The sequence below is a fragment of the Streptomyces sp. TM32 genome, assembly GCF_004122755.1.
Taxonomy (GTDB): Bacteria; Actinomycetota; Actinomycetes; order Streptomycetales; family Streptomycetaceae; genus Streptomyces; species Streptomyces sioyaensis.
On the sequence record NZ_SDIG01000011.1, the window covers coordinates 1 to 57,671 of the forward strand.

Genomic DNA, 57,671 nt, shown 5'->3' on the forward strand with positions numbered 1-57,671 from the left:
CCCCCGGCCCCACCGACCCGACGGTCGCCTCCACCGCCCCCGCGGCCGCCTGCCGGGACGGGGCCGCGGGGGCGGTGGAGGCGACCGTCGGGTCGGTGGGGCCGGGGGTCTTCCGCGCCGCGGTGCCGGAGTTCTTCCGCGCCGTGGTGGGGCTCGCGCTCCGCGTCGGGTGTCCGGTGTCGGACGAGGAGTCGGGTGCGGTCGCCGTGGGCGTGACCGAGTGCGGGGATTCCGCGTGCGGGACGAACGGAGAGCTGATGCTGGGGCCGCCCAGCATCGAGCTGATCAGCACGGCGACATAGCCGCCGGCGGGGATCAGCAGCAGCCGGGCGGCGCGGAGCACGCGGCGCTGGCGTCGCCCCGAGGAATCGACGAAGACGGGGCTCGCCGACCCGCCCTGGGGCGTGTCGGGTTCCGGCACGGGGTGGCCGGGTGGGTCGATCACCGGCAGCTGTGCCGTGTCGGACACCGGGAGCTGCTCCGTGGGGAACACCGGCGGGAACGGCCCGGTGAGGGCGTCGCCGTACAGGGGGTCCCATGCTGCCGTGTCCTGCCCTGTCGGGTACGTCCACTGCCCCGTCGAGTGCGTCTGCTGGGCGGTCGGGTGCGTCCACTGTCCCGTCGGGTGCGTCCACTGGGCGGGCTGTACCCCGTCCCAGGGCGGCGCGGCCGTGTCGGTGGCGACGCCCGTGACGCCCCCTCCGTACTCGTGGCCATGGGCATGTCCCTGGCCGTGGGCGTACTGGCGGCCGTAGGCGTACTCGGGGCGGTAGGTGTGCTCCGGACGGTAGGCGTACCCGTGGCGGCCGTAGGCATGGGTGTAGCCGGCGCCGGCGTACGGATCCTCGCCGTACGCCGCTCCGCTTCCGTCTGTCCACCGCACGAGTCGTGTCCCCTGTCCTGGCCGACCGACACAGTCGCCCGCATGGAGAGAGCGAACTCGGCCGGAACTGTTACACCTGGGCCGCACGGGACGGATGAAGCCCCCGGAAAGGGGCGATCCGGGCGAGGAATGCGCAGAGGCGCCGGCCCGCACTCACCGACGACGTGAAGAACCACTGGCCGTTGTGACACTTCTGTGAGGGCGGACGCTGTTCACCATGGGCCGTCGATGCGACCGGAGCGCGGCGGGCGACACGGACTCACCATGAAACCGGAGCGAACGAGGGCAGCTTTGGGTCAGGTAGGGCAAACCCGGCGGGCAGCGACGTACGACGAGGAGTTGGGTGCAGCGGTCTCGCGGGCCCAGGGCGGCGACGAGGCCGCTTTCGCGATGGCCTACCGGATCGTGCAGCCGGCCCTGCTCGGCTATCTGCACGGACTGGTCGGCAGGGACGCGGAGGACGTGGCCTCCGACGCCTGGCTGGAGATCGCCCGCGACCTCGGACGTTTCAAGGGGGACGGGGCCGGGTTCCGCGGCTGGACCACGACCATCGCCCGGCACCGGGCGCTGGACCATCTGCGCCGCCAGCGCGTGCGGCCCCGGGCCGGCGGGACCGAACAGGACGTACTGAACCTGCCCGGACCGCACAACACTCATGACCAGGCCCTGGAGTCCCTCTCCACCGAGCAGGCCCTGGAACTGGTCCGCGGGCTGCCGCGGGACCAGGCCGAGGCGGTGCTCCTGCGGGTCGTCGTGGGACTGGACGCGCCCGCCGCCGCACGCGTCCTCGGCAAGCGTCCGGGAGCGGTGCGCACGGCCGCCCACCGGGGCCTGAAAGGTCTCGCCCGCCGGCTGGGCGTCGGCGACGAGGCGGGCGAAGGTGTGACGGATGGGGCTTCCCGAACGCTGGGGAAGTCGAAATGAACGACGAGGGCGGTCGAGGGCGACAGTGAACGGTCGAAAGATGCCGAGGACCGGCACCTCGACGAATCGAAACGGTCTGACAGGAACGGCCAGGAACGGAAGCGGACATGGGTGAACGGCTGAGCGGCGACGGAGCTCCGGCACGTCACCGGCACGGGCACCCGGACGGCTCCGTGTCCGGCCCTCCGGACGTGCAGGACTCCGCCACGCTGGAAACGATGCTGGGCGCCGCCCTGCGCGCGGACCGTCCCGATCCCGAGGCCGAGCGGCGGGCCCTGGCCGCCTTCCGGGCCGCCGACCACGGCGCGGGCGCACACCGGGCCCGTACCCGGCGCCGGGACGACTGGCGGCCGCGCGAGGAGCGGAGTGCCCGGCGCCCGGCGCGGATGACGTTCGGCGCGGTGTTCGCCAGCCTCGCCCTGGGCGGTGTCGCGTACGCGGCCATCGGTTCGGCCGGCCCGTCCACCGACGGTGCCGGTACCGGCCGGGGGCCCACGCACCCCTCCGTGGTCGCCCCGGATCAGCCGGGCAATACGGCCTCGTCGGCGCCCTCCGGCCGCTCCGGCCGCGGCAACCACCCCTCCTCCGCCAAGGACACCGCGGCCCACTGCCGCGCCTACAAGAAGGTCGAGGGACACGGCAAGGCACTCGACGCGACGGCCTGGCAGCGGCTCGTCGCGGCCGCCGGCGGACGGGACAAGGTCGCCGCGTACTGCTCCGAGCAGCTGGCGCGGGCGACGGCGGCGCCGGGCGGACCGGCCGGCACGGGCAAACCCGGCAAGGGCACTCCGCACGCCGGCAACGGCCCGGGGGGGAACACCGGCGCCTCCGGCAACAGCACGGCCGACGCCAACCCCGGCGGCACGCACGACCCGACCGGAAACGACCGGACAAACGGCGGGAACGGCGGCGGGAAGCACCAGTAGTCCCGCGGCACCCTCGGCAGGCCGGCCCGCCCGGGGGCACCGGCCTCGTACACGTCGGCGTCGGGTGTTCGCTCCCCCGCATCCACGGACGACGCCGGCCAAAAGCGGACGGTTAGACTCGGCCCATGACTGAGTTGGACACGATCACCAGTAATTCCGATCCTGCGGTACAACGCATCATCGATGTCACCAAGCATTCCCGGTCCAACATCAGGACGACATTGATCGAGGACACCGAACCGCTGATGGAATGCATTCGGGCGGGGGTGCAATTCATTGAGGTGTACGGGAGCGACAACACGCCGCTCTCCGCTGAGTTGCTCGACCTGTGCAGGCAGCACGAGGTACCGGTCCGGCTTGTCGATTCAGCGATCGTCAATCAATTGTTCAAGGGGGAGCGGAAGGCCAAGACCTTCGGCATCGCCCGCGTTCCCCGCCCGGCCAAATTCAGCGATATCGCGCAGCGGGACGGGGATGTCGTCCTTCTCGACGGAGCGAAGATCGTCGGGAATATCGGGGCGATCGTGCGGACTTCGCTCGCCCTCGGGGCCTCGGGAATCGTGCTCGTCGACAGCGATCTCACGAGCATCGCCGACCGACGTCTGCTCCGGGCCAGCCGGGGTTATGTCTTCTCGCTCCCCATTGTGCTCGCCAGCCGCGAGGAGGCCGTCTCCTTCGTCCGTGACAGCGGCCTCCGGTTGATGGTGTTCGAGGCCGACGGCGACCTTGCGGTGAAGGAACTCGGCGACGCCCGCGAGCGGCTGGCCCTGACGTTCGGCAGCGAAAAGGGCGGCCCGTCGAACCTGTTCAAGCAGGCGTCCGCGGCATCGGTCTCCATTCCGATGGCCAGCTCCACCGAGTCCCTCAACGTCTCCGTGTCGGTCGGCATCGCGCTGCACGAGAGGGCTCAGCGGAATTTCGCCGTCAGCCGGTGAGTTGCTCCCGGCCGAGCAACTCATCGAAGTCGTCGGTCCCCACGTGCAGAAAGCGTCCGGCGAGCGGATCCAGCTCGCCACGCGCCACGCGGAGCACCGCCGCCACGAAACGGGCGGGGTCCGTCCAGTCCTCACGGCCCGCGCAGACGGCCATGGAGAGCGTCATGTCGGTGCGCACCATGCCGGGGCTGATGTCGAAGAGGTGGACCCCGTGGTCCCGGAGCGGCTCGGCCACGACAGCGGCCAGGGCCAGCAGCGACGCCTTGGAACCGCTGTAGGCGGAGTAGCGGAGGTCCCCCTTCACCGCGAAGATGGAGCTGACGTTGACGATCCGGCCCGACCGACGCCGGATCATCTCCCGTCCCACCGCCTGGCAGGCGTTGACGGTGCCGCGGACGTTCGTTTCGAAGACCTCCCACCAGTGCTCGGGGTCGGCTGCCCAGAAGGGGGCCTCGCCCTGGTCCACCAGCCCGGCGTTGTTCACCAGCAGGTCGACGGGCCCCAGTTCGGCATGGACCGCCCGGGCGGCTTCCCGGATCTCCCGTGGGGAACGGACGTCCGCCACGCAGACGGCGGTGGCGGCCCCGTGCCGTGCGCAGGCACGTGCGGTGTCGTCCAGCCGCCGCCGGTTGCGCCCGATCAGCCCGACCGCCATGCCCGCTTCGGCGAGTCCGGCGGCGAGGATGCTGCCGAGGCCGCGGCCCGCGCCGGTGATCAGCGCCACCTGCCCTCGTAGGGAGGGGAGTTCAGTGCTCACCGGGCCGCCTCCACCGCGAGCTCCCCGAGGGCGCCGGTACCGCTCATGATGGCCTCGCGGTCGCGCCAGTGCGCCCAGAAAGCGCCGGTGTACCCCTGCCTGTTCAGGCTGGTGAGGAACGGGTTGTCGGCGTAATTGTTGTCGTTCTCACTGCTGCCGGAGATGGTCGGCAGCATCACTCGATAGTATTCGGACTTCGGAATGTGGTCCCAGAGGAAATCGACCGAGGCCTGCCATATCCCGTGGGGGCTGCCCACCGTTCCCGGAGCTTCCGGGAGGTCCGGCGAGAAGTAGCAGACCAGCCGGAACTCACCGGATTCGTCGAACATGAATTGCCGTTCGTACTCGATGGGGCTGCTGCATTTCCGCAGCGGCTTCAGGACGATCGGCCGGGTCGCGTTGTTGGACTGCAGTCCGGGGAGCGTGCGGACCCCGTCACACTTCTCGGCCAGAGAGATCGCCAGATCCATGTAGGGAAACAGGCGGAGCCCGAGGCTGAAGCCGGTGACCGTCGCGTCCAGCGCCATCATCCGGTCGACGCACTCGCGCATGGTCGACAGGTTTTCTCCCGGCATGCCGAACAGCGCCTCGACCATCGTCAGCATTCCGTAGCGGTGGCTCAGCTCCACCAGCCGCACCGTGTCGCTGAAGTCGTAGTAGCGCGTGCCCTTCCCGGTCACCTTCCACGCATCGAGCATCTCGGGGCGTACGTGGTCCGCGCCGACGTTCACCCCCGCACAGCCGGCGGCCGCCAGCAGCTCCGCGAATTCCTCGTCGAAGGGCGCGGGCTGGCAGTAGACCCAGAGCCGGAGGTGGCGCAGCGGACCGGCCGGGTCGCTCTCCCGGCGCCGGACGATCTCCCGCAGCAGGCTCTTGCTGTGGGAGATCGAGAGGTTGAATTCGCTGTCCGTGGTGTGCAGGTCGTAGATGCCCTGGGCGGTCAGTGACTCCATCTCGTCCACCACCGCGGCCACCCCGCGGCGCGCGAACTGCGTGCCCTTGGCGTCCGGTTCCACGCAGTGGCTGCATTTGTAGACGCAGCCGCTCTTGGTCAGGATGCTGCCCAGGCCCCCCTCCCGGTAGTAGCGCAGGTTGTCGATCTTGTACGGCTCGCCGGACCGCCGCGTGTAGGAGCGTTCGGTCTCCGCCTGCCACGCCCGGCTCTCGTAACGGCCGACGGCGTCGAACGACAGGGGCGCGGGGGCCGGCAAGGGTGCGGGGGCCGCCACGGGCGCGGGAGCAGCCGCCGCGCGTCCGGTCAGCACCGGCGGGGGCACCCTGGTGACCTGCCCGGGGCCGCGGTTGATGAGCAGTCCCGGGATGTGGTCGGCGGTCCGCCCCTCGACGAGGGCCTGGGCCAGGTCGCAGATGATCTTCTCGCCGGGACCCTTCACACCGAAATCGACGTTGAAGTAGTCGACCAGGGCGAACGGCATGGTGGAGAACCCCACGCCACCGGCGATGACGGGAGCCGCGGTCAGCCCGCGGACCTCGTCGATGACCGCCTTGTACCCATCGATGAACGGGCGTTGTTCAAAGGCGTACACGGTGTCGGTATTGCGGCACGTGACGCCGACCAGCAAGGGGCGGCTGCCGTGGAAGTAATCCCGGAGCGCTTGTTTCCAGTCGCCCACATGGAACGTGAGATCCAGTACGTGCGTGTCGAATCCCTCGGCCTCCAGCGCCGTGGTCAGGACGTCCAGTGCATAGGGCGCGATAGGTGGATAAATTTGGTTGGGGTTGATCAGCGTAATGATGCCTTTGTGTGCCATTGGCTTCCTTCTTACGGCCGGGCGCCGGCGCCGCCCGCGGTCGATACGCGCGGGGGCTGGGAGGTCTCCAGGACGTACTCGGTGACGCGACCGTCGGGGCCGGCGTCGATGGGGTCGGGCAGCGGTTCGGTGAAGGTCAGGGTGTCCCCCGGGGCACCCGCCGCGGCCGGCCAGCACAGGGGCTGGGACAGGTCGACGTACAGGGGCTTGCGGATCCCCGCGCCGGAGGCGGAACGGGCAGCCGTCACCGGGCTCTTGTCGGCCCGGCCGCGCACCACGTCCCAGGGGTCCGGGAGCGTGGTGCTGCGCAGAAACGACCGGCGGGGCACGCCCGTTCGCGCGCACCAGCGGTGCCAGGCCAGCGCCCCCTGGGCCGTCCCCGCCCACGTCCCGCCGGGGAGCGCGGCGCCGGGGACCTTCCAGGTGCGCCGGCTCAGGACGAGGTGACCCAGGGTCAGCCGCGGGTAGTGGCGGACGGTGGCCGGGGACTCCGGCGCCGCCAGGGCGTCCACGTGGTCCCACAGCGTGAGCGTCGCGCCGGACGCCGGCCCGAAGCGGCTCAGCCACCGGTACAGTCCGGGCGCCACGGTGGCCAGGGTCGAGTTGTGCGGGACCGGGAACAGCGGTCGTCCCGGGAAGCGGTCGCTGAACAGCAGCATCCGGCCCCCCACCGCCTGCGCGACACAGGCGGACAGGTCGATGCGGGCCGCGGGGTCGCACTCCAGCGCCCGTCCCGGATAGCTCAGCGCGGCGGGCAGCAACAGCGGGTGCTCATTGACCGTGGCCCCGAGCAACGCGGAGACGTCGACCGGGATTCCGCCCGCCTGGGGCGTTTCCGCGCGTGCCGCCCACGCGCGCAACTCGGCGATCCGGGACGCGTCGAGGTCGGCGGCGACCCGGGCGGCGAAGCGTCCGTAGCCGGTGCCGACGCCGTTGACCACCACCTGGTCGCCGGCGAGTTGTACCGGCCACGCCGCGCACGGGAGGTCCATGACGGCGTCCGGCAGCCCCGCCGCCACCGCGTCCAGCAGGTCGGGATCGCAGCTGACCTCCGTGCCGGGCCCCTCCGCCGCCGCGCGCAGCCCGTCGAAGAGCCGTTGACGGAGGGCGAGCACCGCCGCCAGCTCCTCCGCCGCACAGTCGGCGAGCAGGGCATCGGCTTCCTTCCGGCCCGCGTCGAGGAACCACTCGTACGCCGTCGGCACCGGCACCGGATCCGGCCCGAAGCGGCGCCGGAACGCGATGCCGGTGGCCAGTTGGAACGGCAACTCGAAGCCGAGCAACGGCACGATGCGCTGGACCCGGCCCAGGTCGGCGAGGACCTCGGGGGAGGTCCGCAGGATGCCGTCGTCGGCCCGGACGCCCACGACGTCCGCACTGACCGTCGCGCGGTCGGCCGTCCGGACGCCGGTGCCCAGGGTGTGGGAGAGGGCAGCGATGCCCTCCTTCGCGCCGCGCAGTGCGGCGGTGCGCGCCGCCCCGGCGGTGGCGAGCGCGTCCTCCGCGTCGCGCAGCGCGCAGAGCGCGTCGTGCACGTCCTGGGCCCGCCGGGCCTCCTCCCCCTCGGCGCCCGGCGCCGGGACCGTGGCGTCGGCCACCGCACACAGCGTCCGCCGGCCGTGGGTCGGCAGGCGTGGTCCGGCCTCCAGCAGCCCGCGCTCGATGAGCCGCGTCAGCGTGTCGGGCAGCGCGCCACCGGGCGCGACGGTGTCCAGGCGGACCGGGTCCCGCAACTGGTGCAGCGTGCCGGCCAGCGCCGCTCCGCACCGCGCGGACCGCACCCGCTCGGTGCCGTTCGCCGCGTTCACCAGCCAGGTCACGCGCAGGCCGTCGGGGTGTTCCCGGACCGCCGCGCTCGGGTTGACGGTGAGCCACAGCAGCTCCGGCTCAAGGCTCCGGTAGCCGCCGGTGGCGATCCACTGCCGCACCCACTCGACCACGACGCGATCCACCCGCACATGGGTGCGCGGCGGGGTCGTCGCAGCGCCCCGGAAGAGCACGTCGGTGGTGGCGAAACCGGCGAACGGCGTGGGCTTGGTCGCGGCGCGGTGCACCAGGCGGAGCAGCGTGAGGGCCCTGCGCCGGGCCTTCTTGCCCGTGGTCGCGTCCAGCACACCGACCGGTCCGGCGGCCAGCAGGCCGGGCACCGACAGCTCGACGGACCAGGCGATGTCCTCCTCGCGCAGCGCCGCGTCCACGGTCGCGCCGGCGGTCTCGGCCAGTTTCCCCAAGGCCAGGCCGAGTTCGCGTTCGGACGTGTCGCGGGACGCCAGGGTGCGCGTGTACGCCGCGATCCGGTCGGCGGTGGCCGCGTCCACCGGCAGCCCCGTCGGGAGCGGCCGGGCGTTGAACGCGGCGCGCCGCGCCCGCAGCACGTCCCGGCGCTGCTCCTGACGCACCGTCGGCACCAGCGTGCCGAGGTGGTCGGCGAGCACGGCGCCGCGGCGGTGGGCGGCGTCCTCGGCGGCGGCCCATGCTCCGGCCGCCTGCCACACCCCGTCGCTGCCCAGATCCACCACGACGGAACCGGGCAGCCGGCAGCGCCGGCGCACCGCGACCGGGCCCAGGGTGACGCGGTCGGTGGGCGGTGGTGCGTCGTTCCCGCTCACTGCCGCCATGCGATCTCCAGCGGCAGGCTGTCCAGTCCCCGGTGGAGGAAGTGCGGCGTCCAGGCGGGCTCGGCCGCGAGCCGGAGCCCGGACCACCGCCGGCCGACCGCTTCCAGCAGCACCCGGCCCTCGGTACGCGCCAGGTGCGCGCCGAGGCACACGTGGCGTCCCTCGCCGAAGCTGACCCCCGCGTGGTCGGCCTGCGCGCCGCTGGTGAGCAGCTCGTGGTTGGCCGCGCCGAGCATCACCCTGATCATGTCGCCGGGGCGGATGCGCTCCCCTTCGAGGGTGCACTCCTCCTGTGCCACCCGGACGGTGAACGTGAGCGGGGATTCGCCCAGCAGGAGCCGGTCGACCTCCGCCGCGGTGTCGACCTCGCCGGCCGACAGGCCCGCCAGCAGCTCGGGGTGGGTGGCCAGGCGCAGCAGCAAGCCGCTGAGCATGTTGCGGGAGGTGTCGTGGCCGGCGATGTAGAGGCTGAAGACGTTGGCGAGGACCTCGGTGTCGGACAGCGCCTCCGAGGTGTCCCGCGCGTCGACGGCGAGTGCCAGCACGGAGTCGGGCATCAGGCGGTCCGGGGTGGCCCGCCACCGCTGGACGAGCCGGCCGAGGTCGTCCACCCGGGCCAGCGCGTTGCCGACGTCGTCCCCGGAGGGCCGCCCCGACGCCACGCCGCCGCCCCTGCTGATCACTCGGCAGAGCTCACTGACCTCGTGGCGGTCGTTCTCGGGGATCCCGACGAGGTCGCCGATCACGCTCACCGGCAGGCGCGCGCTGATCCGGGCGACGCCGTCCATGGTCGGACACCGCCCGGCGTCGTCCAGGAGCGCCGCCATGGCGGCCTCGATCCGAACGGTCCGCGCGCGCACCGCCCGAGGGGTGAAGAGCCGTCCGAGGAAGCGGCGCAGGCGCGCGTGGCGTTCTCCCTCCGAGGCCAGCAGCATGCTCTGGAAGAAGCCCGCGTGGCTGCCGTTCTCCGACCACTCCGACTCCGGTGGCGGGCCGGGCAGGCGGAAGCGGGGATCGCGTAACACCAGCCGCGCGAGGTCGTAGCCGGTCACCACCCAGGTCCGGTCGGGTCGGCTCCACACCAGGGGCCCCTGGCGGTGCATGCGTGCGTAGAGCGGGGCCGGGCACCTCAGCAATGCCTCGGTGACTGCCGCACGAGTGGGTCCGGTCGTCATGCCATCACGCTCTTTCTCAGCGAAGCACCTTGCCGCGTGCGTCATAGGCGGCCTCGTCGGCCGGCCGGCAGACGACGTGGTGCGGTGTCACGGGGGCGGGGAGTCGTCGGCAGGCGTCGCGGACCCGGGCTTCGGTGATGTCGCCCACCGCGATGACGGTCAGGCGATCGCCGGTCCGGGAGCGGTCGAGGGCCACCGAGGCGTCCGTGACGCCGGGCAGCGCCCGCACGGCGGCGGTGATCTCCCGCGGGTAGACACTGACGCCGTCGACCTTGACCAAGTCGTCCTTGCGGCCGTCCAGGACGAAGCCGCCGTCGGCCGGGTGGGCGAGATCACCGGTGGTCACCGCGCCGTCCGGCCGGGTCGTCAGCCGTCCGCCGGTCACCGCGAACCGGGTGTCGGGGCCGCGGGTCCACAGCGTGCCGACCCCGTCCGGCCCGATGTCCTCCAGCCACACCGGCTTGCCGGGCAGCGGCGCTCCCACGTAGCCGTCGTCGCGCACCGCACGGTCGACGGTGACGAGTCCCGTCTCGGTGGAACCGAGCATGGTGAGGAATTGGCTGCCGGGGAATCCCGTGCTGATGCGCTCCGCCCGCTCCGGGGTGAGGCCACCGCCGGCGGGGACGAAACACGTGTGGGAGAAGGCGCGTTGGCCGGCCGCGGTCCGGGCGCCCAGCACGGCGAGCGCCGGCGGCGCCAGGCACACCCCCGCCCGCCCGGCCAGCTCGCCGATCGCCGTCTCCCACCCGCTCGGCCGGAACAGCACCAGGTCGCGGCCGAGCATCATGGCCGGCGCGACCACCATGTAGAAGGCCGCCGCGAAATCGATCGCGGAGCACGTGGCGAACACCTCGGCCGAGGCGTACTCCGGCAGGCCGCGGGCGTACAACTCGACCGCGGACGCCACCGCGTGGGGCCGGCCGAAGAGCAGTTTCGGCCGCCCGGTGGTGCCCGACGACGCCGTGGCGTAGGTGGGCCCGTCCACGCCCGGCGGTGGCGCCGCCTGCGGCCCGGCCGCCAGCAGTGTGCCGTCGCCCACGGCAGCGTGTCCGGCGGCGCCCCACCGGGCCGGGTCGCCCAGCACCCAGCGGGGCGCGGGGTCCAGCAGGCCGAGCGCGAGCAGCCCCACGAGCGACCGTTCGCCGCCGTCCGAGGGGACGACCCAGCCGTGCGGCGCGTCGGGCAGCTCCGCCGCCAACTCCTCGGCCCGCGCCAGCAGCGAGGGCCAGGAGAACCGTCCGCGCTCGGTCACCACGCCCGCGCCAGAGCCGCGCAGCACGGGTGCGGCCTGCGTCAGCCATGCTCCGAGAGCGCCCATGTCACCCACTCCCTGATGGTCGTCGGGCCCCGCAGGTCCTCGGGGACGATCACGCCGTTCTCCTTCAGCACCACGTACGTCACTTCGCGCTCCAGCGACGTCAACGGCCGGTCGAGGTCCTCCTCTTCGAGGGCGTCGGTCAGCGCGCGGGTGAGCGAGGCACCGTCGGCCGCCGGCGGGGAGCACACCACGGGCAGCCGCCGCGGCATGTCGAAGCGGATGTGCCGGACCCGCTCGATCTCCGCGTCGGCCGGCGCGGCGTCCGGCGCGAGGTGGTGCAGCGCCTGGAAGAGCTCTTGCGCCTGGTGCCGGGCGAGTCGGGCGCCGAGGCAGCGGTAGGCACCCCACCCGAAGGAGAACAGCGCCCGGCCGGCCACCGGGTCGTCGTCCAGCCGGTTGGCGTCCGCGACCCGGACCGAGATGACCTGCCCGGACCGGAACTCGTGACCGTCGAGCTGGAACGGCTCCCGGACCACGCGCTCCAGCGTCTTGAGCGGGGGCTCCGCACGGAGGGCCTCATCGAGCAGGCTCTCCCGGGATGCGGCGTCGGCGAGCGCCCCCGGTGTGCCGAGGATCCGTACGGCGGCGTTCCCGAGCATGCCGGACACCGTTTCCAGGGAGGCCTGCACCAGCATCACGGCGTTGGCCTCGATGTCCTCGTCCGACAGGTCCAACGTCCCGGCGTGCCAGGCGCCGAGCACCGACGCCGCCGGCGCGGCCGGCCGGGCCGCCGCCACGATCTCCCGGACCCGGACCAGCGCGGCATGGCCCGCACGGACCGCCTCCGCGGGGTCGTCGAGCCGGGCGGCGTAGGCGACCAGCGCGACCTGCTGGCTCAGCTTGTGCAGCCGCCGGTAGTCGTCGTCCGTGAAGCCGATGAGCCGCGCCCCGACGCGCACCGCGTACGGAAACGCCACGGCGGTCATGAACTCGCCGCCCCCGGACGCCGCGAACCGGCGCACGATGTCCTCGGCGCCCCGCCGCAACTCCGGCGTGCGGGCCTCGATCGCGTCGGCGTCGAAGAATCCGCCGAACGCCCTGCGGAGCACCTGATGGCGTGCGGGGCCGGTCTGCAGCATGACGCGTTCGGCGAACGCGGCGATCTCGTCGACCTGGGGGCGCAGTGCGTCGGGCAGCTTCGTGACGAGGTGGGCCATGACCGGCTGCGGTTCCAGGACGCCCAGCCGGTGGTCGCCGAGCAGCCGAACCGTCAGGGACCGGCTGCTGACCACCCATCCCAAACCGTTGGGCAGGGGACTCAGCCCCTCGGGCGTCGCCGCGGGGGCGGCCGAGGCCGCGGTCTCAGGGGAATGGGTGCGGCTCATGCCGTACCTCCTCGATGGGGAACTCAACGGGGCCGATGCCGTTCCTGGCCCGGAACGCCTGGAGGGTCTCGGGCGGCGGCAGCCGTCGGTGCCGGTGGCCGAAGGTCATCGGCACGGTGCCCGGCACGATCGCCTTCACGCAGCTCAGGCCCAGGCGATCCAGTTCGCCGGTGGTGTGGTCCACGACGAAGACCTCCTGTCCGTCGCGCCGCGCCGCCGCGAGCATCGCGGCGAGATCCGCCGCGACGTCGCCGGCCGGTGGCGCGGGGGCCACGGCCGGCGACGGGTTCGGCGGCACCCCGTCGAGGAGGAAGGAGAACCGCGACCGGGCCCCGGGCAGGGCTCCCACCAGGGCGTGGTCCTCCATGCGGCGCACGAGGTCGGGGGCGTGCAGGGCGCGCTCCAACTCGGGGCGGCGGCGCCGGTATTCCACCGTGATCACGGGCGCCGCGGCGGCCATCTCGTGGACCGCCCCGAGCAGCGCCCTCTCCACCGTGAGCCCCGAGCCCGCGGTCACCAGGGTCGCCGGCAGCTCCGGATCGGGTGAGGTCGTCACGAGCAGGGCCACGGGAACGTCGAACGCGCCGAGGGCCCGGAAGGCCCGCAGGTCGCGTCCGGTCCGGTGCCGCACCGTCCGCACGGCGCGGGCGGCTTCGCCCGTCAACCCGCCGAGGTCGATCTCCGGCAACGGCGTCCCGGAGTACCACGCGCACAGAAAGGCGTCGCGCTCGGCCACCTCCAACAAGGCGGCCAGCAGGGCCTCTTCGACGCCGGATCCCAGTGCGCACCCGTTGGAGTTCTCGTAGACGAACCGCGGGCCGGTGTCCGGGCGCCTGGTCGCGCCGTAATACGCGACGTGGAACGGCACCAGCGCCGGCCGCCCGGTGTGCGCCGAGTACGCCTGGGCCCACCCCGTCCGGGTGTCCGGCGTGAACGGCGTGTACTCGAATCCGGGCTGCCGGTACGCCTCGTCGGGGTGCAGGAGCAGGGAGCGGGGGTCGACCGCGTCGTCGAGTTCGGCGAACGCGGCGAAGCGGACGGGGTCGCGGCCGCCGCAGTGCCACCCGGCGTACCGCTCCAGGCCTTCCAGGATCGCGGCGGGCCGGGCCCCCGCGTAGTCCTCGGCCCGCCCGATCGCGATCTCGTCGAATCCCCAGACGGTGGGCACCCGCACCTGCGTCGAGGGCAGGGCGGCCCGGTCGCCGACCGCGGCGGACCGGGTGAGGCCCGACCACGCGTCGAGGTACTCCTGCTCCAGTCGCTCGGCGTACCGGGCGGCCGGGACGCGTCGTGCCGAGCCCACGCCGGTCGTGGGCAGGGGCCTGGACAGGTCGGGAAGGGGCGGCGGCAGCGGGCGGCGGCTGCCGAGGCAGTGCGGTGCGGTGCACAAGGTGTGCGGGAGCGCCGGGTGCCAGTCGCCGGTCAACCGCGCGGGCCCGACCGCGAAGGCGGCGTCGACGCCGCGCGGGGGCACTCCGGCGGCCAGCCGCTCCGCCTCGTCGCGCACCACGGCCGCCACCAGGCGCAGGGCTCCGGGCGGCAGCCAGCCGCCGCGCCGTGCGGACAGCCGGCGCGGGACGGACTCCGCCCCCGTGGGCACGCCCTCGGGACCGTCCGCCGCCCGTACGCGCAGCGCCAGGCAGTGCGGGCAGCCGGGTTGACCGGGCCGCATCACCGGGCCGACGACGACCCGGCCGCGGAGCCCGTACACGGGCACGACGACCGTGTCCGCCGCCGGGAGGTCCGAGAGGTCGGCATCCCAGTCCAGGTGCACCACGACGACCGGGCGGCCGTCCCCGGCCGCGGGCGCGCCGTCCGCGGTGCGGACCTCGACCGCGTCGCCGACCCCTCGGCGCAACTCCGCCGCGGGACCGTCGGGGAGACGGGGCGCCCGGCGGCGCGACGTCAGCGTTTCGCTCATCCCGCGCGTCCCGGAGTCAGGACGATGCCGGTCAGGTCGGCGGCGACCAGCGGCGGGAGGGCGGGCTCGCGCCAGGCCAGGCCGAGTGCGGACGCGACCTCGTCGACCCGGCGCTCCTCCGGGACCGTGCCCGTCCACGCCGTCACGGCCGTCACGTGGTCGCCGTGCCCGAGCTGTCCCCGCGCCAGGGCGGCCAGCAGCGCGCGCTCCGCCGCCTGGTCGGGGTCGAAGCCGGTCCGGGTGACGGTGCCGTCCACCCGGGCCCGCCACAGTCCGCTCGGATGGCGCGCCGTGCTGAGCTCGACGTCCCCGCCGGCCAGTTCGGCGAGCGCGCGGGCCCGCTCGGAGCGGGCCGTGCCCTCCCGGCGTTCCGCACCCGCGTCGTCCGGTGCCGCGTCGTCCGGTGCCGCGTCGGCCAGTGCCGAGTCGGCCCAGCGGAGCAGGGCGCGGGCACGTGCCTCGGCGCTGTCCTTGCCCACGCCCACGACGGCGTCGCCGCTGGTGGGGAGCGTCGCCTCGACCGCGGTCAGGGCGGCCTCGGCGCGGGCGTCGGCCACGGATTCCGCCACGATGACCGGGCCGTCGGCCGAGCCCGTCGGCTCGCCGCGCCCCGGCGGGTTGATCCGCAGGCGCAGCGCCGTGAGCGGGAACTGCGGGAGCTGTTCGGGGGTGCAGGAGAACAGCGGGCCGAAGCACCGCGCGCCGAAGACCGAGTCGGGGAACCGGGTCCGCCGACCGACCGCCGGAGCGACCGACGGGTCCGCCGGGCCGGCGGGCACCGCATGCCCGGGGCACTCGGGGTCCGGATCGACGTCCGTGCGCCAGATGCTGAGCCGGGTCAGGTCCACCACCACGCCCTCGCCCAGCACGGCGTCGTCGCCGCCGGCGACGTACTGGAACACCTCCTGTGCCAGCACGGTCGCCGCCACCGACACCGGTACGTACCCGAGCCCGTCGGACGGCGGCAGCTCGACGGCCTGGTGGGCCAGGCGCCGCCAGGCGCAGCGGACGCAGGCCCGGCCCGACCGGGGCACCTGCCCCTTCAGGAGCATCGCCTGACCGCGGACCAGCGCCGCCCAGGCGCCACTGCCGAGCGCTTCGGCCCGGTCCAGCAGCCGCCAGGCGTCCGCTTCTTCTCCGGGGGCGAAGACCCCGATCACGGTCCGTCCGTCGAGGTCCCCGTCCGGGCCGGACAGGGATACCGGCGCACCCTGCCGGCCGAAGTCCTCCGCGAGTTCCTGGAGTTCCTTCCCGGGCGCCGTGTCCAGCAGCACGAGGTCGCCGAAGCCGGTCTCCATCAGCGTCGTCGCCAGCGGCCCCACCCGCTCGGCGGGGCCCGCCACGGCCAGCGGGTGCCGCCGGACACGGGCGAAGCCCTCCGCCGGACGGGCGGTGAAGTGGCGGAGGTACTCCGCCTGTTGGGGGAAGAGACGGGCCGACTCCGGGTCGTCGGCCCCCTCGTCGGCGGGTTCGGGCCGCAGCACCTTCCGCTGCTCCAACGCCTTCAGCAGCTTGTCCACGAAGGCGGCCTGCTCGGGCTTGAGCGCGCCGAGGAGCTCGTCGGGCACCACACCGCGGTCCAGGAGGGGGGCGAGTTTCTCCACCCAGGTCGCGACCGTCTTGCCGTTCAGGGTGAACGAGCCGTCCGTCGTACGGATCCACACCCCGTTGGGCACCGGTACGTAGTAGGCATCGGCGCGCAGGCGCAGCACAGTGCCGGTCATATCCCACCCCCGTCGCCCGCCGGCGCGGCGAGCGGACTCAGACTGTTCTCCAGATACAGGCCCCGGCGGTAGCCGCCCACGGGGACCATCAGCAAGGACGTCAGGCGTCGGGCCCCCAGTCCGAGGGCCTCGTCGAGCACGCCGCTGACGAAGCCCAGCACCGGGTGTGCGGACCTGCCGTCCCGCGCCGCGCACACGGCCAGGCGCTGGGCGAGAACACCGGCCAGCAGATGCTGGGTGCGGTAGCCGACCGGACCGCTCGCACCGCGGTGCGGCTCGGTGGCACCGACCATGACGGCGATCAGCGGTGCCTGTCCGACGTTCATGTAGTGCGCGAACATGCTCCGCTGGACCACCGGCCCGAAGTCCCCGTCGGCAAGCCGGGCGAGCCGGCGCCCGTCCTGCTGCGGCAGGTAGGCCCCCGGGGGCACCCCCGGCACGGAGCGGACGACCAGCACGCACCGCGGGTGCGTCAGGGCGGGGCCGTCCCCGCTCCCGGTCACGTCGCAGTCCAGCGGGGCGAGCACCTGGGGCAGCCAGTCCGCCAGGACGTCCGCGGGGAGCGGTGCGCCCCTCAGCTGCTCACCGAGGGCCGACCGGGCCCAGGAGTCGGCGACCGACAGCGGCCGCCCGGACACCGCGGGCAGCTCCGCGTCCGCCCGGTCGGCCAGGTCCGCCGGCACGACGGCCGGAAGGTCGATCGGCCGGCCGGGACGTCCGGCCGCCAGGCAGGCGGCGTGCATGCGGCGGGTACCGGTGGTGGGGCCGGGCGGCGCGGAGGCCCCCAGCCAGCGGGGCCGTCCGACCGGAGCCGCGGGGCCGGCGGCCGGCCCCCGCTCCGCCTCGGCGGGTTCCCCCAGCGCGATGTCGACCACGGCCGGGGTGGCCTCTTCCTCGGGGTCGAGCCCGAGGAGGTCGGCGATCCGCCGCTCGTCCACGCCGAACGCCACGCGCGCGGGCAGGTTCCACGAGCGGGCGGCGAGCGCGAACTGGCCGACCACCGCCCCGGTGTCCATCGCGCCGAGCCGGTAGGAGAAGTCGCCGTACTTGAAGTAGTTCTTCCACAGCGGCTGGGTGAGGACGATCCGCACGCTGCCCGCCGGGGGCGCCAGCTCCGCCGGCGGCCGGCCGCGGGACAGCACCGCCAGGGCATGGCGCACCGCGTCGTAGTGGTGGATCCCCGCGTCCAGGCCCTCCGTGCCCGCGGTGACCACGTAGCACTCGGCCGGGTACGTCACGCCGCCCGAGGGCATGGCGCGGCGGAGCTGGTAGTGCGGGTTGCGGTGGACCGGCGTGGGCTCCTCGGGGCTGCTCTTGGCGATGCCGGCGGGGTACCACCGCACACCGGTCAGGCCGTAGCCGGCCTGGAGCAGCGCGCCGAGCCGGGTGGCCGGGTCGGACGCGGCGAACGCGGCCGCCGCGGCGGGGCCACCGGCCGCGACCGTCCGCGACATCGTCGGCAGGTCCCTGCGGGGCAGGTCGGCGTACCAGCGGAAGGGGCTGGGGATGTTCCGCCAGTCGATCTGCCAGTGCTGCGGGTGGACCTCCTCGTAACTGCCGCGGAGCCTGCGGACGAAGGCGTCCACGCCCGCGTCGTCGAACGGTCCGCGCTCCGAGGGGTCACCGGAGAGCGGCGGTGCGCCGGTGTCGGCCGCGGTCATCCGGAGACCTCGGCTTCCGGCTGCACGGACCGGATGAGCTCCGCCGCGTCGAGGTCGTACTCCTCCTCGAAGGCGCGGGCGATCAGGTAGAAGAGCGTGTACCGGTCGGCCAGCAGGAAGCCCAGCCGGTAGAGGTGCCAGTTGGTGTACGCCTGGGCCAGCCGGGAGGCCAGGAACCGGCGGTCCTCACGGATCATGCCCTGGTAGTACGTGTTGTCGGCGATGGCCCGGTGGATGCCGGCCACCGGGGGCTCCGGCAGGTCGGCGAGCCACTCCACCTTCGGCCTGCGGTAGAGGCCGTCGGGCGACGGGGTGAGCTTGGCCGTTTCGGCCTTCCGCGGGGTGGCGTAGAGGTAGAAGCGGCCTTCGTCGAAGCCCTTCCGGATGGCCGGGAGATAGCCGCGCAGCCGCACCGCCCACTCACGGGCCAGTTCGGGGACGTCGGCCAGGTCACCCTCCGGGTCCTGCATCTGCTCGACCAGTGCGCGCAGGCGCGGCCGCAACAGGTCGCGGTTCTGCTCGTACCGCTGGGCGTGCTTGGCCCGGGTGCCCTCCGGGTCCCGGATCAGCAGCATGTAGCCCTCGAACGTCGCCAGGTAGGAGAGGTAGCCGGCCTTGAAGCCGAACTTGGCGACGGGCGGCGGCAGATGGGGGGCGAGCAGCACGCCGCTGCACACGAGGAAGTCGAAGGCCGCGGCGAGGCGGAGCGCGCGGTCGCCGCGCGTGGCACGGAGGGTCCGCAGCGCCAGCGGCGTGGTCTCGGTCCAGAACGCCTCCGCCAGTCCCAGTCCGGCCTCGCCGCCCAGCCAGTCGTGCTCGTGGTTGTACGGCTGGTGCGCGAAGGGGTCGTCGGACGCCGCGGGCCCGATGTGCTCCATGATCCGGGACTTCAGGCGGCGTTCGACCGACGGGCTCCGGGTCGCGAAACGCAACCGCAGGAACGGCCGGCCGCCGTAGTTCTCCCGCAGGTAGAACCATGACTCCGTCTCGCCGAGTGCCACCGACTCCTCCAGCGTGGGCGCGGCCACGTCGAGAAGGAGGTCTTCCTGCACCGACCACGGGACGCTGACGGTGAGATCCTTTTGTTCACTGCTGGACATGGCACTCATCCCTGTCGTTGTGCGGCCGGCACCGGGCGGGACCGGCTCGCGCCCTGCTCCTCCGCCGCCCGGCAGGCCAGGTAGGCGACGAAGCATTCGCCCTGCGGGCGGACGTTCATCCGGTTGTTGGTGGTGTGGAGGTACTGGCTGACGAGGGTCGCGAGCGCGACCACGGGGGGTGCCGAGCGGTCGGTCTCCGCCGGCCACACCCGCCCTGCCGCCACGAGCGGGCGCAGCCGCTCCAGGGCCTGGACGAGCGTGCGCTCCCACCGCTCGCCCAGTCCCTTGCCGATGGGTTCGCCGGTGTCCAGGCCGGCGATCAGCTTCGCGTAGTCCGCGCGCTGCAGCCGGTACTGCTCGCTCCAGGCGGCCAGCAGGCGGTCGTCCGAGACGTACGCGGCCCAGCGCTCGTGGTAGGTGCGGAGGAAGAGGGCGCGGTCGTCCGGCCCGAAGCCCAGCGCCCGCGAGGCCAGGAGCAGCAGTTGGAGGGAGATCCCCAGGCGCGCCCGGTCGTTGCGGACCAGCCGGAGCACCTGCCCGGTCAGCAGCGAGCTCGCGTGGAAGACGTCCTCCGCGATCTCGACGCCTTCCGGTCCGCCGTACTTGGCCGTCTCGGGCCGGTAGTCGATCCAGCGGACCGTGTTCGGCGGTTCCGGGGTCTGCATGAGGGCGTCGGAGGCGTCACCGTGCTCCAGCGCGCTGAGGTGGCGGAGCGCATCCCGCAGCCGCACCGGATCCGTATCGGCGGGGCCGGGATGCCGCTCCAGGTGGTCGACGATCCGGCGCTCTACTTCGGCCCGGACGTCGACGTGCTGCTCCGCCGGCACCTGCATCCGGAGCCGGACGTGCGGACCGCGCTCCCAGTGGCGCAGGTAGAAGTGGCGCTCCAGGCGTCCCGCGCCGCGCAGCTCGTCGACCATGGGCAGGAGGAGATCCGTGAGCAACGGATCGGTGTCGCCGTGGTGGAAGACGTGGCAGGACAGCCAGGAGTGCGCAGTGTCGGTACTCACCGTGCCCCCTCAGTGGTCTCGATGATGAACTCCTCGGTGAGCCGCTCGCGGTGGCCCTGTGCGCCGTCGTCGCCCACCGTCGGCAGGCACTCCTGGAACGTCAGGTCTCCCTGGCACCGGCGCAGTGCCCGCCGCCAGGCGCGCACACTGGTGACACTGGTGAAGTCCAGGAAGGTGGGCTTGCGTTCGGCCGAGGTCGGGAAGCGTGCGAGCGTCCGCGCCCAGGTGTGCTGCTCCTCCTCCGACGTCGGGACGAGCGGGTCGGGGAGGGTGAAGCCGCGGTAGAAGACGCGGTCCGGGAGCCCCAGCGACTCCTGCCAGCGCCGCACCTCCGCGAACGCGTCGGCGCCGTTCCCGGTGGCGACGTCCGGGAGCCGGTCGGCGGGGACCTTCCAGGTCCGGCGCGCCAGGACCAGGCTCCCGGAGCGGACCCGCGGGTAGTGGCGGACGGTGTGCGGGTCGCCGCGGCGCTGATCGACCCGGTCCCACCAGGCGAGGTTGGCCAGGCTGCCCGCGCCGAAGAAGTTGAGGAACTGGTAGAAGCGCGGCGCGAGTTCGTTGAGCAGGAAGTTCAGCATCACCAGCCGCAGGGGCGGGCCGTCCTTGCCCCGGCGGAGCAGCAGCCGGCCGGTGCCCTCGTCGAACTCGACCCAGCACTCCTCCAGGGAGACGCCGGGGTCCCCGCCCCACTCCTCCGGGGTCGCGCAGGGGTAGCGCAGGTAGCTGCCCAAGAGCGGGGAGTGCACATTGGCGTTGATGCCGAGCACGGCCGAGAGATCGGTCAGCGGCGCGGAGGCGCGGTCGTCCTGGGCGATCTCCGCCCGGACCAGCTCGCCGAATCCGCCGTCACCGACCGCGGCGTAGGAGGGCAGGAACCGTGAGATGGCGCGTCCGAAGCCGATCGAGCCGCCGTTGACGACGAGCAGCCCGCCGTCGGGGGACGCATCGTGCTGCACGCTCCAGCTCGCGCGGGACCACCGGGGTATCCACGGCGGAAGGCCCTCGGCGAGCTCCGCGGCCCGCCGCGGATCGATCACCGCCTCGGCGCCGTCGTCCGGGCGGGCCAGCTCGTACACCGCGTCCTGCAGGGTGCGCAGCTGCGTCGGCAGCGGGGCGGAGACATCGGTCAGCCGCTGGGTGAGCAGCAGCTGCACCTTGGCCGAGGACAGCGCCGCGAACAGCGTGAGGAGCCGGTGCGGGCCGGGGCCGAACCGCGTCCTGACCACGTCGGCGACGATCGCCCGGACGTGGGCGGCGTCGTCGAAGAGCGGAAGCAGCCGGTGCCAGTGGGACAGGGCGGGCAGGTGCCGCTGCCAGCGGTCGGCGGGCTCGGTGCGTGGCGTGGCCACGACCGTGTCCTCGTACAGGAGTGTGCGTGCCGCGTCGATCGGTGGGGTGGCGACCCCGCACCGCTCGGCGACCTCGGCGACCTGCCGCTTGATCTGAGCGATGAACTCCTCCCGCCGTTCGAGCCCGGCGGTTTCGAACGCGGACTCGGCGGCGGCCATCCGGTCCACGCACTCCCGGAGGCCGGCGTCGCAGTCCTGGGGAAGTAAGGCGACCAGCCGCGCGACGGGGTGCGGATGCTGGTCCCCCACCCCCAGGTCGCGGGCGAGCACGCCCTGCTCGATCAACGTGTCGAGCGCGGTGTGCGCGGCGGCCGGATCCACGTCGGGAAGCGCGGCGCACCGTGCCCGCACGTCCCGCTCGGGTACCGCCAAGTCGGCCGACAACGCGAGGAGTTCGGTGACCACCGCGCTGGACGGGACCCGCACGAGCCGCTCCTTGGCGGCCGGCTCGTGGGTGCCGTCCCGGCCCCGGAGGAGGAAGACGACTCCCTCGCTCGACGATCCCACCACCGGTGCCCGGCGCAGAACCGCCGCGGACCGGAACGTGGGGTGGTCGGCGAGCGAGCGTTCCACCCAGCTCACGAGCTGGCGGGGCAGCCGGCAGACGGACACCTGCGCGTCCGCGTCGAGCTCGGTCGAGGGCACGTCGGCCACCGCGTCCTGGAGGAGCACCGGCCGGGTGCGGACCAACTGGCCGAAGGGGGACGGCTTGAGGGCGCTCCGCGTCAGCAGGTTGAGCACGGTGGACTCGGTCATCCGGTCCCGCTTGCCGTGCGCGGTGCCGTCGGCGACCGCGGCGGCGTAACGGTCCATGTTGTGCAGCAGGCCGTCCGCGCTGAGCTGGGCACCCGCACGCAGGGAGCGGTCCAGGGCCGCGGAGGCCAGCACCTTCTGCTCCGTGCGGAGTGCCGCCTCGTACGCGTCCTCCCACCGGGCGGTGAGGTCGTCGCGCGCGGCGGCCAGGGCACGCAGCTCCGCGGCACCGCCCACGCCGGCCCCACCGGGCAGGTCGAGGGCGTCGAGCGCTGCCGCCGGCACGTCCGCCGCGCGGTGCAGGCGTCGGCGCAGCGCGAGCACGGCGCGGCGCTGCTCGCGATCGGCCAGCTCCGGTACCAGCGAGGTGAGTTCCTCCGCCACCCGCGGCGCCCGGTCCTGCCAGTCGCGCCGCAGCTCCCTGAGCTCGTCGCAGAGGCGGGCGACCTCGCGCGAGGAGAGCTGCGCCACGACATCGACCGGCTGCGAGCAGACGCGCACCACGCCGTATCCGGCGTACCTGATCCCCGGCCTAGACATGGGCTGCTTCCCCGGCTTCCGCGGCTGCCGCGGCTTGCCCGGCTTGCCCGGCGGCGACGTCACCCTGCGCGGCCCGCTCGGCGGCGCGCCGCCGCTCGTGGAAGGCGGTGCGCCCGGCGTCGACGCGCGCGGCGAACTCCTCGACGGTGGCGGCGAAGACGCGCGGCGCGTCCACCGGTACCACGTGTCCGGCGCCGGCAACGACCGCGACATCGGCGCCCGCGGCGGCCGCCGGACCGATCGCGTTCCGCTCGTTCTGCAACAGCGCCCCGTTGACGAGTTGGACCGGGGTCTCGACGCGGGTGAGGTCGTCCACGTCGGGCAGCCGCAGGCACCCGTCGGACAGTTCGTCGAAGGTCGCGGTGAGCAGCTTCTCCCACTTCTCGCCGTGCAGTTCGGCGAAGTGGTTGCGGGAGCCCTGCTGGTGCGTCGCCATTCTGGTGAAACCCGCCAGCCAGCGATTCAGGGTGTCCGGCGACACCAGGAACGAATACCCCGACATGACGACCCCGGCCACCGTGTCCGGAGCGCTCTCCGCGGCCCGGAATGCCACGGCGGCACCCAGGTAGGAAAGCCCCACGACGACGGGCGGCTGCGACTGTTCGCCGATCGCCTCTCGGAGGCGGTCTATCGCCGCCGCGGCGGGATGTGACGGGACCTCGCCACCGGCTCCGTGGCCCGGAAGACGTATTTCGGTAACGGAGTGTCTCCACCAACGCCGGCACCCAGCATAATGAGCATCCTCCGTGCCCAATAGACCGTGCACCAGGATTACGGGTCGCACGTGATACCAGCTTTCTGTTACCGGAAGCAGAGCATGGCCGGTCAAAGCAGAATTCATATCCCGGCGGCACGGCGGTACCCCCGTCCGCGCACGCCGGAATCACGCTCCATGCCCGGCCTCGCCTCGACCGAATTAATGAACCTGATCTCGACCACATGAAGGGCCGGATAAACAGCCGCCGCAGGGCGTAAAAGGGAATGCCGAACACAGACTGGACCGCGGTGGTCCACGGACACCGTGATCAGGCATAGTAAAGACGGTGACAGGAGCCGACGGCCTGGCCGCCGTTCGGCTCCCGTATCGCCCTGGCACGGGAATATCGTCCGAGCCGGAGCCCCGGACCTGCCCGATTGGAGCGGGCAGGTCCGAGGGCGGCGGGGGGCGGACCCCGCGCCGGTGCTCAGCTCAGGAGCTGCACCGACCGGAGCGGATGCGGGTGGTGCACGAGACGGGGCCGATCAACGTCACCGGTCAGGCCCTCGCAGTCGGGCAGCGCCTCGTCCACGTACTCGCAGGTCTCCAGAGCGTCGACATCCAGGCCGTCAGGCCTGCCACGCCAACGTCCTGGCCGACGATGGCAACAGTGGGCATGCCGTCCCCCCTCCTCGTCCTCCGCTGCTGGGCCCTCGGGCCTGCCAGATTGGAGCAGGCAGGACCGAAGGCTGCGGGGTCGGACCCCGCACAGCAGCGTGATTCAGGAGCTGCAGCTGCAGGTGCAGATGCAGGTGGTGCACGAAGCGGAGGAGACCATGGTCACGGACAGGTCCTCGCCGTCGAGGAGCGTCTCGTCCATGTAGTCGCTGATCTCCAGGGCGTCGACATCCAGGCCCGTCAGGCCGTCGACACCAATCTCCTGGCCGACGATGGCGGCAGTGCTCATGCCGTTCACCTTACCTTTCGGCAAATTTGCGGTCGCGTCGATCGCGCCGCATGCGGCCGGCCACGTAAAACATAATTTGCAGCCGGCCCCCCGGGACTCTTGTCACCCGGCTGAGGCCGACCATAGGCATCCGAACTTCTGCCGCACAAGGGGGCTATCCCGAACAAGACGATGTGACGCACGCCACACTGGTAAAATTCGCGGATAGCCCCCTAGAAGATCACTTTTAGGTGTTAGATTCGCCCCGGTGATGCGTTAGTTCACGTCGTTGATTTCGGACGCATTGGCGCCTTGAGGCCTGGAGGGCATCGGCGCCACACTTGGGGGATCCACAATGGAAGTAGCTAGTTGTTCAATACCGGACGACACGGCTCTCGCAGGTTTCCGTGACAGTGGGGAATACACCCACGCCGAAGCGGCGGAATCATTAATTCCGGACCAGGAAAAGGTTGATGCGAGAGAGCTCGCCCGGCTGGCCATGGACCGCCCCAGCCTGACACCGGAGCGGGCGTTCTGGTTGATCGACCTCTGGATCCGCGTCCAGGCCCTGGTCCTCCGCCCGTTCGGGGTCAAGCCCAACACCATGCGCAGCACGCGGGACCAGCCGCTGCCCACGGTGGGCGAACGCCTGGGCCCCTACGAGGTGTTCGAGGCCAGCGAGCGCGAAGTGCTCCTCGGCGACACGGACAAGCTGCTCGAACACCGGATGTCCTTCATCGTCGCCGACGGCAAGGCGTACATCGGTGTCGTGCTGCGCACCAGGAACAAGGCGGGCGACGACTACTGGAACCAGTTCCGCCACAACCAGACGGAGATCCTGCACTGGTCGCTCCGTCGCGGACTGTCCCGCGTGCTCGGGGACGACGACATCGCGGCCCAGGCCCGTTGAGACGGCCGCGGACCGGTGGTGCCCCTTGCCGGGCGCGCCACCGCCCGGCTCCGGCGAGAAGAGCACCATGTCGAGTTTGATCGAGACCGCCCATTGGATCGCCTGCGCCAGGGCAGCTGAATCGCTGCGTGACGACCGGTTGTTCCACGACCCGCTCGCGGTGGAATTCGTCCGTCGCACCGAACCGGACCTCTACGCCCGTCTGCGGTCCGAACCGAGCTCCCGCTACGACGTCCTCGCCGTACGCACCAGGTTCTTCGACGACTGCCTGCTGCGCGCCGTGACCACCGGCCCGGCCCGGCAGGTCGTCGTGCTGGCCGCCGGCATGGACGGCCGGGCCTTCAGACTTCCCTGGCCACCGGGCGTCACCCTCTATGAGGTGGACCTGCCCGCGGCCGTCGAGGAGAAGGCCGCCTTCCTGTCCCGCACCTCCCTGACCACCGACCGGTGTCGGCGGATCGCGGTCGGTGCCGACCTCACCGACGACTGGCCGTCCGCGCTGGTCGACGCGGGGTTCCGCAGTGACCTCCGCACGGCGTGGCTGGTCGAGGGAGTGCTCTACTACCTGACCGAGCCGCAGGTGAATACGGTGGTCGACCGGGTGACCGCGCTCTCCGCCGCCGGCAGCGCCTGCTTTCTGGAGCACGTCAACACCGACCTGTACCGCGCACCGTGGATGCAGGAGTGGTTGCGGACCATGCGTGACGAGGGGCGCCCCTGGCTGTCCGGCGTGGCCGACCCCGAGACGTGGCTCGGCGGCCGGGGCTGGCATGCCGTCGTGCGCGAACCCGGCGAACTGGCCGAGGCGGCAGGGCGACTGGTTCCCCGGACACCCCCGCGCGCCACCCCCGGAGCCGCCCGTACCTGGCTGATCTCGGCCGACCTCGCGGACCCGGCACCCTCCGGGTGAGCACCCCTACAGCTGGAGTCTTTATGCGCCCTCTGATCACCCAGCCGGCACGGCAACGGTATGTCGCGATGGCAGAGGAACTGGCGGTGGCCTTCCGCGAGCGGGCCGCCGAGTACGACCGGAAGGCCGAGTTCCCGCACCAGAACATCGACGAGCTCCGCGATGCCGGCTATTTGGCCCTGACCGTCCCGCAGGAACTCGGCGGTCTGGGCGGCACCCTCGGCGACATGGCCCTGACCCAGGAACGCCTGGCCGCCGGCTGCGCCTCCACGGCGCTCGCCGTGAACATGCACCTCTCGATGGCCGGCCAGATGGCCAGGAACTGGCGGACCACGGGCGACGAGCGCGCCCGGCGGACGCTCAGGGACATCGTGGACGGACGGGTGATCCTCATGGGGGCCACCGCGGAGCCCGGGCACGCGCTCGTCCGGAGCACCGGGGCCAAGGCCCGGAGGGTGGACGGCGGTTACCTCGTCACCGGGGACAAGACCTTCGGCACCGGCTCGGCCGTCATGACCCACATGACGTCGATGGCGGAGTACCGCGAGCACCCGGACGGTCCGCAGGTCCTGGTGTTCCGCATTCCCGCCGACAGCCCCGGCGTCCGGGTCCTGGACGGCACCTGGAACACCTCGGCCCTCAGGGCCACCCGCAGCGAGAACATCGAACTCCGCGACGTCATGGTGCCGGAGGAGAACGTCCTGACGAGCTTCCCCGTCGGCACCCTGGACGGTTCGCTGCTCCAGACCGTGTGGGGCTGGGCCATGCCCACCTTCGCTGCGGTCTATCTCGGCGTGGCCGTCGGAGCCTTCGAGCAGTGCGTGCGGGACGTCCTGAGCCGCGGCTGGGACGACCGGCCCTACGTACGGGCCGAGATCAGCGAGTGCGAGGCGCTGATCGAGACCTCCCGCGCCCTCATCGAACGGACCACCCGTGAGGTCATGGGCAATGGCCTGTGGACCGAGCTGAGCATCCAACACGGCACCGCACGCGTCGTGTTGGCCAAGACCGTCGGCACCAACCACGCCGTGGAGGTCGTCGACCGCGTGATCAGGATCATCGGCACACCGGCACTGCGGCCCGGCTCGGTGTACGAGCGTGCCCACCGGGACGTGCGCGCCGGGACCATGCACCCGTACAGCAACGCCGACGCCTGTGACCTGATCGCCGCGACCACGCTCGGTGCCGAGGTGGCCCCGACGCACCCGCCGCGGCTGGACCGGCTCGCCGAGCCGGCTCCCGACGGCACCCCCTGATCAGCACTCCGGACCGAGTTCAGTACATCGGAAGGCGACCACCCGTGGACCGAGAAGCCGCGCTGCACCTCATGGAACATTTCCTGGCGGCGTACAACGAAGGAAACCCGAAGCACCTGGACCGCTGTCTGCATCCGGACTACCGGCACCCCAACCCGGCGGTCGAGCGCGGTATCGAAGGAATGCGGGGAGCGGTCCGTCGCTGGGCGGCGTCGGTGGAGGACCTGCGCCTCACCCTGGACGACCTCGTCGTCGAGGGCGACAAGGTCGTCGCCCGCATGACCTTCAGCGGCCGACAGGTCGGCACGATCCTGGACATCCCGCCGTCCGGCAAGCGCTTCTCGGTCGGTCTCATCGACATCTTCCTCGTCGAGGACGGCCTGTTCGCCCAGCACTGGGACGAGATGGACCTGCTCGGACTGCATCGACAGCTCGGTGCGCTGCCGGCCTGACCGGCGAGGGGAGGAAGAGACGATGTGTGGAATCGCGGGCTGGGTGGCCTTCGAACGGGACCCCGGCGCGGAGCGCTCCGCCGTGCAGGCGATGACGGACACCATGGCCTGCCGCGGCCCGGACGCCGAGGGCGTCTGGTACGGCAGCCACGTCGCCCTGGGGCACCGGCGGCTCGCCGTCATCGACCTCGCGGGCGGCACGCAGCCCATGACCGCCGAGGAAGACGGCGAGGTCGCCGCCGTCCTCTCCTACAGCGGAGAGGTCTACAACTTCGCCGCACTGCGGAACCGGCTGCGCGGCGCCGGCCACTCGTTCCGGACCGACAGCGACACCGAGGTCGTGCTCCGTGCCTATCTGGAGTGGGGGACCGACTTCACCCGGCACCTCACCGGGATGTTCGCCTTCGCGCTCTGGGACACCCGCCGCCGGGAGTTGCTGCTGGTCCGTGACCGGCTGGGCATCAAACCGCTCTACTACTACCCCACGTCGGACGGGGTGCTCTTCGGATCCGAGCCGAAGGCGATCCTGGCCCATCCCGAGGCGCGGGCCCGGCTGAGCCCGGCCGGCCTGCGGGAGCTCATGACGTGGGTGAACACACCGGGGCACGCGATCTTCGACGGCATGTTCCAGGTCCGCCCGGGACACCTCGTCCGGGTCTCCCGCGGAAACCTCACCGAGACCGCCTACTGGGAGCTCCCGGCACGCCCGCACGACGACGACGTCGACACCACCGTCGGCCGGGTGCGTGCCTTGCTGCAGGCGGCCGTCGCGGGTCAGACCGTCGCGGACGTGCCATTGTGTTCGTTGCTGTCGGGCGGCCTGGACTCCAGCTCCGTGGCGGCGTTCGCCGCGCAGGCGCTGCGGCCGAGCGGACAACCCCCTCTCCAGTGCTTCTCGGTCGGCTTCGCCCCGTCCGGCCACCAGGCGCTGCCGGTCACCGGTGGGTCCGCGCTCACCGACGACGCCGACCATGCGGCGAAACTGGCCGGCCACATCGGCGCCCACCACGAGTCCATCGTGCTCGACGCGAAACTGCTGTCCGATCCCGCGGCCCGCGCCGCCGTGCTCCGTGCCCGCGACCTGCCCCAGGGCCTCGCCGATATGGACACGTCCTTGTACCTGCTGTTCAAGGCGATTCGGCAGCGTTCCACGGTGGCGCTGTCCGGCGAAGGCGCCGATGAACTCTTCGGTGGCTACCCCTGGTTCCACGATGAGCAGGCGACCCGTGCGCGGACGTTCCCCTGGATGTACGCGGCCGGCGCCGGCGCCGCCCAGGGCCCGGCGTTCCTCGACCCCGCACTGCCCGAACGTCTCTCCCTGGACGAGTACCGCGCCGACAGCTACGCGGACGCGATCGCCGCCGTCCCCGTCCTGCCCGGGGAGCCGGAACCCGACCGGCGCATGCGCACCGTCAACCACCTCTTCCTCACCCGCTTCCTTCCGATGCTCCTGGAGCGCAAGGACCGGATGAGCATGGCGGTGGGCCTGGAAGTGCGGGTGCCCTTCTGCGACCACTCCCTGGTGGAGTACGTCTTCAACGTGCCGTGGTCGATGAAGTCCTTCGACGGGCGCGAGAAGAGCCTGCTGCGCGCGGCCGTGGCCCCCGACCTCCCCGAGTCCGTTCTCACCAGGAAGAAAGAGCCCTACCCGACGATTGCCGACCCGGCGTACGACCAGCTGCTCAAGGGCAGGCTCGGCGCTCTCATGGACGATGCCGGAGCGCCGGTGCGCGCGCTGATGGACGAGCAGAGCGCGGCGAAGGCCTTCGACACCGTGCGGAAGGCCTCTCCCGAGGAACTCCGCTTCCTGCGGGTCGGGTTCGAGTCCCTCATCAAGATCAATGACTGGATGCGCGACTACCAGGTGGAACTCGCGGAATGACGCCGTACCGCCGGGCCGACGTGAGCCGGGCGGGAACCGCACCGCACGAAAGAACGCCCACGAAAGGGGAGTGAGAGCGATGACCGAGGTCACGGCGCGCCGGTTCACCGGTGTCCGGCACCCGATCCACACACACATCTGGCCGCATCCGACGCCCAGGTACCTTGCGGTATTCGTGCACGGCTACGCCGACCATGCCGGCCGGTACGGGCATCTGGCGCGCGCCCTGAACCGGCACGGCGCCGCGGTCTACGCCCCGGACCACATGGGAAGCGGGCGGTCGGACGGCCAACGCGCACTCGTCACGGACTACGACGAACTCGTCGAGGACGTCGGCACGGTCCTGGAACAGGCGCGCGCCGACCACCCGGGCCTCCCCGTCGTCATGATCGGGCACTCGATCGGCGGGATGGTGGCCGCCCGCTACGCGCAACGCCGTCCCGACGACCTCTCCGCACTCGTCCTCGTCGCGCCCGTGCTCGGCTCCTGGCACACGGCGACCTCTCTCCTGGCCTTCGACGAGATTCCCGACATGCCGATGGACGTCGGCTCGGTGATGTCCCGGGACCCCGCCGAGGCCGCCCGCTACAACGAGGACCCGCTGATCTGGCACGGGGCCTTCGTGCGCAGGACCCTGGAGTCCGTCGTCACGTGCCTGGACCGGATCAACGACGGGGGCAGCCTGTCCTTCCTGCCGACCCTCTGGCTGCACGGCGACGCCGATCCACTGGCCCAGCTCGAAGAGACCAGGAGCGGAATCGAAAGGCTCCGCGGTTTCCACCTCACGGAACGGGTCTACGACGGAGCGCTGCACGGCATCTTCCACGACTCGGACCAGGACCGCGCCCTCGCCGATACGACGGCGTTCCTCGACGACGCCCTCAAGGTCCCCACGCACCCCTGATGACGTCCGCCGGAGCGCGGGTCGATCACCGAGGAAGGTTTTTCATGACGAGAGCCGCCGGCCCGGCACATCCCGGCGCTGCCACACCTCACGGAGCAGGGCATCAGCTGTCCCTGAACGAGATGCCGGCAGTCCCCCTCGCCCACCTGGAAGACGTGCTCCGGGAGTCACTGCACGGGGCGAACCGCTACCCCGACCCCTTCTCCCGCCAGCTGACCGAAGCGATAGCGGGCCTCTACTCCGTACCGGACCACGAGGTGGTCGTCGGCCCCGGCTCCGCCGCGATCCTCCAGCACGTCATCCAGTGGGCGGCGCCCCGGCCCCGCGACGAGGTGATCTACGCGCGGCCGTCCTTCGACGCCTATCGCCTGGTCGTGAACGCAGCGGGCGCCAGGCCCGTGGAAGTCCCGCTCAAGGAGCACACACACGACCTGCCGAGGATGCTGGACGGCATCACCCCCCACACCCGCGCACTCGTGCTGTGCAATCCGCACAACCCCACCGGCACCGCCCTCGACACTGCCGGCATGCTCGCCTTCCTCCGCGAGGTCCCGGAGCACGTGGTCCTCGTCCTGGACGAGGCGTACCGCGAATTCGCCGGCGGCCAGGACACCCTCAACGGGCCGGAGGTGTATCACGACATCCCGAACATGGTGGTGCTGCGGTCCTTCTCGAAGGCATATGGACTGGCCGGATTGCGCGTCGGTTACGCACTGGCCCCGCGGGACCTCGCACACACCCTGCGCAACAGGCTGCTGCCGTTCTCGGTGAGCACGATCGCAGAGGCCGCGGCACGCGCCGCCCTCGCCCGTCGGCCCGAGGTCCTGCGGCAGGTGGATCGTGTCATCGCCGAACGAGGTCGCCTCACCGAAGGGCTTCGCCACCAAGGCTGGGACGTCACACCGTCCGCGGCGAACTTCTGCTGGCTGCCGCTGGGCCCACGATCCCCTGCCTTTGCCGCGGCGGCAGCTCGCCAGGGGATTCTCGTACGCGCCGTCGGCGAGGAGGGCGTACGCATCACGGTGGGCGAGCCGCAGGCAACCGACGCATTGCTGCGTTTCAGCGCCCAATTCGCCGCTGCGTCGGCCGGGTTGGCGTCGGCGTGACCCCGGACCCCCTTCACTGACCCGGTTCACTCGGAGCCCTCCGCACGCGAACGCCGCAGCCGGCGCGCATGGCGGTATTCGCGCGTGAGGATCGTCAACAGGGCGGGAACGGCGGGGCGGGCAGCGGAGGTCAGGAGGCCGGGCCCCTTGGCCCCGGCCGCGTCGACGGTGGCCTTTTCCAGGGCTATCAGGGCCCGGACGAAGGGACGGTGGGCGGCAGGCAGGAACTCGATCACACGGTGACTGGCGGCCAGGTCGGCGCGTGCCTGGTGGAGGAGGTGCCGCAACAGAGCGCGGACTGCGGGGGTGTCCCGGGCGTCGACGAGGTCGGTACGGGTCACGCCATGGCTCGCCAGCGTGTCCTGAGGAATGGTCAGCCTGTCCTCGGCCAGATCTTCGGCGAGGTCGTTGACGAAGTCGAGTCGCTGGCTGCCGTCGATGTAGGTGCGGCAGGCGGCGCGGTAGCCGGCGGGTTCGTCACCGGACACCAGCAGGCCGGCCACCAGCATGAAGGCCGGCAGGGAGTACGCGTCGAGGTAGCGCTGGTAGTCCGACTCCGTGGCGAAGCCGGTGAATTCGAGGTCGGTGGCCGCGGTGCGCAGGTAGTCCTTGACGTGCCCGAGGAGCCGGGGGTGACGGGCGGCGGTGTGCAGGAGCGGGCGGATCACGGGGTGGTCGCCGGCGCCGGTGGCGATGGCCTGGTTCACCTCCTCCTCCCACGCCGCGTAGGCGGCGGCGCGCCGGTGCAGCGGGCCGTGGTCGAGAAGGTTGTCGGTGTGGTGCATGAACGCGGTGGCCGCGATCATGTGGGGGGCCAGCGGACGCGGCAGGAGCAGAAGGACGGCGATATAGGCCGCGCGTTTGTAACCGGCTACCAGCGCACGCTGCCGGGTGAAGTCCTCGCGCAGCTGCGGGTCGTGAATGCCCGCGGCATCCAGCCTGGTGGTCCACATGCTCATCCGGCGTTCCTTCTGTGGTGCGGCTGGTCCCGTGGGCGGACGCCGCGCATGGTCCTTCTCCGGTCGCTGTCCATCCGACCATGCCCACCCGGAACACCGAATTGCTGCCCCGCCGCTGCCCCGTTGCCGCCCCTCCATGGGGACGGCAACGGGGCACGAAGCCGCCGCTCCCCCTAGTGCGCCTGGATCGACTGCAGCATGTTCAGCCGTGCGGCCGTGCGGGCCGGCCAGATGGCCGCGAGGACGCCGATCAGCAGTGCCAGCGCGAGGAAGAGGCCGAGCTCGGCCCACGGCAGAGCCGTCTCGTACGTCGCCACCGACCTGGTCATCAGGTGGCCGCCGGCCCAGGCCAGGAAGGTGCCCGTGCCGATGCCGAGGAGCGCGCCGAACAGGGAGATCACCACGGACTCCAGGCGGACCATCTGCTTGATGCCGGCGCGGTCGAGTCCGATGGCACGCAGCATCCCGATCTCCCGGGTGCGTTCGATGACCGACAGGGCCAGGGTGTTGATGACGCCCAGGACCGCGATGACGACGGCCATGCCGAGCAGCCCGTAGATCATGTTGAGGGCGGTGGTGAGGTTCTTGCGTGCTTCCTTGGTGATCTGCTCCGTGTTCTGGACCTTGAGCAGCGGGCTGTTGCCGAGCGCCTCGCGGATGTCGTGCTCCGGTGAACCGGCCGTGCCGGGCCCGGTCTTGACCATGATGCTGTCGAGCGTGTGGGTGGCGCTGTACGGCAGGACGTCGTGCAGGGTGCCCAGCGCCTGGGGCACCGCGGGGTTCGCCTCGTACACGGCGACGATCTTCAGCTTCTTCGTGGTCGGGTGCTGCCCGGGCTCCGTGGGGTCGGTGGCGGCATCGAGCGTGTCGCCCACGCCGGCACCGGTCTTCTGGGCGAACTCGTCGGACACCGCGACGGTGCCGGCGCGGATGCCCGCCAGTGAACCCTCGCGGAACGTCAGGTCCGCGACCTTGGCGAAGGCTGCCGGGTCGGTCCCGGCGATCCCGGCGTACTGGCCACGTGCCCGGAAGTTTCCGCCGGTGAGGGGCGCGGCGGTGGCGACTCCCGGCACCTTGGCCACCTTGGCCGCGTCGGTGGGCACGAAGCCGGTGTGGTTGCTGTTGCTGATCTGGAAGTCGGCGGTGGTGCCATGGGCCGCCTCCGCGTCCATGGCCTGCTGGGTGGAGTATCCGCCGACGGTGAGACCGGTGATCAGGGTGAGCCCGATCATCAGGGCCGAGGCGGTGGCGGCGGTACGACGCGGATTGCGCAGCGCGTTCTCCCTGGCCAGCTTGCCGCTGACGCCGAAGAAGCGGGTGGTGACCTTGCCGGCCAGGGTGATCAGCGGGCGGGAGAGCAGCGGGGCGAGGACGATCACGCCGTTCAGGGTCAGGACGGAGCCGAGCATGGCGATCAGCAGGTTCGACTTGTCGGTGGTGTCGAGCGTGGTGACGTAGCCCATGACCAGGATGCCGAGCCCGGTCAGGAGCGCGCCGAGCACGTTGCGGACCCGCAGGGTGCGGGCGGGCGGCGCCACGCCGGCATTGCTGAGCACCTCGACCGGTGCGACCTTCGCGGCCTTGCGGGACGGCAGCCAGGCGGCCAGGACGGTCACGACGACGCCGACCGCCAACGACGACAGCACGGCCTGGGGCGAGACGACCAGCGGGCCGGCGGGCAGCCCGGCGTCCCCGGCGCCGAGCAGCGGGCGCAGCGCGGCAGCGATCCCCAGGCCGAGCGCGAATCCGGCGGCGGAGGCCCCGAGCCCGACGAGGGCGGCCTCGATGAGGACGGAGCGTACGACCTGGCGGCGTGAGGCGCCCACCGCCCGCATCAGCGCGATCTCGCGGCTGCGCTGGGCGACCAGCATGGTGAAGGTGTTGGCGATGATGAACACGCCGACGAACAGCGAGATGCCCGCGAAGGCCAGCAGCGTCTTGGTCAGGAACTGGGTGTCCGCGGTGATCTGCGCGGACTGTTGGGCGGCCAGGTCGGCGCCGCTGGTGGCCGTGGCCCCGTCGGCGGGGAGCAGGGCCTGCACCCGGGCGGTCAGCGCACGCTCGTCGGTGCCGGGCCGCGCCGCGACCGCGATCTCGTGGAACCGGCCCGGGGTGAGGAACAGCTTCTGCGCGGTCGTGGTGTCGAACAGCGCCAGCGTGCTGCCGGCCGCCACCCGCGGATCGTCGGTGGTGACGATGCCGACCAGCTTCTTGGCCAGCGCGGGCCCGTCGGTGGCGAAGCGGACGGTGTCGCCGATCCGATAGCCGGCCTTCTCGGCGGTCTTGGCGTCCAGGGCCAGCTCGCCGGCGGCGGCGGGCGCCCGGCCCTCCTTCAGCGGGAAGCGGCTGTCCTTACCGGCCGCGCCGGGCTGGTAGTTCGTGGCGAGGTGCTTTTCGGGGTTGTCGGCGTTGACCGGACGGCCGTCCTTGTCGGCCAGGATGGCCTCCCCGTTGACGGTGGGACGTACGGCGGTGACGCCGGGCAGCGCGCGGATCTTCTGCGCAAGGGCGGCGTCCAGCACGGTGGTCGACCGGCCCTCCCCGCCCTTGGCCGGGCCGCCGGCGGGGAGCGGCTCCGGTGCGGACATCTGCGCCTGCACGGCGACGGCGACGTCCTTGAGGCTGGCGGCGGAGGCGGTGCGGAAGGCGTTGGCCGTGGTGTCGCCGAAGACGAGGGTGCCGGAGACGAAGGCGACGCCGAGCAGCACCGCGAGCGCGGTCATCATCAATCGGGCTTTGTGCGCAAGGACGTTGCGCAGGGCGGTACGCAGCATGTGGTGGTCCTGGAGGTACGCGACAGGGACATCGCGAGACGGGTGAGGGGCGCAGGGGCCGGCGTGGGAGCCGGCGTCAGCTCGTGCGGTCCTTGGTGTCGAAGCGCCGCATCCGGTGGAGGACGTCTTCGGGCGTGGGGGCGGCGAGCTCGTCGATGAGGCGTCCGTCGGCGAGGAAGACGACACGGTCGGCGTAGGAGGCGGCCACCGGGTCATGGGTGACCATGACGACGGTCTGCCCGAGCTCGCGTACGGATTCCCTGAGGAAGCCCAGGAGTTCGGCGCCGGAGCGGGAGTCGAGGTTGCCGGTCGGCTCGTCCGCGAAGATGATCTCCGGTCGGCTCGCCAGCGCGCGGGCCACGGCGACCCGCTGTTGCTGGCCTCCGGAGAGCTGCGAGGGACGGTGCCGGAGCCGCCCCGACAGCCCGACGGTCGCTACGACCAGGTCCAGCCACTCCTGGTCGGGCTTGCGGCCGGCGATGTCCATCGGCAGCGTGATGTTTTCCAGGGCGTTCAGCGTGGGCAGCAGGTTGAACGCCTGGAAGACGAAGCCGATCTTGTCCCGGCGGAGCCGGGTGAGCTGCCGGTCATGGAGGCGGGAGAGCTCGGTGTCGCCGATCCGGACCGAGCCCGCCGAGATGGTGTCGAGGCCTGCCATGCAGTGCATCAGGGTCGACTTGCCGGAGCCGGACGGACCCATGATCGCGGTGAACCGGCCGCGTCCGAACTCCACCGACACCGCATCCAGCGCCACGACGCGGGTTTCGCCCTCCCCGTAGACCTTGCTCAGGCCGACGGCGCACGCGGCGGCACCGGCGGGGTCCGGGGCCTGGGGAGCTGTGGGGGTGGGGGCTGCCTGCGACATGTCTACTCCTGGAAGGGTGCTCGACTCGCTTCCATCGTGGTCGCGCGGGTGGCCGATTCCATCGCTCTCAGGTGCGGGATCAGCAGCCCGCCGAAGGGTGGACCCGGCGGGCGGGCGTCAGCCCCGAGGAAGACCCCACCTCTGCCCAAAGGAAGACCTCGCCGTTGCCCGAAGGACGACCTCTGCGGTCCGCGGTGTACGGCAGCCGGCACGGTTCGTCGTCAGCCGGCTCGCTTCGTCAGCCGGCCCGCCCGGCCCGGACGCGGTCCGCACCGCCGTGTGAGGTGGTCCGGGAGGCGCGGGTCAGGTGGTGCTGGAGCCGGACGTGGCGGAACTGGTAGACCGCGCCGGCCTGCCGCAGCACGCCTCGCCGGTGGGCGTCCGCCAGGAAGGCGGTCACGTTCCAGGGCAGCCTCCCGGTCAGCGGCAGCCAGATACGGGAGAGGGCCACCCACTGCCCCCAGGCGGTCATGCTGAGCGCGTACGCCAGCCCGCCTCCCAGACCGCCCACGAGCCCGAAGGCGACCCAACTGACGATGCTGAACCACCCGGTCCAGTACAGCACCCCGCCCATGATCCCCAGGACGAGCGCGAGCACGAGCAGTTGGACGAGCGCGGTCGTGCGGTTGGTGTGCAGCAGGTCAGGGGGGCTGGCGACGGTTTCGATGCGGATCGGGGCTTCCAACCCGGCCATGAGCGCGTACGCGAGGCCGGCCGACAGGCCGTACAGGAGCGCGGCGTTGAAGCCCTGGTCGTACCTGGTGGCAAGGAGGGCCGCGAGCGCGCTCCCGGGCGAGTCCCGCACCGCGACCACGAGCGCGAACCCCAGCGCGATCATGAGCCAGACCAGGACCCCCAACCCGAATCCGCCCACGAGCCCGATCGCCAGCCGCGGGACGAACTCCTTGCGCATGTCCGTGCGCATGTCCTTCGTGCCGCCGAGCAGCCGTACGCGGACGCGCGAGGGCTCACATGCCGTCTCCCCGTACCTGTGCCCGTACACGATCCCGAAGACCAGAGCGGACACGGAGGCGTACGAGAGCCCGTTCACGAGCCCGTTCATGAGCCCCAGCACCGGCCCGAACCCGAACGCGTACCAGGTCAGGGCCCACATCACCAGCGCGTCCACGAGCCCCAGGGCCAGACCGGCCACCAGCCCGATCACGCCCATGCGCGACGGACCGCGCAGGCTGTGGCCCAGCTGCCACCACGCGAGGTCACGGGTGCCGAGCCGGTCCAGGTGCTGGGCGAGGTAGCCGAGCCAGTGCAGGACGCGGGCGCGCCGAGCGGGGGGCTGGTCCTGGTAGAGGCTGGGGATGAAGTTGTCCAAGAGGTGGTCCTCCAGCGCCTCGGGCGCGGCGAACCGGGTCCCCAGCAGCTCGGACGGGGTGCGGTCCGGGGTGTCGCTGTAGAGGGTGCGGGCGAGCGCGACCATCAAGGGAGTCGTCAGCACCGCGGCGAGCGGGGCGCCGCCCGGGTCCTGCGGATGCGCGCGCAGGGACCTGAGGACGGGATCCCACCCGGTCGAGGTGGCGGTCGTCTTGCGCGCCGTGCGCGGCAGGTAGTGCTCCAGGTCGGCCGGGGAGAGGTCGGTCAGTTCGACGACCGCGGCCGCGGTGAGTGCCTTGGTCTTCCGCACGGCGGCGGCGTACTCGTCGCGGCGGCTGGTCAGCAGCAGGTGCATGGCCGCGTGGCCGTTGAGTCTCTCCAGCGCGCGGCGGTGGAGTCCGTCGGCGATCTCGTCGAACCCGTCCAGGACGGGCAGGATACGGTCCCGCTCGACCAGCTCGGCAGCGAGTGTCGAGGCACCGGGGCCGGGTCCGGTCACCGCCAACCCGGGGTAGTCACGCTCCAGTTGGCCGGTCAGCCAGCGGCGCAGGGGGACGGCGGGATCCCATGACGCGAGGCTGAAGATCACCGGCACGGGTTCGGTCGACGCGGTCCGGGCCTTCAGCAGATCCAGGACGAACCGTATGGTCAAAACGGACTTCCCCGATCCCGCCCGGCCGAGTACCACCAGCCGCGCGGACGGGATCCGCCGGTACACGTCCACGATCTCGTGCAGTTGACCGGCCAGGGGCAGGGGGCCGGGGACGGGGAGTGTCCCGGGCAGCGCGAGGCAGATGTTGGACCAGTGGTCCGTCAGCTCGTCGGACGCCCGCTGCCAGCGCACCGGCAGCGGGATCGGATCCTGGACCTTGCGCTGTTCCTCCTCGTCCCGCCACTGCTTGCGGACCGACTCCGCGAGGCGGTCCGCGGCATCGTCCAGGGTGCCCTTGAACGTCGGGGGCATGCGGACGTCGTTGAACGTCACCTGGCTGATCACGTCGGCCATGAGCGCGTGACCGTACGTGATCCCGTTCAGCTCGTTGCGGGTCCCGCCGGTGCGCGGTGCCGGTCGGCCCGCCGGTGCGCCGCCGGTTCGCCGGCGACGCACCTCACGGACGACGAGCACCACGGCCAGAGCGATGACCGCGGCCCGGCCCCACGGCACGTACCGGGCGGGGACCAGACCGCTCCCCGCCACCACCACGGCACCGGCCAACATCAGCACCCGCACGACAGGCACCATCGCGCCGAGTGCCACGGTGGCCGGCGACGGCCGTTTCACGCCGCTGCCCCTCCGCCACGGAGCGCCGGCCGGCCCTGCGCACTGCTCACGGGTGCCGCAGACGCTTCATGATCAGCTTCACGTAGTCGTTCATGTCGGCCTGCAGGCACGGCAGCTGGGCGTGCTTGCCGGTGCACCCCTTGGCCCACCTGCTGCCGTCTCCGTAGTCCACGAAACGGTACGGAATGCCGGCCGACTTCAGATGCTCCGCCATCGTCGTGGTCGTCACCTGCGCGCCCTTCTCGACCGCGGCCTGAACCGGGTTGTCCAGCAGGTTGCCACCGTCGCCGGAGTACATCGCGACGCCCATCCCGCGCAGCGCCGTGACGTGGTGGGCGGGGCTCGCCGCGTTCCAGGCACCGTCCAGAGGCCACAACGGCGACCCGAAGATCGCGTCGGGCGCGGCGTACGGCTTGCCGTACGCCGGAACCACTCCGCTGCCGACAACGGCGCCGCGCCCCCAGGGAGACTGGAGGTCGAGGTCCGCGGAGAAGCTGCCCGCGTAGCGGAACAGATCCGGCCGGTCCTCTGCGTAGTGCATCGCGCCGAAGCCGCCCATCGAGTGGCCGACGATCGCCCGGCCCGCCCTGGCGGCGATGGTCTTCAGGTTGGCGTCGATGAACGGGATCACCTGCTTGAGGTGGAAGGTCTCCCAGTTCTGGGGGCCGCGCGGGCCCGGGTTCCGCCAGTTCGTGTACCAGCCGTGGCCGCTGCCGTTCGGCGACACGGTGATCAGCGGAACGCCCCTGGTCGCATGCTCCGCCATGGTCTTGGTCCACAGGGAGTTCGGGAGGTCACCGGCGCCGTGCAGGTGATAGAGCACGGGATAGCGGGTGGCGGCGGCGCCGTTGTACCCGGTCGGCAGCGTGACCATGAGGACGTGCTCGCCCGGGACCTGGCCCTGCATCGCATCGTAGGTCGGGACCTGCCGGGACTTCACCGTGACGACGAACGTGCGCTTCTCGGGGCCCGCCCACTTCGGCTGGCTGACCACGGTGAGGCCGAAACCGTCTGCGAAGTGCGGTGGTGCGGTCGCGGCCTGCGCGGCGGGCGCGACCGGCCCGAACATGCCGAGCAGGGCGACGAGGCCGACGAACGCGGCGCCCCAGCCACGTAACCCGGCCCTGGACAGGATCTTCATGTGCTTTCCCCCGTTTTCGACTTCGGACCCGCCGCGAGCTGCGCGAGCGGGTACGGATGAGGGCGCCCACCCGCGTGGTACGCCCGGAGACACCGGAATGCAGTGCGGTGCCGGGAAGTGCTGGGAAGTGCAGTGGAGTGCAGTGGAGTGCTGTCAGTGCGGTGGAGTCTGTGCAAAGCGTTGTGCCGTGTTGCGCAGTACTGGGGTGACTGGACAGATCTGATCTCAGATGGTGAAGCGGTTCGGTGGTGGTGTCAACCAGCCCTTACGCCAAGGGAATTGGCGTTCGAACGGGGCCGTGGCGCCGACATCCCTTCGACCGAAGCCGAATCCCGCCCCCGGGCGCGCCCACCAGCACATATCCACGAATCGGGTGCGAGTTCACCGCGCGAGGCGCAGAAATAACTCCACAGCGAGGAAATTCCCCAGTACCGCGACACCACCTGACGAAAGAGCGCGATAGCCGACAGAGCCACAGCTCCGTGCATGTACAGGTCATTTGATGCCCAACAGGCCGCATAACGCCGAGAATTCACGCCGGAGAGAACTCACAGCCCGCTCATTACCCTTAAAGCAATGACATATCGGTCATACACCCTATACGCCGCTGTTACACAACGGCAGCTCGCCCGATGGGTTCGCCTCCTAACTTGTGCCTGGTGGCCGCATAAACCGGCACAGAACGGCTCATGCGGCAACAACCAGCAAATTCCTAGGTCTACGCAGGAGGAACACCTACATGCGCACCAGGCTCCGCAGCAGTCTCGTACGTACCGCCGCCATTACTGCCGTCGCGGGTGGTGCGGTCATTGCGCCGGCTGCCTCCGCGATGGCCGCCGACACACCTTCGGCGCCGCCGTCCTCGGCCAGCCCCTCGGACGCCCACGCAAAGGCCGAAGCCGACGCCAAGGCAAAGAGCAACGGCAACACCCACACCAACTCCGAAGCCAACGCAAAGGCCGAAGCCGACGCCAAGGCAAAGAGCAACGGCAACACCCACACCAACTCCGAAGCCAACGCAAAGGCCGAAGCCGACGCCAGGACTTTGGTCACCACCAAGACCGTCTCGGAGGCCGGCGCGAACGCCAGTGCAAGCGCCAACGCGAGCGCCAGCGCCAGCGCCAACGTCTCCGTCAAGGTTTACGTCGACGCGCACGGCCAATACGCCGCCGAGCTGTGGAGCAAGGACGCCAAGACCGGAAAGACGGTCAAGTGCGGCACGATCGACAAGGCCGGCCAGACCGTGACGTGGAAGAACGCGAAGTACACCCTCCACACCGACGGCAGCATCGTGAGCACCAGCGCCGGTGGCAAATCGGTCACGCACCAGCTGACCCGGTCCGAGGCGAACGCTGCCTCCAAGGCGCAGGTGGCGGCCAAGGCCAAGACCCGCGGTTCGGCGGTGGTGCCCACCTCCACCGGCAAGCAGGTCAGCCAGGTTCCGACCGGTTCCGTCGCCGCCGGCTACGAGCAGCCGGCCGACAACGGGAGCACCGGCCTGATCGGTGTCGGCTCCGCTGCCGCCGCCGCGTCCGCGGCCGGTCTGGGCTTCGTGCTCAAGCGCCGCATGGGTGCCGGCCAGGCCGGTTGATCCCCAGCGGCATCGAAACCAGAGCGTGAGGAGCTGACCGACCGTGCAAACCCCAGGTAACCTCCCGCAGGCTGTCAGGACAGGCTTCCTTGCGCTCGCCGCAGCCGGAGTCCTGGCGGGAGTCTCCGGCTGTGGCACAGCCGATGCCAAAGCCGCCCCGGACATCAGCGTGAAGTCCACCACCGGCCAGGCTCCCCGGGAGCAGGCCAAGCCGCTGAGCAAGTCCACACCCGTCAGCCTGGACATCCCCGACGCCAAGGTGAAGGCGAACCAGGTCCTGCCGCTGGGCCTGGACAGTTCCGGTCAACTGCAGGTCCCGCCTGCCTCGCAGGGAAACCTTCCCGGCTATTACACGAAGTCGGTCACGCCCGGCGAAGCGGGACCAGCCATCATGGTCGCCCACTACGACACCGATAAGGGCCCGGCGCTGATGAAGAACGCGGCGGACATCAAAATCGGCTCGGAGATCAAGGTCGGGCGCAAGGACGGGACCACGGCAACATTCAAGGTCCGGCAGATCCAGCAGGTCGGCAAGGACGGCTTTCCCACCCAGAAGGTGTACGGAAAAACGGACCGCCCCGAACTACGCCTGATCACCTGCGGCGGACCCATCGTGAACGGACATCGCTCCGACAACATCATCTTCTACGCCGACCTGGTCACGTAACTCCGCAGGCGACCCCGTCGGCGCGGCATCAGGGACAAACGGGCCGCTCGAACTGGCAGAGAATCTACTTCAGTTCGCGGATCGGCGGGGTCGGCGGGGAATGGCGGGACGGAGAAAAACACTCCCTGACGGGCCGCCAGGGCCGCCTCCCCGCGACCTCCCGCACACGACACATCGCGTGAACCCGACATCCGGCGACACAGTCCCATACATCCGAGGCCCGGCAACCCTGCGCATTGTCTCCGCAGAATGGGCACGCACCTGCCGCTGAATCGCGTTTCGCCGAACGACCGCCCGCCGAGCGCCACTTCACGCGGTTGATTTGTCCTTTGAGTGCCCCTGCCGATACCCCGCCACAATCCTTGGCCACCCAAGAGTAGGTGAAGGAGTTGTCACCGTCCGGTCGAAAACACGGCTTGCCGACATCACGTGAAACCGGAACGTCTGCAGAAATAACCGATGGGTCGCGATGGCCGGGTCGCCCGTGGGCGTGGTTTGATCTCGCGGCAATCGGAAGTTGCACATCCGCTTCCGCTTCCGCGTATCAGGAGTCGTCGGAACGGCAGGGTCCACCTGTCGCCGGGCGGCCGATACCGCTCACGATCACCACGAACCACGAAGGGAAGGGCCAGTCATGCGTAAGGACTCCATGCCCCAGAACGAGGTCCACGAGATCGCCGACAGCGACCTGGACAACGTCTCCGGCGGAATGCTCGGTGCCGGAAACCTGACGGGTGCCGGAGACTCCCTGCCCGCGCTGCCGACCCTGCCCGCTCTGGGCGGCTCGGTTTCCGGCGGCGTGAGCGGCCAGATAGGCCCCGTCTCCGGCCAGGCAAGTTTTTCCGGCGGCGCCGGCCTCTGAGCCTCGCCACCAGGTGACCCCTGGGTTGTTATTACTCACCCTTCGGGTCCAGCCGAATTCCAGTGGGGTGGTCTTGGGCCCCGGAGCTGCCGCTCCGGGGCCCTCGGCATGCCCCGGCCGGCCTCGGCCGATGCCGCGCCGCGGGACGTCTGCCCTGCTCAGGAGGGAGTCCCGGACGTCTCGGAAGGCGTCGGGAACGGTGCGCGGAGTAGGGTGAAAGCACCGGTGCGAAGCGCCCGGAGGCCGCTCGGGGTGCCGTCGGTACGAAGGACGTGAGCCCATGGAGACAGTTGTCACCGTGGCGGCCATCCTGGCCCTGATCACCCTGGTCGCGTATCTGATCAACCTGCGCAACGGGCAGCAGGACGGCCCTCGCACGGCGCGGCACGGCGGGCAGGGCACGGCGGCCCCCCGCAGCGGGGCCCGGCCCTCGCGCGGGGCCCGGAACGCGGCGCGCCGACGGGCAGCCGGACTCGGCGAACCGCCCACGTTCCCGCCGGGAGGCCCACGATGAAGCCCTCCCAGCCGCTGCCTCCTGCCGGGCAGGCCGAGGTCCGTATCGTCGCGGCGACCCCGGAGGTCGCCCGCATGATCACGGAGGCGCTCCGCAGCCGCTTCGCCGCCACCGAGCAGCGCAGCTACCCCGCCGGTGGCGAAGGCGCGACCCGCCTGCACCTCACGGTGGACACCACCCACACCGCGGAGCCGCCCAGGTCCTGGCTGGTGACCAGCAGTTCTTTCGGGTCCGACCGCCCCCAGGCGGACGAGATCTGAGGAACCGGTGCCGGTCGCGGCCGGGCCGCCCGCGAGGCGCATGCCGTACCGAAACAAGGAGCGAGCGGCAGCCATGGCAACACTGCACGAGCGGAAGAACTACCGCAGAGCGGTTTTGAATGCGCTGTACCAGGCCACCGAGGAGAACCGTCCGGGCACCACGGGGTCCAAGCTGCGCGAAGACCTCGGCCTGCCCGAGCAGGATCTGGCCGCCGCCTGCACGTATCTGGTGGGCGAAGGGCTGGTCGAGGTCGACTGGACGACGCACCACACGCCGGCGATGGTCACGCTGACGCATGAGGGCATCCGACAGATGGAGGCCGAGGAGGAGGAACGGGAGGAGCGCGAGACGCGCGGCTGACCGGGCGGGCGGTGCGCCCGCCGCGGGCCCGCTCTCGCCGGCCCGCCACCCGCGACGGTCAGAGCTGGAACCCGGGCAGTTCGGTGGACTCCGGCGGCGTAGGGGCGGGGGCGGTGACACAGGTGAAGCCCAGGCGGGTCAGCGCCCTGGTCATCTCGCCCGCCGTGAAGTCCCGGCGGTCCTGCCGGGTGATCACCGCACCGACCTGCTTGACGGGGTAGGTGCGGCGGCCGATGACCGCACAGGGACCGAGGGCGGGCTCCGGCGTGATCCCCGCCATGAGCTGCTCCACCTCACTCTTGACGAAGTCGAAGGGGAAATGGGCGATAACGCATCGCATGGTGCCTCAACAGGGTTGAAGGAAGGGCCCGGCGCTTCCTGCCGGGTCCGGATCGATGCGGCCGCCCATGGCGTGAGCGGCCCGGAGGGACGGGTTCATGCGGTCGCGCCGCCGCGGGAACGGTCCCGCGGCCCGGCGCCCCGCCCGTACGCCGACGCGGAGGAGCGACGCCCCCGGCCGGAACCTCCTCGCCGGCGGCGCGCGGCCGTGGTGCGCGGCGCGTTCTGCTGCGCGGCCGGGGCGGCGACGGTGACGGGGATGCCCGAGGGGACCCGGGCGCCGGTGATCCGGCTCAGTTCGGCCTCACCGGAGCGCACCGTGGCCGTCTGCGGGGTGATCCCGGCGTCGGCCATCAGACGGGCCATCTCGCGGCGCTGGTGGGGCAGGACGAGGGTGACGACGCTGCCGGACTCGCCGGCGCGGGCGGTGCGCCCGCCGCGGTGCAGATAGTCCTTGTGGTCGGTGGGCGGGTCCACGTTGACCACGAGATCGAGGTCGTCGACGTGGATGCCGCGGGCCGCCACGTTGGTGGCGACCAGGGCCGTGACGTGGCCCTCCTTGAACTGGGCCAGGGTGCGGGTGCGCTGCGGCTGGGACTTCCCGCCGTGCAGCGCGGCGGCCCGCACGCCGCTCTTCAGCAGATGCCGGGTGAGCCGGTCCACGGCGTGCTTGGTGTCGAGGAACATGATGACGCGGCCGTCACGGGCGGCGATCTCGGTCGTCGTGGCGTGCTTGTCGGCGTCCTGTACGTGCAGGAGGTGATGCTCCATCGTGGTCACCGCCCCCGCGGAGGGGTCGACCGAGTGCACGACCGGGTCGTGCAGGTAGCGGCGGACCAGGGCATCGACATTGCGGTCCAGGGTGGCCGAGAAGAGCAGCCGCTGACCGTCGGCGGGCATCAGGTCGAGCAGCGCGGTGATCTGCGGCAGGAACCCCATGTCGGTCATCTGGTCGGCCTCGTCCAGCACGGTGAGGGCGACGCGGTCCAGCCGGCAGTCGCCGCGCGCGATGAGGTCCCGCAGCCGGCCGGGGGTGGCCACCACGACCTCGGCGCCGTCCCGCAGGGCGCCGGCCTGACGGCCGATCGACATGCCGCCGACCACCGTGGCCAGCCGCAGCGCCAGGGCGCGGGCGTAGGGGGTGAGCGCGTCCGTCACCTGCTGGGCGAGTTCCCGGGTGGGGACGAGGACGACGGCCAGCGGCCGGCGGGACTCCGCGCGCTGTCCGGCGGTCCGGGCGAGCAGCGCGAGGCCGAAGGCCAGGGTCTTGCCGGAGCCGGTGCGGCCCCGGCCCAGCACGTCCCGGCCGGCCAGCGAATTCGGCAGCGTCGCCGCCTGGATCGGGAACGGCACGGTCACGCCCTCGGCGTCGAGCGCCGCGAGGAGCGGCTGGGGCATGTCGAGCTCCGCGAAGGCGGCGACGGCCGGCAGCGACGGGGTCAGGGACTCCGGGACGCTGTACTCACCCTGCGGCGCACCGGAGCGGCCTTTCCGGCCGGCCGGGGTGCGGGAATTCTTCGCGCGGGTCGATGTCTTTGCGCGGTGGGGCTTCTTCGAACGCTCCCCGGCGGTGGGGCTGCCCTGACCCGTGCGGGCGGTGCGGCCGTTCGTACGTGCTGCGCGGTTCATGGTGAACCTTCCTCGGTCGTGAGCGACACGTACGAGGAATTCTCGGCCCTGCGGACCACACGGAGAATCGCCACAACGAGTCGAACAAGATATGAAACAGGTCCGGCCGCGAACGAGGTTTTCGAGGGTTGCGCGCCGGGAATTCGCGGAATTCTGCGCAGCGGCCCGTCCGATGACCTCGGAAGGCGGGCTTCGAAAACGGGACTCGAAGGGCAGGACTCGAAAGCCGCGACGACGGCAGGCAAATGCCGGATACACCGTCCCCGCGACGGCGGCCCGCAGTACCCGTCCGCCGGACGGCGGAAGCCGACCGGAGCGGCACGGCTGCGCGGCCGCGAAACGACAAGCGCTGGGGCCCGCACCCAAGGCGCGGGCCCCAGCGTTGCACGCTTCAGCTTCAGGCGGGAACGATGTTCTCCGCCTGCGGGCCCTTCTGGCCCTGGGTGACGTCGAAGCTCACCTTCTGGCCCTCCTGCAGCTCACGGAAGCCCTGGGCGGCGATGTTCGAGTAGTGGGCGAACACGTCGGCGCCGCCACCGTCCTGCTCGATGAAGCCGAAGCCCTTTTCCGAGTTGAACCACTTCACGGTGCCAGTAGCCATATCTTATTTCTCCTTCGGGGAATTCCTTGGACCCGCACTGCGCGAGCCTCGCGTCGCCGCGATGATTGCCCCACCCGGAAAAATTCCGGCTACACAAAACGCTCCCACCGGCTGGGAGCCGGCCGAAGCGTTGAAGATTTTTGGGAACCACAACTGCAACTGATATCGACAGTAGCACGGCTCATACACCACCGCACAGAGGTTTCCCGGCCGACCGGCCACGAGCCCGGAGCCGGGGCCCCCGCATCCGCAATTTCTCCGGTCGCGACATGAGATATTCATCGCCATTCGACGCCGAATCCATGTACGCCACCCCCGCAGTACAGGCCCCGACCGGCCCAAATCTGTAGCGGCCGAAATAGACATTCTTCACCACCAGCGGATAGGATTGCCCCTTCGATGCCCAGGACGAAGGGTGCGCATGGCTCCGGAACCCCGGCCGCACGCCACCGACCATCTCGACGACGACGAGTACCCCGCCTACACCATGGGCCGCGCCGCGGAGTTGATCGGCACCACACCCGCCTTCCTGCGGTCGCTCGGCGCGGCCCGGCTCATCACCCCGCTGCGGTCCGGAGGCGGCCACCGCCGCTACTCGCGCCACCAGCTGCGCATCGCCGCCCGCGCGCGCGAACTCGTCGACCAGGGCACCCCGATCGACGCCGCCTGCCGCATCATCGCCCTCGAAGACCAACTCGAAGAGGCCCTGCGCCGCAACGAGGAACTGCGCCGGCATGAGGGTCACCCGGGCCGGGCGGGCAGCTCCTGACGGCAGTCGGTCCGGTGGGCCGTTGACGGGCACTGACGATCGGGCGCCGGGAGGCCGGGGCCCGAGGGCGCGAAGAGGCCGTGCATATGGCCGAATTGACCCGGTCCCCGGTGACGCGATTCCCGAGGGACGCGTGTCGAGGGATGCGAATCCGGGTCCGGGGGGATCGGTTTTCCGAGGTGCACGGGTCCGGCGGATGCGATTTCCTACGGACATCTTCGCGGCGGGTGCCCTTTGTTCCGATGGGCGCGGCTTCCGCCCCCGGCCCGGTGGTTTCTCCACCTCGATGCCCCGTCGCTGCTCCCTTCCGGCGGCGAACGCCTTTCCGCCACCCCTCCGGATTCCGCCGCATGTGACGTTTCCTCAAAACCCGCACCCCGTAAGCGGTTCCCGCCGCTGGGCCGGGTTTTATTGTGGCGAGACCGGTAAGATCATGGAACACGCCGTGCGGCCGCGGCGGGCCCACTCCCCGGCAGAGGCGGGCGGTGGCACGGCCCCGGATGCAGGCGCCTCTCGCGCACGCTCCGGGAGCGGACCCTCCGCAATCACCGGGGCGAATTCTCCGCTATGGGGCGAGTATCCGGGAAGTGAATTGCCGTCCCGTATACGGGAGATAGGCCGACGTCGGCAATTTCCTTGATGCATCCCGGTGTTCGTGCGGACATGTCCGGAGTGGAAATACCAACGGGTAAGGAAATCTGCACGGAAGCGTTACAAGCTCTACGCTGCGCCTTCCGTATGTGCGGTTAGCGTTGCTGGCCGCTCGATCCCGCGTGCGAACGTGAAATAACCTCGCCGGCGTCCCTGGCGGCGCAGTCAGCACAGAAAGATCGCAGATGGATTACTGCTCGTCGTGCCGTCGAAATCTCAATGGGGCACTGGTGTGCCCGGGATGCGGTGATTACGCCCCCGACATCGCCCCGCCGTTGACCCGCCGCGAAGCCTCCCCGGTGGATGCGGCCGCGGCCGCTCCCGAATGGGAGGCCTGGCCGGCGAAGGACGGCCCCGCCTCGTTGTCCGGCCTCGGTGCTCCGTACGCCGGCTACGCGCCCGAGGGCGACGCCGGGTCCGGTACGTCGGAGGCGGAGGCCGAGGGAGCCGGTACGGCCGACGACCACGACGGCGCCGCCACCGACGGGCTCGGCCGGGCCGCCCGGCGCCGGCAGCAGGCGCGCTGGAAGAAGTACCGCCGGCGGGCCGCGGCCGCCACGGCCCTCGCCCTCGTGGGCGGCGGCCTGACCATGAGCCTGCTGCGGGACAAGCCGGCCACCGAGCACGCCCAGGCGGCCGCGGCACCGGACCCGACGGACGCGGCCACGCCCCGGACGGTGAACACCAGCGCGTCCTCGAAGGAGCCGGACGGCCATCCTTCGCGGCACCACGACAACCGCCCGTCCAGGGGTTCCGCCAGCCGGCAGCCCACCGTGCACAGCACGCCGACCGCCGTTCCGACGACACCGCGGCCGGCCACCACCACGGCCGCCCCGCCCCGGCACCACGCGACCCCGCACGCGACCCCGCACACCACCTCCGCCCCGACGGGGACGTCCCACGACAGCCACGGCCCCGCGGCGGCACCGAGGACCACCCCGCCCCCGTCCGACACCGGGTCCGGGTCCGACTCCGGCACGAGCACCTCGCCGACGAGCCCGGAGCAGACCCCGCCGACGGCCGACCCGACCTCGCCGGTGTGCCTGCTGGGAGTGGTGTGCGTCAACTGACCGCTCCGGCGGCGCCACGGCGCTGCCCGTCCCCTTGAAGACCGCCCGCGAGCGGGCCCGACCCGTAGGCGAGCACGGCGGGCGGCACCGGTGCTCAGCGGGCCCGGCGCCGCCCGGCCGGTGCGGCTTCGGCCTGCTGGACCGCGGCGTGCGGGCCGGGGGACGGGCCGGCGGCCGGGCCGGAGGACGGCGGGCGGGTGCGGGACTTGAGGACCTGGGCGCCGATGGCGAGCGGGACGCTCAGCAGCAGGACGTAGAAGACCCCGATCTTGCGCAGGTCGTCGAGGAAGAACCAGAGGGCGGTCAGGGCGGTGAACCAGAAGGCCACCAGCGCGAATCCGCCCGCCCGCTCGTCCCGGTAGCCGGCGGCCAGGCACAGCGCGGCCACCACACCCAGCATCAGCGCGAGGATGACGTAGTGGGTGTCCCAGCCGATGGAGCCGCGGGCGAGTTCGGAGAACACCGCCACGGCCTCCGCCACCGGCCCCCAGGCCACCGCGCACGCCAGCCGCGCCGACCACAGGAGCAGCACGCTCCCCGACACCGCGGCGAGCAGGGCGACCCGGGAGAACGCGCTGCCCTCGATCACGTCGGACCGGGAGATCACCAGCGACAGCAGACAGCCGAGCAGCGCGACCGCCCCCTCGGCCGTCGGCCGGAACACCACCCGGCCCGGCCGCCGGCGTACGGGCCGCGGCGCCGGCCCCTCGCCCGGGGGCGCGGGGGAGGCGACCGCCGCGGGAACCACCGCGCCGGCCCGGGGATCGCGTGCGGTGGGTGTCGGGACGGCGGGCGGCGGGGTGGTCCGGGCCGCCGCGCTCAGTGCCGTACGCATCGCGGCGGCATCGGCGAAACGGTCCTCCCGGTCCTTGTGCAGCGCCCGGATGATCACCGCGTCCACGGCGGGCGGCAGTTCGGGGCGGAGCCGTGAGGGCGGCACCGGGTCACCGGTCAGATGCTGGTGCATGACGGAGAACGGGGAATCGCCGGTGTACGGGGGACGCCCGGTCAGCAGCTCGTACAGCAGAGCGCCCACGGCGTAGAGGTCCGTACGGTGGTCCGTGTCGCCGCCCTGGATCTGCTCCGGGGCCAGATAGGCGGGCGTGCCGACCGCCACGCCCGTGCCGGTCAGCCGGGTGGCCACCTCGCTGAGCGCCTTGGCGATGCCGAAGTCGACGACCTTGATCTTGCCCGTACCGGCGAGCATGACGTTCGCGGGTTTGATGTCCCGGTGCACGATGGCGTGCCGGTGGCTGTGCTCCAGCGCCTCCAGCACCTGCCCCACGACGTCGACCGCCTGCGCGGGCGGCAGCGCCCCGCCCTTGAGGACGTGGCTGAGGGTCGTGCCCTCCACGTACTCCATGACCAGATAGGGCTCGGCGGCGCCGCCGGAAGCGTCCTCGCCGACATCGTGCACGGTGGCGACGCCGGGGTGGTTCAGCGCGGCGGCGGCATGCGCCTCGCGCTGGAAGCGGGAGAGGAACTCGGGCTGCAGCGCCAGCTCGGCGGAGAGTGTCTTGACGGCGACGGTACGGCGCAACCGGTGGTCGTGGGCGCGGTACACCGTTCCCATCCCGCCGTGCCCGAGCTGCTCCACCAGCTCGTAGCGCTGCCCCAATATTCTGTTCTCCACCCGGTTTCCTCCACGGACCGCCGACGCCGACACGCCGGAAGACGCCCCTGGGCGCGGGCGGGTTCCGCCGTGGGCCCGCGCGCCCGGCCCGCTCCCCCGCCCGGTCCTCCGCGCGCTTCGATGCCCGCCGGACACGCCTCGTCCCCGGGGACGAGGAGCCGGTGCACGCCAGGTGTCGCCCTCGCCGCCCGCCCCGGGAGCCCCACCCCGCGACTCGTTCGTGTGTACGAGCTATCGTGTGCCGCAATCTGTTCCGGTGCGGTGAAGGAGACCCGCGGTGCCCGATTTGGGACGACTCGTGGCCGACCGGTACCGGCTCGTGGAGCGCGTGGGCCGCGGCGGCATGGGGACGGTGTGGCGGGCCGAGGACGAGCTGCTCGGCCGGACCGTCGCCGTGAAGAAACTGCATGTCCCGCCCCACCTGGGCGACGACGAGGTACGGACGCTTCACGAGCGCACCCGCCGTGAGGCCCGCAGCGCTGCCCGGATCACCCACCCCAATGTGATCGTGGTGCACGACGTCGTCGACGACGAGGGCCTGCCGTGCATCGTCATGGAGTACATCCCCTCGGTCACGCTGGGCGATCTGGTCAAGCGCGACGGTGCACTGCCGCCCGGCGAAGCGGCCCGGATCGGCTGCGGGATGGCCGCCGCACTGCGGGCCGCGCACGACGCCGGGGTGCTGCACCGGGACGTCAAGCCCGCCAATGTGCTGCTCGGGAGCGCGGGGCGGATCGTCCTCACCGACTTCGGGATCGCCGTGCAGTCCGGCACGCCCTCCCTGACCAGGACCGGTGAGCTGGTCGGGTCGATCCCGTACCTCGCGCCGGAGCGCCTGCGGAGCGGGACCACCGAGCCCGGTCCGGCCTGCGACCTGTGGTCCCTCGGCGCCACGCTGTACGAAGCCGTCGAGGGCCGCCCCCCGTTCCGGCGGGACACCGCGATCGAGATGGCCTACGCCACGGTCGCCGAGGCCCACGACCCGCCGCACAACGCCGGCGGCCTGGCCCCGGTGATCGAGGGCCTGCTGGTGAAGGACCCCGGGGAGCGCATGGCCGCACACGAGGCCGAGCGCCTCCTCGGGCAGGCGGCCGGCACCGAGGCCGCCACCGCGCCCGCCGCCGTCGCACCGTCCTCCCGGACCGACCACACCCAGCCGTCCGCCGAGCCGGACACCCGGCCGCACCGCACCCAGGATCCCGGCCCGGCCCGGAAGCGCGGCCGCGGCCGGCGCGCGGTGCTGTGGGGTGCCGCGGCGGTGGCGGCCGCCGCCTGTGCGACGGGCGGGGTGCTGCTGTGGCCCCAGCTCGTCGGTGCCGGCCACGCGGACGGCCGGCCGTCCGCGGCCGGGAGCCGCCCGGCGAGCCCGAGCGCCTCCCCGCCGCCGTTGCCCGCGGGCTACCACCTCGAAAAGCCGGGCGCGGGCTTCTCCCTCCCCGTACGGAACGGCTGGGCCCGCCAGGACCCGCCCGGCGGTGAGGTCGCCTACGTGGACCCGACCAAGCTGGTGGGCCTGCGGATCAACATCGCGGAATTCGCCGGGTCCGATCCGGTCCGGCACTGGCGGGAGACCGAGGAGGCCCAGACCCGCCGGGACAACCCGGGCTATGAGCGGGTACGGATGGACACCACGACCTTCCGCGGACGGCCCGCGGGGTACTGGGAATTCACCTTCCAGGGCCGACAACGCGGCTACCGGGCGGTGGAGCTGGCGTTCAGCAGTACGGACGGCACCCAGTACGTCATCTACCTCTCCGCGCCGGACGATCGGTGGAACCAGTACCGGCCGGACTTCGACAACGCCGTCAAGGGGATCCGCCTGCGCGCGTAGCCGCCGGCGCCCGCGCACAGCGCGACGAGGGTGAGCACCGCACAGACGGGATAGCACCAGCCGAGCGTGGCGAGGTACCAGGGCCGGCCGAACTGTGTGATGTCCGGCTGGGCCAGCTCCAGCCAGTGGATGGGATACCCGGCGAGGACGGTGCACCAGGCCAGCAGGGCCGCGGTGTGCGCGGGTGTCCGGCGCGGGGTGTGGACCAGCCACAGCACGGCCGCGACGGCCCAGACCCAGTGATGGCACCAGGAGATGGGGCTCAGCAGCAGGCCGCAGAACTGGACGGCGAGCAGTGCGCCGAGCCGGTCGCCGCGGCGGACGGTGCGCACCACGGCCGTCAGCGCCGGCAGGGCCGCCGGGACGGCGCAGGCCCACCAGGGGGCGGACCAGCCGACGTCCTGGCCGAGCGTGCGCGACAGGGCCCCGCGCAGCGACTGGTTCAGCACCGAGCCGACCGGGCCGACGCGGGCGGCCTCCCCCACCGTATGGAGCCAGAAGCCGGTGGCGGTCCGCGGGTCCGCCCACCAGCCGGCCGCGACCGTGGCGAGGAACACCGCGGCCGACCACCACACCGCCGACCAGCGCCGGTGTGCCAGGAAGTAGAGGCCGGTGACCGCGGGGACCAGCTTGATGCCCGCGGCGAGGCCGGTGCCGAGCCCCGCCGTCGCCGCGGTACGCCGCCGCACCGCGTAGCCGACCAGCGCCGCCAGCAGCAGATTGACCTGCCCGAACGCGAGCGTGACGGCGACCGGTTCGGTCCACAGCAGGACGGCGCTCCACAGCAGCACCCGGCGGCGGTGCCGGGCGGCGGGAGCGTCCGGGTCGGCCAGCCGCAGACAGCAGTGGACCAGCCCGCACAGCGCCGCGATCGAGGCCGCGGTCCACACGCCGCTCGCCACCGGCCAGGCGACCCGGCCGAGCGGGAGGAAGAGCAGCGCGGCGAAGGGCGGATAGGTGAACGGCAACGGGAACATGTGGGAGCCGGGCAGACGCAGGCGGAAGGCGTAGAGATCGCCGGTGGCCAGATGCGGGGCCGCGGCCCGGTAGACCCGCAGGTCCACCATGCCCGTGCGCAGGCACGCCGGGAGCCACATCAGCAGCAGCAGCGCCGTGGCGGACAGCAGCAGCACCGCGCCCGGACGGCGGGCGAGCAGGTTCCGCGCCGCCTCGATACGGCGCCGGCCCGGTGCCGTGCGCGCCTCGCCCGCCCCGCCGGGAGGAAGGCGGACCGCGCGGCTCACGCTCCCCGGCCCGTCTGCCGGCCGGGCCGTGCGAGGCGGCCCGCCGCACGGTGTCCCGCCGCATGCCGGCCCGTCGTCGCGGCCGCCTCGTAGACACTGACCGCGAAGGGCCGGCCGGTGCCCCGCTCCACGTGCTCGGTGACGCGGCGCACGTCCGCGGCCGCCTCGATGTACGCACAGAATCTGCGGGCCTCCGGCCACGGGTGCACCAGGACCAGCAGCCCGCCGGGCGCCACCGCCGCGGTCAGATGGGCGCAGGCCCGCCGCAGTTGCCGGGGCCGGCCCAGGTAGTACAGCAGCTCGGCGCAGAAGACGAGGTCGAAGCGGTCCGCCGGCGGCGCGGTGACGATGTTCAGGCGCACGAACCGGGGGGCGGGGCCGGGGGCGGGCGTGCGGGCCCGGGCGAGGGCCCGTTCGGAGATGTCCGCACCGGTGACGTCGGCGTGCGGATAGGCCGCCGCGAGGCGGTGGGTGAAGGCGCCCTCGCTGCACCCCACGTCCAGGATCCGCCCGTAGTGGCGGGCGGGAAGCTGTTCCAGTGTCGTCGCGTACTTGAACTGCTCGTACTCGTCCACGGCCAGCCCCCACGGGTCCGGCCGCCGGTGCCACCAGTCGAAGTAACGGTGCAGCAGCCGTTCCTGGCTGCGGACGCCGAGGAGGGAGAGCGCGGCGAAGAGCGCGCGGTGACAGCGGTCGAGGACCCGGTGCATGAATACCTTCCGGCCGTTGCGGTGGCCGCGCTCCCCGGCGGCCGCCGGGCGTAGGGGGCAGCTCGGCGCGTCAGCGGGCGACGTCGTCGTAGGCGTGGGCGAAAGCGTCGGTGACCACCGGCCAGGTGCAGTGCACCGGCTCGGTCTCCCAGTTGTGTGCCGCCAGGCTGCGCCGTGCCCCCGGCGTACGGGCCAGCCAGAGCACCTCGTCGGCAAGGGCGAAGGCCGAGTGCCCGCACAGGGCGCCCTCACGGTTGTGCCGTACGAAGTCGGCGACACCGGTGTGCTCCCGGGCGAGGACCGGGAGCCCGCTGGTGCGCGCCTCCAGGGCGGCGATCCCGAAGGACTCCCGGCAGGACGCGTTGACGAACAGGTCCGCCTCGGACAGCAGATCCCGGACCTCCCGGGGCTGCAGACGGCCCACCAGGCGGATCCAGCCGTCCATGTGGTGGCTGCGCAGATAGCGCTGTATCGGCCTCAGGCTCGGTCCGGCACCGGCGAAGGTGGCGCGCAGCGCCGTGCCCTGCCGGGACATCCGGGTGTGTGCGGAGTGCAGCGCCGCCAGCAGCTCCATGGGTTCCTTGCGCGGGACGAGCCGGCCGACGGCGACCACGTGCACCCGGCCGTCCTGCCGCTCCACCTCGGCGCGGGTGCGCCACCACGCGGCATCGATCCCGTTGGGAATGACCCGCGGGGCGAGGTCCGGGAGCGCCTGGCGGACCAGCCGGGCCGCCGACCTGCTCACCGTCGTCACGGCGACCGGAGCGGCCGGGCCGTGCCCGGTCCGGCTCAGGAGGCGGTACATGCACCGCACCACGGGATCCCACATGCTGTGGATGGTGGCCACGGCCGGGATGCCCCGGCGCCGCGCGCAGGCCAGCGCCGCCCAGGCGAACGGGGAGGCCGCGCCCAGGTGCACGTGCACCACCCGTGGGTGACGCCTCGTCAACAGCCGGTCGATCGCCTGTCCCGCCCTGGGGTGAACGGGCAGCTGCCCGGGCAGCCGCGCGGTGATCCTGTGCACGGGAAACGGCCACGGCGCCTCCGGATCCCCCGAAGCGGCCGGCGTCGCGGTGGCGACCTCGGTGGCCAGACCCGCCCGGTGCTGCGCGGCAGCCAGGGCGGCGACCTGGATCTCGATTCCTCCTGTCCGCGGCGCAAAGCAGTCTGAAATGTGAAGGATCATGGCTGCACTTCCGAAATCTGGCGTGAAGTCCACCAGTATGGGGTGGTACATCATGCTTCGTGCGACATACGTGTTTGTTCTTTCACGCCCATCCGGACGACGAGGCACTGCTGACCGCCGGCACCATGGCGGGCCTGGCCCGCCGGGGCCACCGCGTGGTGCTGGTCCTGGCCACGGCGGGCGAACGCGGCCTGACCTCGACCGCCCTGCGGGAAAGCGGTCTGGGCGGGGTGCGCCGCGCGGAGGCCCACGCCTCCGCCCGGATCCTGGGGTGCGCGCGCGTCGCCTTCCTCGGCTACGCCGATTCCGGGCACTCCGGCACCCCCGAGGCCTCCTCCCCCGGCGGCGCACGGCCGTTCGCCTCGGCCGACGTCGACGAAGCGGCCGGCCGGCTGGCCGCACTCCTCACCGAGGAGCGCGCCGACCTGCTGACGGTCTACGACCCGGCCGGCGGCTACGGCCATCCGGACCACGTACAGGTGCACCGCGTCGGCTACCGCGCCGCCCAACTGGCGGGCACCCCGGTGGTCCTGGAGGCCACCGTCGACCGGACCCTGCTGCTGCGCGGGCTGCGGGCGGCCTCCTGGGTCCACCGCTTCCCGCCCCAGTTCGACCGGGACTCCTTCCGGCAGGCGTACGGCGCCCGCGCCGACATCACCCACCGGGTACCGGTCAAGCGGTACTGGCGGGCCAAGCGCGCCAGCCTCGCCGCGCACCTCAGCCAGGCGCAGGGCGGTGACTCCGAGCGCACCCTGGCCGCCCTGGGCCGGCTGCCCGGACCGGCCTTCCGCCAGGTGCTGGGCACCGAGTGGTACATCCAGCGCGGGCTGCCCGCCGGGCCCGTCCTGCGCGATCCGCTGGCCACACTGGCGGGCACCCTGGCGACGGCAGCGCGCCGATGAGGCGGCGGGCCGTACGCCTGCCGGCGCTCGCCGTGCGGCTGCTGGGCCTGCTCTCCTCCGCCACCGGCCTGGTGCTGCTGGCGCTGGCCGTACCGAAGGCGGCGGGCACCGACTGGGCCGCCGTCCGGGCCCAGTTCGGGCACCTCAGCGGGCCCGAGCTGGCGCTGATGTGCGCCTCGGCGGCGGCCGCGCTGTGGAGCTACACCTACGTCCTCACCGCCGCGCTCCCCGGGCTGACGCAGCGTCAGGCGCTGCTGGTGCACTGCACCGGCAGCGCCGTCAGCAATCTGCTGCCGCTCGGCGGCGGTGCCGGGGTCGCGGTCACCTACGCCATGGCGCGCCGGTGGGGGCACCCGCCGCGCGCCGTGGCGGTGTGCGTGGCGCTCACCGGGGTGTGCAACGTGGCCGCCCGGCTGTTCCTGTCCGCGGTGGGCGCACTGCTGCTGGCCCGGACCGCGGTGCCCGGCATCGGCTGGGCGGCGGCCGCCGGCGCGGTGGTCCTCGTGCTGCCCGCGGCGTGCGCCGCCGTCCGGCCGGCCGTACGCCGCCGGGCGCACCGGGTCCGCCGGCCGGGGGCACCGGCCGGCGCGCCGCGGCGCCGGATCACCGCGCACGCCCGGCGGCTGGCGGCCGGCGTGCGCGCCGGCCGGGACGTGCTGCGCCGGTCCTGGCCGCAGTTGGTGTGCGCGATGGCCGCCACGCTGGCGGCGCAGGGCGTGCTGTTCCTGGTCTGTCTGCAGGCGGCGG

General features: G+C 72.2%; 47 protein-coding genes and 1 pseudogene (1 of these 48 running past the window's edge). 21 read left to right on the forward strand and 27 right to left on the reverse strand.

Going from position 1 to position 57,671, the window contains the following annotated elements; translation table 11 throughout:
• Positions 1-883: pseudogene (locus EST92_RS04635) on the reverse strand (hypothetical protein); the annotation flags it as partial.
• 291 nt (positions 884-1,174) lie between these two features.
• On the opposite strand from EST92_RS04635, the gene EST92_RS04640 reads away from it, so the two are divergent.
• The 3 genes from EST92_RS04640 (at position 1,175) to nshR (ending at position 3,668) form a co-directional block, all read left to right on the forward strand.
• Positions 1,175-1,807 (forward strand): RNA polymerase sigma factor, encoded by a 633-nt coding sequence (locus EST92_RS04640; protein ID WP_129279655.1) that lies wholly within the window; start codon positions 1,175-1,177, stop codon positions 1,805-1,807.
• A 191-nt stretch (positions 1,808-1,998) separates the two neighbouring features.
• A complete protein-coding gene (locus EST92_RS04645; protein WP_129279656.1) occupies positions 1,999-2,733 on the forward strand; it encodes a hypothetical protein in 735 nt (244 codons plus the stop codon).
• A 125-nt stretch (positions 2,734-2,858) separates the two neighbouring features.
• Complete coding sequence (gene nshR / locus EST92_RS04650) at positions 2,859-3,668, forward strand: NshR/TsnR family 23S rRNA methyltransferase (RefSeq protein WP_129279657.1); 810 nt, start codon at positions 2,859-2,861, stop codon at positions 3,666-3,668.
• On the opposite strand, the gene EST92_RS04655 is transcribed toward nshR, so the two are convergent.
• The 14 genes from EST92_RS04655 to EST92_RS04715 all read right to left on the reverse strand — a co-directional run bounded on the left by EST92_RS04655 (position 3,658) and on the right by EST92_RS04715 (position 24,355).
• The gene (locus tag EST92_RS04655) at positions 3,658-4,425 is read right to left on the reverse strand and encodes an SDR family oxidoreductase (RefSeq protein ID WP_129279658.1); all 768 of its coding nucleotides are present in this window, start codon (positions 4,423-4,425) and stop codon (positions 3,658-3,660) included. The two genes, nshR and EST92_RS04655, sit on opposite strands and share 11 nt — an antisense overlap.
• On the reverse strand, positions 4,422-6,197 hold the full coding sequence (tsrT, locus tag EST92_RS04660) for a tryptophan 2-C-methyltransferase (protein ID WP_129279659.1): 1,776 nt from the start codon (positions 6,195-6,197) through the stop codon (positions 4,422-4,424). The genes EST92_RS04655 and tsrT overlap by 4 nt, the downstream gene beginning before the upstream one ends.
• 11 nt (positions 6,198-6,208) lie before the next feature.
• Complete coding sequence (locus EST92_RS04665; protein WP_129279660.1) at positions 6,209-8,815, reverse strand: lantibiotic dehydratase; 2,607 nt, start codon at positions 8,813-8,815, stop codon at positions 6,209-6,211.
• Positions 8,803-9,990, reverse strand: coding sequence for a cytochrome P450 (locus EST92_RS04670; protein ID WP_161981698.1), 1,188 nt, complete (start codon positions 9,988-9,990; stop codon positions 8,803-8,805). Before EST92_RS04670 ends, EST92_RS04665 begins: the two co-directional genes overlap by 13 nt.
• Before the next feature lie 16 nt (positions 9,991-10,006).
• Positions 10,007-11,308: a class I adenylate-forming enzyme family protein gene (locus tag EST92_RS04675; RefSeq protein WP_129279662.1), complete on the reverse strand. Its 1,302-nt coding sequence runs from the start codon at positions 11,306-11,308 to the stop codon at positions 10,007-10,009.
• On the reverse strand, positions 11,284-12,633 hold the full coding sequence (locus tag EST92_RS04680) for a cytochrome P450 (RefSeq protein WP_129279663.1): 1,350 nt from the start codon (positions 12,631-12,633) through the stop codon (positions 11,284-11,286). Before EST92_RS04680 ends, EST92_RS04675 begins: the two co-directional genes overlap by 25 nt.
• On the reverse strand, positions 12,611-14,554 hold the full coding sequence (locus tag EST92_RS04685) for a TOMM precursor leader peptide-binding protein (protein ID WP_129279664.1): 1,944 nt from the start codon (positions 14,552-14,554) through the stop codon (positions 12,611-12,613). Before EST92_RS04685 ends, EST92_RS04680 begins: the two co-directional genes overlap by 23 nt.
• Positions 14,551-16,278, reverse strand: a complete 1,728-nt coding sequence (locus EST92_RS04690) for a hypothetical protein (protein WP_129279665.1) — start codon at positions 16,276-16,278, stop codon at positions 14,551-14,553. Before EST92_RS04690 ends, EST92_RS04685 begins: the two co-directional genes overlap by 4 nt.
• Entirely contained in the window at positions 16,275-17,939 is a 1,665-nt protein-coding gene (locus EST92_RS04695) for a SagB family peptide dehydrogenase (RefSeq protein ID WP_129279666.1), read from the reverse strand. The genes EST92_RS04690 and EST92_RS04695 overlap by 4 nt, the downstream gene beginning before the upstream one ends.
• Positions 17,936-19,039, reverse strand: coding sequence for a lantibiotic dehydratase C-terminal domain-containing protein (locus tag EST92_RS04700; protein WP_161981699.1), 1,104 nt, complete (start codon positions 19,037-19,039; stop codon positions 17,936-17,938). The genes EST92_RS04695 and EST92_RS04700 overlap by 4 nt, the downstream gene beginning before the upstream one ends.
• A 5-nt stretch (positions 19,040-19,044) precedes the next feature.
• On the reverse strand, positions 19,045-20,049 hold the full coding sequence (locus EST92_RS04705; RefSeq protein WP_129279668.1) for a lantibiotic dehydratase C-terminal domain-containing protein: 1,005 nt from the start codon (positions 20,047-20,049) through the stop codon (positions 19,045-19,047).
• The gene (locus EST92_RS04710) at positions 20,046-22,691 is read right to left on the reverse strand and encodes a lantibiotic dehydratase (RefSeq protein ID WP_161981700.1); all 2,646 of its coding nucleotides are present in this window, start codon (positions 22,689-22,691) and stop codon (positions 20,046-20,048) included. The genes EST92_RS04705 and EST92_RS04710 overlap by 4 nt, the downstream gene beginning before the upstream one ends.
• Positions 22,684-23,532, reverse strand: coding sequence for an alpha/beta fold hydrolase (locus tag EST92_RS31285; RefSeq protein ID WP_254068512.1), 849 nt, complete (start codon positions 23,530-23,532; stop codon positions 22,684-22,686). The genes EST92_RS04710 and EST92_RS31285 overlap by 8 nt, the downstream gene beginning before the upstream one ends.
• Positions 23,533-24,169: 637 nt before the next feature.
• Positions 24,170-24,355, reverse strand: coding sequence for a thiocillin/thiostrepton family thiazolyl peptide (locus EST92_RS04715; protein ID WP_129248673.1), 186 nt, complete (start codon positions 24,353-24,355; stop codon positions 24,170-24,172).
• Between the two features lie 334 nt (positions 24,356-24,689).
• On the opposite strand from EST92_RS04715, the gene EST92_RS04720 reads away from it, so the two are divergent.
• The 7 genes from EST92_RS04720 (at position 24,690) to EST92_RS04750 (ending at position 31,754) form a co-directional block, all read left to right on the forward strand.
• The gene (locus EST92_RS04720; protein ID WP_129279670.1) at positions 24,690-25,244 is read left to right on the forward strand and encodes a DUF2867 domain-containing protein; all 555 of its coding nucleotides are present in this window, start codon (positions 24,690-24,692) and stop codon (positions 25,242-25,244) included.
• 67 nt (positions 25,245-25,311) lie between these two features.
• Positions 25,312-26,154 carry an SAM-dependent methyltransferase gene (locus EST92_RS04725; protein WP_129279671.1) on the forward strand — a complete coding sequence of 281 codons (843 nt, stop codon included), beginning with the start codon at positions 25,312-25,314 and terminating at the stop codon, positions 26,152-26,154.
• A 68-nt stretch (positions 26,155-26,222) separates the two neighbouring features.
• The gene (locus EST92_RS04730; protein WP_161981702.1) at positions 26,223-27,410 is read left to right on the forward strand and encodes an acyl-CoA dehydrogenase family protein; all 1,188 of its coding nucleotides are present in this window, start codon (positions 26,223-26,225) and stop codon (positions 27,408-27,410) included.
• Between the two features lie 44 nt (positions 27,411-27,454).
• Positions 27,455-27,862, forward strand: a complete 408-nt coding sequence (locus EST92_RS04735; RefSeq protein WP_129279673.1) for an ester cyclase — start codon at positions 27,455-27,457, stop codon at positions 27,860-27,862.
• Between the two features lie 22 nt (positions 27,863-27,884).
• On the forward strand, positions 27,885-29,744 hold the full coding sequence (gene asnB / locus EST92_RS04740; RefSeq protein ID WP_129279674.1) for an asparagine synthase (glutamine-hydrolyzing): 1,860 nt from the start codon (positions 27,885-27,887) through the stop codon (positions 29,742-29,744).
• A gap of 79 nt (positions 29,745-29,823) precedes the next feature.
• Positions 29,824-30,648 carry an alpha/beta hydrolase gene (locus tag EST92_RS04745; RefSeq protein WP_129279675.1) on the forward strand — a complete coding sequence of 275 codons (825 nt, stop codon included), beginning with the start codon at positions 29,824-29,826 and terminating at the stop codon, positions 30,646-30,648.
• A gap of 122 nt (positions 30,649-30,770) precedes the next feature.
• Positions 30,771-31,754, forward strand: a complete 984-nt coding sequence (locus tag EST92_RS04750) for an aminotransferase class I/II-fold pyridoxal phosphate-dependent enzyme (protein WP_161981703.1) — start codon at positions 30,771-30,773, stop codon at positions 31,752-31,754.
• Positions 31,755-31,780: 26 nt separating this feature from the next.
• Here the strand turns inward: EST92_RS04750 and EST92_RS04755 are convergent, their stop codons facing one another.
• From EST92_RS04755 to EST92_RS04775, 5 genes are all read right to left on the reverse strand, one after another.
• Positions 31,781-32,713 carry a squalene/phytoene synthase family protein gene (locus EST92_RS04755; RefSeq protein WP_129279677.1) on the reverse strand — a complete coding sequence of 311 codons (933 nt, stop codon included), beginning with the start codon at positions 32,711-32,713 and terminating at the stop codon, positions 31,781-31,783.
• A 173-nt stretch (positions 32,714-32,886) separates the two neighbouring features.
• Positions 32,887-35,487, reverse strand: coding sequence for an FtsX-like permease family protein (locus tag EST92_RS04760; protein WP_129279678.1), 2,601 nt, complete (start codon positions 35,485-35,487; stop codon positions 32,887-32,889).
• 76 nt (positions 35,488-35,563) lie between these two features.
• The gene (locus EST92_RS04765) at positions 35,564-36,352 is read right to left on the reverse strand and encodes an ABC transporter ATP-binding protein (RefSeq protein ID WP_129279679.1); all 789 of its coding nucleotides are present in this window, start codon (positions 36,350-36,352) and stop codon (positions 35,564-35,566) included.
• A 238-nt stretch (positions 36,353-36,590) separates the two neighbouring features.
• Positions 36,591-38,963, reverse strand: a complete 2,373-nt coding sequence (locus EST92_RS31965; RefSeq protein WP_254068514.1) for an NACHT domain-containing protein — start codon at positions 38,961-38,963, stop codon at positions 36,591-36,593.
• 46 nt (positions 38,964-39,009) lie between these two features.
• Positions 39,010-40,104: an alpha/beta hydrolase family protein gene (locus EST92_RS04775; protein ID WP_129279680.1), complete on the reverse strand. Its 1,095-nt coding sequence runs from the start codon at positions 40,102-40,104 to the stop codon at positions 39,010-39,012.
• Between the two features lie 739 nt (positions 40,105-40,843).
• On the opposite strand from EST92_RS04775, the gene EST92_RS04780 reads away from it, so the two are divergent.
• The 6 genes from EST92_RS04780 (at position 40,844) to EST92_RS04805 (ending at position 44,359) form a co-directional block, all read left to right on the forward strand.
• A complete protein-coding gene (locus EST92_RS04780; protein ID WP_129279681.1) occupies positions 40,844-41,695 on the forward strand; it encodes a hypothetical protein in 852 nt (283 codons plus the stop codon).
• A 169-nt stretch (positions 41,696-41,864) separates the two neighbouring features.
• Positions 41,865-42,362 (forward strand): class F sortase, encoded by a 498-nt coding sequence (locus EST92_RS04785; RefSeq protein WP_254068516.1) that lies wholly within the window; start codon positions 41,865-41,867, stop codon positions 42,360-42,362.
• A gap of 634 nt (positions 42,363-42,996) precedes the next feature.
• The gene (locus EST92_RS31755; protein ID WP_216849073.1) at positions 42,997-43,224 is read left to right on the forward strand and encodes a type A2 lantipeptide; all 228 of its coding nucleotides are present in this window, start codon (positions 42,997-42,999) and stop codon (positions 43,222-43,224) included.
• Between the two features lie 280 nt (positions 43,225-43,504).
• Complete coding sequence (locus EST92_RS04795; RefSeq protein ID WP_129279682.1) at positions 43,505-43,738, forward strand: hypothetical protein; 234 nt, start codon at positions 43,505-43,507, stop codon at positions 43,736-43,738.
• On the forward strand, positions 43,735-43,998 hold the full coding sequence (locus EST92_RS04800) for a hypothetical protein (RefSeq protein ID WP_129279683.1): 264 nt from the start codon (positions 43,735-43,737) through the stop codon (positions 43,996-43,998). Before EST92_RS04795 ends, EST92_RS04800 begins: the two co-directional genes overlap by 4 nt.
• Before the next feature lie 73 nt (positions 43,999-44,071).
• Positions 44,072-44,359, forward strand: a complete 288-nt coding sequence (locus EST92_RS04805; protein WP_129279684.1) for a hypothetical protein — start codon at positions 44,072-44,074, stop codon at positions 44,357-44,359.
• Between the two features lie 58 nt (positions 44,360-44,417).
• Here the strand turns inward: EST92_RS04805 and EST92_RS04810 are convergent, their stop codons facing one another.
• From EST92_RS04810 to EST92_RS04820, 3 genes are all read right to left on the reverse strand, one after another.
• Positions 44,418-44,699, reverse strand: coding sequence for an SCO5918 family protein (locus tag EST92_RS04810; protein WP_129279685.1), 282 nt, complete (start codon positions 44,697-44,699; stop codon positions 44,418-44,420).
• A 95-nt stretch (positions 44,700-44,794) separates the two neighbouring features.
• The gene (locus tag EST92_RS04815; RefSeq protein WP_129279686.1) at positions 44,795-46,327 is read right to left on the reverse strand and encodes a DEAD/DEAH box helicase; all 1,533 of its coding nucleotides are present in this window, start codon (positions 46,325-46,327) and stop codon (positions 44,795-44,797) included.
• 397 nt (positions 46,328-46,724) lie between these two features.
• Positions 46,725-46,928 (reverse strand): cold-shock protein, encoded by a 204-nt coding sequence (locus EST92_RS04820; protein WP_006604579.1) that lies wholly within the window; start codon positions 46,926-46,928, stop codon positions 46,725-46,727.
• Positions 46,929-47,349: 421 nt separating this feature from the next.
• Here EST92_RS04820 and EST92_RS04825 point away from each other — a divergent pair, with 421 nt between their 5' ends.
• Together EST92_RS04825 and EST92_RS04830 are read left to right on the forward strand one after the other, a co-directional pair.
• A complete protein-coding gene (locus EST92_RS04825; RefSeq protein ID WP_129279687.1) occupies positions 47,350-47,697 on the forward strand; it encodes a MerR family transcriptional regulator in 348 nt (115 codons plus the stop codon).
• A 926-nt stretch (positions 47,698-48,623) separates the two neighbouring features.
• Positions 48,624-49,418: a hypothetical protein gene (locus tag EST92_RS04830; protein WP_129279688.1), complete on the forward strand. Its 795-nt coding sequence runs from the start codon at positions 48,624-48,626 to the stop codon at positions 49,416-49,418.
• A 94-nt stretch (positions 49,419-49,512) separates the two neighbouring features.
• Here the strand turns inward: EST92_RS04830 and EST92_RS04835 are convergent, their stop codons facing one another.
• The gene (locus EST92_RS04835) at positions 49,513-51,051 is read right to left on the reverse strand and encodes a protein kinase (RefSeq protein ID WP_129279689.1); all 1,539 of its coding nucleotides are present in this window, start codon (positions 51,049-51,051) and stop codon (positions 49,513-49,515) included.
• 277 nt (positions 51,052-51,328) lie between these two features.
• Here EST92_RS04835 and EST92_RS04840 point away from each other — a divergent pair, with 277 nt between their 5' ends.
• Positions 51,329-52,882 carry a serine/threonine-protein kinase gene (locus EST92_RS04840; protein WP_129279690.1) on the forward strand — a complete coding sequence of 518 codons (1,554 nt, stop codon included), beginning with the start codon at positions 51,329-51,331 and terminating at the stop codon, positions 52,880-52,882.
• Here the strand turns inward: EST92_RS04840 and EST92_RS04845 are convergent.
• The 3 genes from EST92_RS04845 to EST92_RS04855 form a co-directional block, all read right to left on the reverse strand.
• Positions 52,798-54,126 (reverse strand): glycosyltransferase 87 family protein, encoded by a 1,329-nt coding sequence (locus tag EST92_RS04845; protein ID WP_129279691.1) that lies wholly within the window; start codon positions 54,124-54,126, stop codon positions 52,798-52,800. The genes EST92_RS04840 and EST92_RS04845 overlap by 85 nt on opposite strands.
• Positions 54,123-54,836 carry a class I SAM-dependent methyltransferase gene (locus tag EST92_RS04850; RefSeq protein WP_129279692.1) on the reverse strand — a complete coding sequence of 238 codons (714 nt, stop codon included), beginning with the start codon at positions 54,834-54,836 and terminating at the stop codon, positions 54,123-54,125. Before EST92_RS04850 ends, EST92_RS04845 begins: the two co-directional genes overlap by 4 nt.
• Positions 54,837-54,906: 70 nt before the next feature.
• Positions 54,907-56,022 carry a glycosyltransferase family 4 protein gene (locus tag EST92_RS04855; RefSeq protein ID WP_129279693.1) on the reverse strand — a complete coding sequence of 372 codons (1,116 nt, stop codon included), beginning with the start codon at positions 56,020-56,022 and terminating at the stop codon, positions 54,907-54,909.
• 74 nt (positions 56,023-56,096) lie between these two features.
• On the opposite strand from EST92_RS04855, the gene EST92_RS04860 reads away from it, so the two are divergent.
• Both EST92_RS04860 and EST92_RS04865 read left to right on the forward strand, forming a co-directional pair.
• Complete coding sequence (locus EST92_RS04860) at positions 56,097-56,924, forward strand: PIG-L family deacetylase (protein WP_129279694.1); 828 nt, start codon at positions 56,097-56,099, stop codon at positions 56,922-56,924.
• Positions 56,921-57,671 carry the 5' portion of a YbhN family protein gene (locus EST92_RS04865; RefSeq protein WP_129279695.1) on the forward strand. It continues 278 nt past the right edge of the window, so 751 of the gene's 1,029 nt are visible here — the first part of the coding sequence; it begins with the start codon at positions 56,921-56,923; its stop codon lies off the right edge, out of view. Before EST92_RS04860 ends, EST92_RS04865 begins: the two co-directional genes overlap by 4 nt.

Bases quoted from the DNA above. Each gene is read 5' to 3' on its own strand.
- nshR (WP_129279657.1), top strand. From the start codon at position 2,859: ATGACTGAGTTGGACACGATCACCAGTAATTCCGATCCTGCGGTACAA.
- tsrT (WP_129279659.1), bottom strand. From the start codon at position 6,197: ATGGCACACAAAGGCATCATTACGCTGATCAACCCCAACCAAATTTAT.
- EST92_RS04665 (WP_129279660.1), bottom strand. From the start codon at position 8,815: ATGGCGGCAGTGAGCGGGAACGACGCACCACCGCCCACCGACCGCGTC.
- EST92_RS04670 (WP_161981698.1), bottom strand. From the start codon at position 9,990: ATGACGACCGGACCCACTCGTGCGGCAGTCACCGAGGCATTGCTGAGG.
- EST92_RS04675 (WP_129279662.1), bottom strand. From the start codon at position 11,308: ATGGGCGCTCTCGGAGCATGGCTGACGCAGGCCGCACCCGTGCTGCGC.
- EST92_RS04680 (WP_129279663.1), bottom strand. From the start codon at position 12,633: ATGAGCCGCACCCATTCCCCTGAGACCGCGGCCTCGGCCGCCCCCGCG.
- EST92_RS04685 (WP_129279664.1), bottom strand. From the start codon at position 14,554: ATGAGCGAAACGCTGACGTCGCGCCGCCGGGCGCCCCGTCTCCCCGAC.
- EST92_RS04690 (WP_129279665.1), bottom strand. From the start codon at position 16,278: ATGACCGGCACTGTGCTGCGCCTGCGCGCCGATGCCTACTACGTACCG.
- EST92_RS04695 (WP_129279666.1), bottom strand. From the start codon at position 17,939: ATGACCGCGGCCGACACCGGCGCACCGCCGCTCTCCGGTGACCCCTCG.
- EST92_RS04700 (WP_161981699.1), bottom strand. From the start codon at position 19,039: ATGTCCAGCAGTGAACAAAAGGATCTCACCGTCAGCGTCCCGTGGTCG.
- EST92_RS04710 (WP_161981700.1), bottom strand. From the start codon at position 22,691: ATGTCTAGGCCGGGGATCAGGTACGCCGGATACGGCGTGGTGCGCGTC.
- EST92_RS31285 (WP_254068512.1), bottom strand. From the start codon at position 23,532: ATGAATTCTGCTTTGACCGGCCATGCTCTGCTTCCGGTAACAGAAAGC.
- EST92_RS04715 (WP_129248673.1), bottom strand. From the start codon at position 24,355: ATGAGCACTGCCGCCATCGTCGGCCAGGAGATTGGTGTCGACGGCCTG.
- EST92_RS04720 (WP_129279670.1), top strand. From the start codon at position 24,690: ATGGAAGTAGCTAGTTGTTCAATACCGGACGACACGGCTCTCGCAGGT.
- EST92_RS04725 (WP_129279671.1), top strand. From the start codon at position 25,312: ATGTCGAGTTTGATCGAGACCGCCCATTGGATCGCCTGCGCCAGGGCA.
- EST92_RS04730 (WP_161981702.1), top strand. From the start codon at position 26,223: ATGGCAGAGGAACTGGCGGTGGCCTTCCGCGAGCGGGCCGCCGAGTAC.
- asnB (WP_129279674.1), top strand. From the start codon at position 27,885: ATGTGTGGAATCGCGGGCTGGGTGGCCTTCGAACGGGACCCCGGCGCG.
- EST92_RS04745 (WP_129279675.1), top strand. From the start codon at position 29,824: ATGACCGAGGTCACGGCGCGCCGGTTCACCGGTGTCCGGCACCCGATC.
- EST92_RS04750 (WP_161981703.1), top strand. From the start codon at position 30,771: ATGCCGGCAGTCCCCCTCGCCCACCTGGAAGACGTGCTCCGGGAGTCA.
- EST92_RS04755 (WP_129279677.1), bottom strand. From the start codon at position 32,713: ATGAGCATGTGGACCACCAGGCTGGATGCCGCGGGCATTCACGACCCG.
- EST92_RS04760 (WP_129279678.1), bottom strand. From the start codon at position 35,487: ATGCTGCGTACCGCCCTGCGCAACGTCCTTGCGCACAAAGCCCGATTG.
- EST92_RS04765 (WP_129279679.1), bottom strand. From the start codon at position 36,352: ATGTCGCAGGCAGCCCCCACCCCCACAGCTCCCCAGGCCCCGGACCCC.
- EST92_RS04775 (WP_129279680.1), bottom strand. From the start codon at position 40,104: ATGAAGATCCTGTCCAGGGCCGGGTTACGTGGCTGGGGCGCCGCGTTC.
- EST92_RS04780 (WP_129279681.1), top strand. From the start codon at position 40,844: ATGCGCACCAGGCTCCGCAGCAGTCTCGTACGTACCGCCGCCATTACT.
- EST92_RS31755 (WP_216849073.1), top strand. From the start codon at position 42,997: ATGCGTAAGGACTCCATGCCCCAGAACGAGGTCCACGAGATCGCCGAC.
- EST92_RS04795 (WP_129279682.1), top strand. From the start codon at position 43,505: ATGGAGACAGTTGTCACCGTGGCGGCCATCCTGGCCCTGATCACCCTG.
- EST92_RS04800 (WP_129279683.1), top strand. From the start codon at position 43,735: ATGAAGCCCTCCCAGCCGCTGCCTCCTGCCGGGCAGGCCGAGGTCCGT.
- EST92_RS04805 (WP_129279684.1), top strand. From the start codon at position 44,072: ATGGCAACACTGCACGAGCGGAAGAACTACCGCAGAGCGGTTTTGAAT.
- EST92_RS04810 (WP_129279685.1), bottom strand. From the start codon at position 44,699: ATGCGATGCGTTATCGCCCATTTCCCCTTCGACTTCGTCAAGAGTGAG.
- EST92_RS04815 (WP_129279686.1), bottom strand. From the start codon at position 46,327: ATGAACCGCGCAGCACGTACGAACGGCCGCACCGCCCGCACGGGTCAG.
- EST92_RS04820 (WP_006604579.1), bottom strand. From the start codon at position 46,928: ATGGCTACTGGCACCGTGAAGTGGTTCAACTCGGAAAAGGGCTTCGGC.
- EST92_RS04825 (WP_129279687.1), top strand. From the start codon at position 47,350: ATGGCTCCGGAACCCCGGCCGCACGCCACCGACCATCTCGACGACGAC.
- EST92_RS04850 (WP_129279692.1), bottom strand. From the start codon at position 54,836: ATGCACCGGGTCCTCGACCGCTGTCACCGCGCGCTCTTCGCCGCGCTC.
- EST92_RS04855 (WP_129279693.1), bottom strand. From the start codon at position 56,022: ATGATCCTTCACATTTCAGACTGCTTTGCGCCGCGGACAGGAGGAATC.